General features: G+C 62.3%; 55 protein-coding genes, 1 tRNA gene and 1 pseudogene (1 of these 57 running past the window's edge). 37 read left to right on the forward strand and 20 right to left on the reverse strand.

The genetic code is table 11. The annotated features are described in order from the left end of the window. Window positions 1-21 precede the first annotated feature (21 nt). Window positions 22-321 carry an integration host factor subunit beta gene (locus tag EFD56_RS05065; RefSeq protein WP_003544934.1) on the reverse strand — a complete coding sequence of 100 codons (300 nt, stop codon included), beginning with the start codon at window positions 319-321 and terminating at the stop codon, window positions 22-24. Window positions 322-350: 29 nt separating this feature from the next. Then, the gene (sppA, locus tag EFD56_RS05070; RefSeq protein ID WP_004671667.1) at window positions 351-1,301 is read right to left on the reverse strand and encodes a signal peptide peptidase SppA; all 951 of its coding nucleotides are present in this window, start codon (window positions 1,299-1,301) and stop codon (window positions 351-353) included. A 223-nt stretch (window positions 1,302-1,524) separates the two neighbouring features. Between sppA and lptC the strand changes: the two genes are divergently transcribed. The 7 genes from lptC to ptsN all read left to right on the forward strand — a co-directional run bounded on the left by lptC (window position 1,525) and on the right by ptsN (window position 7,836). Then, window positions 1,525-2,190: an LPS export ABC transporter periplasmic protein LptC gene (gene lptC, locus EFD56_RS05075; RefSeq protein WP_004671665.1), complete on the forward strand. Its 666-nt coding sequence runs from the start codon at window positions 1,525-1,527 to the stop codon at window positions 2,188-2,190. A 15-nt stretch (window positions 2,191-2,205) separates the two neighbouring features. Beyond that, complete coding sequence (locus EFD56_RS05080; RefSeq protein ID WP_004671663.1) at window positions 2,206-2,844, forward strand: LptA/OstA family protein; 639 nt, start codon at window positions 2,206-2,208, stop codon at window positions 2,842-2,844. Window positions 2,845-2,885: 41 nt separating this feature from the next. Continuing rightward, entirely contained in the window at window positions 2,886-3,662 is a 777-nt protein-coding gene (gene lptB, locus EFD56_RS05085) for an LPS export ABC transporter ATP-binding protein (protein ID WP_003570776.1), read from the forward strand. A gap of 205 nt (window positions 3,663-3,867) precedes the next feature. Continuing rightward, the gene (gene rpoN / locus EFD56_RS05090; RefSeq protein WP_126904850.1) at window positions 3,868-5,427 is read left to right on the forward strand and encodes an RNA polymerase factor sigma-54; all 1,560 of its coding nucleotides are present in this window, start codon (window positions 3,868-3,870) and stop codon (window positions 5,425-5,427) included. Between the two features lie 90 nt (window positions 5,428-5,517). Then, a complete protein-coding gene (locus EFD56_RS05095) occupies window positions 5,518-6,429 on the forward strand; it encodes a DMT family transporter (RefSeq protein ID WP_064825792.1) in 912 nt (303 codons plus the stop codon). Between the two features lie 292 nt (window positions 6,430-6,721). Beyond that, a complete protein-coding gene (gene hpf / locus EFD56_RS05100; protein WP_004674094.1) occupies window positions 6,722-7,297 on the forward strand; it encodes a ribosome hibernation-promoting factor, HPF/YfiA family in 576 nt (191 codons plus the stop codon). A gap of 74 nt (window positions 7,298-7,371) precedes the next feature. Further along, window positions 7,372-7,836: a PTS IIA-like nitrogen regulatory protein PtsN gene (ptsN, locus tag EFD56_RS05105; RefSeq protein ID WP_003570770.1), complete on the forward strand. Its 465-nt coding sequence runs from the start codon at window positions 7,372-7,374 to the stop codon at window positions 7,834-7,836. A gap of 73 nt (window positions 7,837-7,909) precedes the next feature. On the opposite strand, the gene EFD56_RS05110 is transcribed toward ptsN, so the two are convergent. The 3 genes from EFD56_RS05110 to EFD56_RS05120 all read right to left on the reverse strand — a co-directional run bounded on the left by EFD56_RS05110 (window position 7,910) and on the right by EFD56_RS05120 (window position 12,751). Next, window positions 7,910-10,249, reverse strand: coding sequence for a methyl-accepting chemotaxis protein (locus EFD56_RS05110; protein WP_126904851.1), 2,340 nt, complete (start codon window positions 10,247-10,249; stop codon window positions 7,910-7,912). Window positions 10,250-10,542: 293 nt separating this feature from the next. Continuing rightward, a complete protein-coding gene (locus tag EFD56_RS05115) occupies window positions 10,543-11,442 on the reverse strand; it encodes a ribokinase (protein ID WP_126904852.1) in 900 nt (299 codons plus the stop codon). An 85-nt stretch (window positions 11,443-11,527) separates the two neighbouring features. Continuing rightward, on the reverse strand, window positions 11,528-12,751 hold the full coding sequence (locus EFD56_RS05120) for a DNA recombination protein RmuC (protein ID WP_126904853.1): 1,224 nt from the start codon (window positions 12,749-12,751) through the stop codon (window positions 11,528-11,530). A gap of 203 nt (window positions 12,752-12,954) precedes the next feature. Here EFD56_RS05120 and EFD56_RS05125 point away from each other — a divergent pair, with 203 nt between their 5' ends. The 6 genes from EFD56_RS05125 to truA all read left to right on the forward strand — a co-directional run bounded on the left by EFD56_RS05125 (window position 12,955) and on the right by truA (window position 17,561). Then, window positions 12,955-14,451 (forward strand): globin-coupled sensor protein, encoded by a 1,497-nt coding sequence (locus tag EFD56_RS05125; RefSeq protein ID WP_064826826.1) that lies wholly within the window; start codon window positions 12,955-12,957, stop codon window positions 14,449-14,451. A 98-nt stretch (window positions 14,452-14,549) separates the two neighbouring features. Continuing rightward, window positions 14,550-15,065: a peptide deformylase gene (gene def / locus EFD56_RS05130; protein WP_064819320.1), complete on the forward strand. Its 516-nt coding sequence runs from the start codon at window positions 14,550-14,552 to the stop codon at window positions 15,063-15,065. Window positions 15,066-15,128: 63 nt separating this feature from the next. Next, window positions 15,129-15,389 carry a FitA-like ribbon-helix-helix domain-containing protein gene (locus tag EFD56_RS05135; RefSeq protein WP_064817325.1) on the forward strand — a complete coding sequence of 87 codons (261 nt, stop codon included), beginning with the start codon at window positions 15,129-15,131 and terminating at the stop codon, window positions 15,387-15,389. Continuing rightward, a complete protein-coding gene (locus EFD56_RS05140; protein ID WP_126904854.1) occupies window positions 15,386-15,805 on the forward strand; it encodes a type II toxin-antitoxin system VapC family toxin in 420 nt (139 codons plus the stop codon). The genes EFD56_RS05135 and EFD56_RS05140 overlap by 4 nt, the downstream gene beginning before the upstream one ends. Before the next feature lie 20 nt (window positions 15,806-15,825). Continuing rightward, on the forward strand, window positions 15,826-16,761 hold the full coding sequence (gene fmt / locus EFD56_RS05145) for a methionyl-tRNA formyltransferase (protein WP_126904855.1): 936 nt from the start codon (window positions 15,826-15,828) through the stop codon (window positions 16,759-16,761). Beyond that, window positions 16,761-17,561, forward strand: a complete 801-nt coding sequence (gene truA, locus EFD56_RS05150; RefSeq protein WP_126904856.1) for a tRNA pseudouridine(38-40) synthase TruA — start codon at window positions 16,761-16,763, stop codon at window positions 17,559-17,561. Before fmt ends, truA begins: the two co-directional genes overlap by 1 nt. Window positions 17,562-17,593: 32 nt before the next feature. Here the strand turns inward: truA and EFD56_RS05155 are convergent, their stop codons facing one another. The 3 genes from EFD56_RS05155 to dapD form a co-directional block, all read right to left on the reverse strand. Next, the gene (locus EFD56_RS05155; protein WP_004675461.1) at window positions 17,594-18,190 is read right to left on the reverse strand and encodes a hypothetical protein; all 597 of its coding nucleotides are present in this window, start codon (window positions 18,188-18,190) and stop codon (window positions 17,594-17,596) included. Beyond that, window positions 18,177-19,370: a succinyl-diaminopimelate desuccinylase gene (gene dapE / locus EFD56_RS05160; protein WP_126904857.1), complete on the reverse strand. Its 1,194-nt coding sequence runs from the start codon at window positions 19,368-19,370 to the stop codon at window positions 18,177-18,179. Before dapE ends, EFD56_RS05155 begins: the two co-directional genes overlap by 14 nt. A 101-nt stretch (window positions 19,371-19,471) precedes the next feature. Next, window positions 19,472-20,332 (reverse strand): 2,3,4,5-tetrahydropyridine-2,6-dicarboxylate N-succinyltransferase, encoded by an 861-nt coding sequence (dapD, locus tag EFD56_RS05165; RefSeq protein ID WP_064817330.1) that lies wholly within the window; start codon window positions 20,330-20,332, stop codon window positions 19,472-19,474. Window positions 20,333-20,525: 193 nt separating this feature from the next. On the opposite strand from dapD, the gene EFD56_RS05170 reads away from it, so the two are divergent. After that, a complete protein-coding gene (locus EFD56_RS05170; RefSeq protein WP_126904858.1) occupies window positions 20,526-21,386 on the forward strand; it encodes an LOG family protein in 861 nt (286 codons plus the stop codon). A 73-nt stretch (window positions 21,387-21,459) separates the two neighbouring features. On the opposite strand, the gene EFD56_RS05175 is transcribed toward EFD56_RS05170, so the two are convergent. Together EFD56_RS05175 and EFD56_RS05185 are read right to left on the reverse strand one after the other, a co-directional pair. Further along, window positions 21,460-22,077: an EF-hand domain-containing protein gene (locus EFD56_RS05175; protein ID WP_126904859.1), complete on the reverse strand. Its 618-nt coding sequence runs from the start codon at window positions 22,075-22,077 to the stop codon at window positions 21,460-21,462. A 322-nt stretch (window positions 22,078-22,399) separates the two neighbouring features. Then, entirely contained in the window at window positions 22,400-23,116 is a 717-nt protein-coding gene (locus EFD56_RS05185; protein WP_010008939.1) for a pyrimidine 5'-nucleotidase, read from the reverse strand. Between the two features lie 186 nt (window positions 23,117-23,302). Between EFD56_RS05185 and bchE the strand changes: the two genes are divergently transcribed. From bchE to EFD56_RS05200, 3 genes are read left to right on the forward strand one after another with little or no spacing between them, the layout of a single operon-like run. Next, entirely contained in the window at window positions 23,303-24,832 is a 1,530-nt protein-coding gene (bchE, locus tag EFD56_RS05190) for a magnesium-protoporphyrin IX monomethyl ester anaerobic oxidative cyclase (RefSeq protein WP_126904860.1), read from the forward strand. A 55-nt stretch (window positions 24,833-24,887) separates the two neighbouring features. Beyond that, window positions 24,888-25,961, forward strand: a complete 1,074-nt coding sequence (locus tag EFD56_RS05195; protein ID WP_126904861.1) for a bifunctional transcriptional activator/DNA repair enzyme AdaA — start codon at window positions 24,888-24,890, stop codon at window positions 25,959-25,961. Further along, the gene (locus EFD56_RS05200) at window positions 25,958-26,728 is read left to right on the forward strand and encodes an isocitrate lyase/PEP mutase family protein (RefSeq protein ID WP_126904862.1); all 771 of its coding nucleotides are present in this window, start codon (window positions 25,958-25,960) and stop codon (window positions 26,726-26,728) included. The genes EFD56_RS05195 and EFD56_RS05200 overlap by 4 nt, the downstream gene beginning before the upstream one ends. Window positions 26,729-26,777: 49 nt before the next feature. Here the strand turns inward: EFD56_RS05200 and EFD56_RS05205 are convergent, their stop codons facing one another. Together EFD56_RS05205 and argB are read right to left on the reverse strand one after the other, a co-directional pair. Beyond that, window positions 26,778-27,926 (reverse strand): alpha-hydroxy acid oxidase, encoded by a 1,149-nt coding sequence (locus tag EFD56_RS05205; protein WP_126904863.1) that lies wholly within the window; start codon window positions 27,924-27,926, stop codon window positions 26,778-26,780. Between the two features lie 373 nt (window positions 27,927-28,299). Next, entirely contained in the window at window positions 28,300-29,187 is an 888-nt protein-coding gene (gene argB / locus EFD56_RS05210; RefSeq protein WP_126904864.1) for an acetylglutamate kinase, read from the reverse strand. 145 nt (window positions 29,188-29,332) lie between these two features. Here argB and EFD56_RS05215 point away from each other — a divergent pair, with 145 nt between their 5' ends. From EFD56_RS05215 to EFD56_RS05225, 3 genes are all read left to right on the forward strand, one after another. Continuing rightward, window positions 29,333-29,872 (forward strand): sigma-70 family RNA polymerase sigma factor, encoded by a 540-nt coding sequence (locus EFD56_RS05215; protein WP_085743558.1) that lies wholly within the window; start codon window positions 29,333-29,335, stop codon window positions 29,870-29,872. Continuing rightward, entirely contained in the window at window positions 29,869-30,588 is a 720-nt protein-coding gene (locus EFD56_RS05220) for an anti-sigma factor (RefSeq protein ID WP_126904865.1), read from the forward strand. The genes EFD56_RS05215 and EFD56_RS05220 overlap by 4 nt, the downstream gene beginning before the upstream one ends. A 143-nt stretch (window positions 30,589-30,731) precedes the next feature. Beyond that, a complete protein-coding gene (locus EFD56_RS05225; RefSeq protein ID WP_037143050.1) occupies window positions 30,732-31,286 on the forward strand; it encodes a fasciclin domain-containing protein in 555 nt (184 codons plus the stop codon). A 149-nt stretch (window positions 31,287-31,435) separates the two neighbouring features. On the opposite strand, the gene yihA is transcribed toward EFD56_RS05225, so the two are convergent. From yihA to rpmH, 4 genes are all read right to left on the reverse strand, one after another. Beyond that, on the reverse strand, window positions 31,436-32,089 hold the full coding sequence (gene yihA / locus EFD56_RS05230) for a ribosome biogenesis GTP-binding protein YihA/YsxC (RefSeq protein ID WP_016734930.1): 654 nt from the start codon (window positions 32,087-32,089) through the stop codon (window positions 31,436-31,438). Window positions 32,090-32,340: 251 nt separating this feature from the next. Further along, window positions 32,341-34,134, reverse strand: a complete 1,794-nt coding sequence (gene yidC, locus EFD56_RS05235; RefSeq protein ID WP_126904866.1) for a membrane protein insertase YidC — start codon at window positions 34,132-34,134, stop codon at window positions 32,341-32,343. Next, window positions 34,134-34,535 carry a ribonuclease P protein component gene (rnpA, locus tag EFD56_RS05240; protein WP_004673114.1) on the reverse strand — a complete coding sequence of 134 codons (402 nt, stop codon included), beginning with the start codon at window positions 34,533-34,535 and terminating at the stop codon, window positions 34,134-34,136. The genes yidC and rnpA overlap by 1 nt, the downstream gene beginning before the upstream one ends. Window positions 34,536-34,556: 21 nt before the next feature. Beyond that, complete coding sequence (gene rpmH, locus EFD56_RS05245; protein ID WP_008524438.1) at window positions 34,557-34,691, reverse strand: 50S ribosomal protein L34; 135 nt, start codon at window positions 34,689-34,691, stop codon at window positions 34,557-34,559. A 418-nt stretch (window positions 34,692-35,109) separates the two neighbouring features. On the opposite strand from rpmH, the gene EFD56_RS05250 reads away from it, so the two are divergent. From EFD56_RS05250 to EFD56_RS05265, 4 genes are all read left to right on the forward strand, one after another. Continuing rightward, window positions 35,110-37,110 (forward strand): methyl-accepting chemotaxis protein, encoded by a 2,001-nt coding sequence (locus EFD56_RS05250; RefSeq protein ID WP_037143054.1) that lies wholly within the window; start codon window positions 35,110-35,112, stop codon window positions 37,108-37,110. Window positions 37,111-37,269: 159 nt separating this feature from the next. Continuing rightward, a complete protein-coding gene (locus EFD56_RS05255; RefSeq protein WP_004679499.1) occupies window positions 37,270-38,790 on the forward strand; it encodes an ATP-binding protein in 1,521 nt (506 codons plus the stop codon). A 123-nt stretch (window positions 38,791-38,913) separates the two neighbouring features. Then, window positions 38,914-38,990 (forward strand) — tRNA-Arg (locus tag EFD56_RS05260). A 149-nt stretch (window positions 38,991-39,139) separates the two neighbouring features. Beyond that, on the forward strand, window positions 39,140-39,796 hold the full coding sequence (locus tag EFD56_RS05265; RefSeq protein WP_126904867.1) for a DNA methyltransferase: 657 nt from the start codon (window positions 39,140-39,142) through the stop codon (window positions 39,794-39,796). 58 nt (window positions 39,797-39,854) lie between these two features. Here EFD56_RS05265 and EFD56_RS05270 read toward each other — a convergent pair whose 3' ends face one another. Continuing rightward, entirely contained in the window at window positions 39,855-40,280 is a 426-nt protein-coding gene (locus tag EFD56_RS05270) for a hypothetical protein (protein ID WP_126904868.1), read from the reverse strand. Between the two features lie 264 nt (window positions 40,281-40,544). On the opposite strand from EFD56_RS05270, the gene EFD56_RS05275 reads away from it, so the two are divergent. The 10 genes from EFD56_RS05275 to EFD56_RS05320 all read left to right on the forward strand — a co-directional run bounded on the left by EFD56_RS05275 (window position 40,545) and on the right by EFD56_RS05320 (window position 49,461). Continuing rightward, entirely contained in the window at window positions 40,545-41,132 is a 588-nt protein-coding gene (locus EFD56_RS05275; RefSeq protein ID WP_126904869.1) for a hypothetical protein, read from the forward strand. 222 nt (window positions 41,133-41,354) lie between these two features. Next, a complete protein-coding gene (locus tag EFD56_RS05280; protein ID WP_010006566.1) occupies window positions 41,355-41,675 on the forward strand; it encodes a hypothetical protein in 321 nt (106 codons plus the stop codon). Window positions 41,676-41,866: 191 nt separating this feature from the next. Beyond that, a complete protein-coding gene (locus EFD56_RS05285; protein ID WP_126904870.1) occupies window positions 41,867-42,250 on the forward strand; it encodes a cell surface protein in 384 nt (127 codons plus the stop codon). Between the two features lie 156 nt (window positions 42,251-42,406). After that, entirely contained in the window at window positions 42,407-42,706 is a 300-nt protein-coding gene (locus tag EFD56_RS05290; protein WP_126904871.1) for a hypothetical protein, read from the forward strand. Window positions 42,707-42,926: 220 nt separating this feature from the next. Further along, on the forward strand, window positions 42,927-43,595 hold the full coding sequence (locus EFD56_RS05295) for a class I SAM-dependent methyltransferase (RefSeq protein ID WP_064817344.1): 669 nt from the start codon (window positions 42,927-42,929) through the stop codon (window positions 43,593-43,595). 248 nt (window positions 43,596-43,843) lie between these two features. Beyond that, window positions 43,844-44,725 (forward strand): aldo/keto reductase, encoded by an 882-nt coding sequence (locus tag EFD56_RS05300; RefSeq protein ID WP_004672366.1) that lies wholly within the window; start codon window positions 43,844-43,846, stop codon window positions 44,723-44,725. A gap of 595 nt (window positions 44,726-45,320) precedes the next feature. Then, window positions 45,321-46,598, forward strand: coding sequence for an alpha/beta hydrolase (locus EFD56_RS05305; RefSeq protein ID WP_064800493.1), 1,278 nt, complete (start codon window positions 45,321-45,323; stop codon window positions 46,596-46,598). A gap of 87 nt (window positions 46,599-46,685) precedes the next feature. Beyond that, window positions 46,686-47,936 carry an NAD(P)/FAD-dependent oxidoreductase gene (locus tag EFD56_RS05310; RefSeq protein ID WP_126904872.1) on the forward strand — a complete coding sequence of 417 codons (1,251 nt, stop codon included), beginning with the start codon at window positions 46,686-46,688 and terminating at the stop codon, window positions 47,934-47,936. A gap of 35 nt (window positions 47,937-47,971) precedes the next feature. Next, window positions 47,972-49,009: a proline racemase family protein gene (locus EFD56_RS05315; RefSeq protein WP_016734918.1), complete on the forward strand. Its 1,038-nt coding sequence runs from the start codon at window positions 47,972-47,974 to the stop codon at window positions 49,007-49,009. A 59-nt stretch (window positions 49,010-49,068) separates the two neighbouring features. Then, a complete protein-coding gene (locus EFD56_RS05320; RefSeq protein WP_126904873.1) occupies window positions 49,069-49,461 on the forward strand; it encodes an ADP-ribosylation/crystallin J1 in 393 nt (130 codons plus the stop codon). Between the two features lie 361 nt (window positions 49,462-49,822). On the opposite strand, the gene EFD56_RS05325 is transcribed toward EFD56_RS05320, so the two are convergent. Beyond that, the gene (locus EFD56_RS05325) at window positions 49,823-51,355 is read right to left on the reverse strand and encodes a winged helix-turn-helix domain-containing tetratricopeptide repeat protein (protein ID WP_126904874.1); all 1,533 of its coding nucleotides are present in this window, start codon (window positions 51,353-51,355) and stop codon (window positions 49,823-49,825) included. A 118-nt stretch (window positions 51,356-51,473) separates the two neighbouring features. On the opposite strand from EFD56_RS05325, the gene EFD56_RS05330 reads away from it, so the two are divergent. Both EFD56_RS05330 and EFD56_RS05335 read left to right on the forward strand, forming a co-directional pair. Next, window positions 51,474-51,908 (forward strand): cupin domain-containing protein, encoded by a 435-nt coding sequence (locus EFD56_RS05330; protein WP_126904875.1) that lies wholly within the window; start codon window positions 51,474-51,476, stop codon window positions 51,906-51,908. A 65-nt stretch (window positions 51,909-51,973) separates the two neighbouring features. Continuing rightward, on the forward strand, window positions 51,974-52,456 hold the full coding sequence (locus tag EFD56_RS05335) for a RidA family protein (protein WP_126904876.1): 483 nt from the start codon (window positions 51,974-51,976) through the stop codon (window positions 52,454-52,456). 140 nt (window positions 52,457-52,596) lie between these two features. Here EFD56_RS05335 and EFD56_RS33675 read toward each other — a convergent pair whose 3' ends face one another. After that, window positions 52,597-53,442, reverse strand: coding sequence for a putative bifunctional diguanylate cyclase/phosphodiesterase (locus tag EFD56_RS33675; RefSeq protein WP_245440574.1), 846 nt, complete (start codon window positions 53,440-53,442; stop codon window positions 52,597-52,599). Window positions 53,443-53,463: 21 nt separating this feature from the next. Then, window positions 53,464-54,144 (reverse strand): annotated as a pseudogene (locus EFD56_RS33680) (diguanylate cyclase domain-containing protein); the annotation flags it as partial. A 422-nt stretch (window positions 54,145-54,566) separates the two neighbouring features. On the opposite strand from EFD56_RS33680, the gene EFD56_RS05345 reads away from it, so the two are divergent. Beyond that, window positions 54,567-55,488, forward strand: partial view of an NADP-dependent oxidoreductase gene (locus tag EFD56_RS05345; protein WP_126904878.1) — the 5' portion only. Its footprint extends 83 nt past the window's final position; only the first 922 of its 1,005 coding nucleotides appear in the window; the start codon lies at window positions 54,567-54,569; the stop codon falls past the right edge of the window.

Consider the following 55,488-nt stretch of genomic DNA (forward strand, 5'->3'; position numbering starts at 1 on the left):
GCCGCAGTCCGCTTGCGCCGCTCAATCCTCTTCGTCGGCCTGGCCGGGATTGAGCCGCTCGCGCAGTTCCTTGCCGGTCTTGAAGAAGGGAACCCACTTCTCCTCGACGAAGACGGTGTCGCCAGTGCGCGGATTGCGGCCGGAGCGCGACGGGCGGTTCTTGACCGAAAAAGCGCCGAAACCGCGCAATTCGACGCGGTTGCCCGCAGCCAGTGCATCCGTGATCTCGTCGAGAACCGCGTTGACGATATTTTCGACGTCGCGATGATAGAGATGCGGGTTGCGTGCCGCAACAATCTGCACCAATTCGGACTTGATCACAGTCGCCCCCTTAAATTATTGATTTCTTATCAATCGTGGCCAACCTGCCAAACTGAAAGCAGCCCGTCAAGAAGCAACTTCGGGGGCAGGATTCCATTGATATCCTGGCCTTTGACGAGATCATCATAACCGAAGATCGTAATCAACCGGGAAACAGCCCCAGCGAGCAAAAACGGCGTATTGCTCTTCTTGTCCCAGTCGACCATCGGCAGATCGGTGTTGACCCCGCGCGATTTGAGATAGGCACGAATTTCGGGCTCGCCGCCGATTGTATCGACGAGTTTCATCTTGAGCGCCTGCCTGCCGGTATAGATGGTGCCGTCGGCAAGTTTGAGCACCTCGTCGCGCGGAAGCTTGCGCCGGTCGGCCACAAGGTCGACGAACCAGTTGTAGCTGTCGACCACCATGTTGCGGATCATCGCCTTGGCTTCCTCGCTCGCCTCATGGAAGGGCGAGGGCTCCGCCTTCAGCGGCGAGGACTTGATCTCCTGGAGCGACACGCCGATCTTGTCGAGCAGCGGCTGGATCTGCGGATACTGGAAGATGACGCCGATCGAGCCGGTGATCGAGCTGTCGCCGGCAATGATCGTATCGCCGGCAGTGGCAATCATGTAGCCGGCCGACGCGGCAAGTGTACGCACGTCCGAGACGACGGGCTTCTTGGCCGCTATGGCACGGATCGCCTTGAAGATCTTTTCGCCGCCAAAGGTCGTGCCGCCGGGCGAGGAGATCGAAATCACCGCCGCCTTCACCTGATCGCTGGTCTCGACCTTCTTCAGCCGCTCCAGAAGCTCGTCATCGTCAACGATCAGACCGGAGATCGTCACATGGGCGATGTGCGGGCGCTCGGTTCCGGCGCCGCCGAAGGCGAAGCCGTAGAAGGCCAGTCCAAGCGCCACGACGAGGGCCACCGCGACGATGCGCCAGAAGCCGAGCTTGCGGCGCAGCCGCCGGCGATCGGCGATGATCGAACTGTCCATAAAAACCTCCAGCGCTGGCCGGGCATCGGCATGGCGCCGAGCGATCCGGGGAAATAGGTGGCAGCGGCGCGTACGAATGCCACTTTTTGATGTTTTTCCGTTTTGTTGCTTGTTGCAGAAAAAATTCCATATTGGCAAGCCAATGTAATAATGCGAAACGAACTGTGATTGGCGGCCGGCTTTGTTATAAGGCGCGGCAATCACCGCACATGGAACGAGACCTATGCTCGATACCCTGAAGAACAACGGAAATGCCGCTTATGTGGGCTCCGGCAGGAGCGCCTATGGCGATGCGTTGTTCCATTCCGCCCGCGTGCGGCGGCTGAAGATCCTGCTGCCGGTGGCCGCCCTCATCGTCGCCGCTGGCCTCACGGCGGTGGCGTTGGTCAGCATCTACCTGCCCGAAAACGTCAAGTTCGAAGGTGCCAAGATCGAGAACGGCAAGGTCGTGATGGAAAAGCCGGCGATCGCGGGCCGCAATTCCGATGGCATCAACTATTCGATGCTCGCCGAACGGGCGTTGCAAGATATCCGCAATCCCGATCTGATCACGCTCGAGACCATCAAGGCGGCCGTGCCGATGAATGACGGCCTGATCGCCCGCGTCGTCGCCTCGACCGCCGATTACAATCGCGCCACCGACAATCTGCATATGACGGCTCCCTTCACCCTGGTGCTGAGCAGCGGCCTCAACGCGCAATTCCAGTCTGCCCGGCTCGACATCAAGGGCGGCAACATGCGCAGCGACGACCCCGTCACCATCACCAAGGACAATGCCTCCATTGTTGCGAAGACGCTTGAGATAACAGATAAGGGGCGGGTGATCACATTCGAGGGGAATGTTCGCATGAATGTCGATCCATCCACCATCCATAAACAGGGCACCTAACCAGCCGGGTCATCCATGACAAAAGATTGTCGCATTTCAGCTTGCAAGACGGGCGTAGCATTCATTGCCGGCGCATTTGCCCTTATCCTGACGGTCTCGGGGGCCGCCGCGCAGCAGGCGACCACAATGTCCGGCATGAAACTTTCCAACGATCAGCCGATTCAGATCGAAAGCGACAAGCTCGAGATTCACGATCAGGAACACACCGCCCTCTTCACCGGCAAGGTCAAGGTCGTCCAGGGGACGACGACGATGCAGTCCGGCAAGATGACCGTCTATTACAAGGACAAGGCGGCAAAGCCGGCCGCCGATGGGGCTCAGCCCGCCGCCCAGCCGGAAAAGTCCGCTTCGCTCGCATCGGGGAGTGCCGATATCGACAAGATCCTGGTGACCGACAAGGTTCTGCTGACCTCGGGCACGCAGACGGCGACCGCCGATGACGGCAAATTCGACATGGCTTCGCAGACATTCACCCTGACGGCGGATCAGGGCAATAAGGTCATTCTGTCGGATGGGCCGAACGTCTTTACCGGCTGCAAACTGACCGTTCACATGCAAACCGGTCAGGCTGAGCTTGAAAGCTGCGGCGGGCGTGTCCAGATTCAGCTCGATCCGAAATCGCAGCCGAACGCGCAGCAGCAGAAGCAGAACTGAAAAAGCCGGCCTCCCACGTGAAATTATCATCGCTATCCACCATGTTCGGCCAGCCCGAGCCACAAGCTGCGGGTGCCGCCGACAAAAGCCGCTATCAGGGAACGCTGATCGCCCGCGGTCTGACGAAGACCTATGCGACGCGTCGCGTCGTCAACGGCGTATCGCTGGTGGTGCGCCGTGGCGAGGCCGTCGGCCTGCTCGGCCCGAACGGTGCGGGCAAGACGACCTGTTTCTACATGATCACCGGCCTTGTGCCAGTGGATGAAGGGACGATCGAGATCGACGGCAACGACGTCACGACCATGCCGATGTACCGCCGCTCGCGCCTCGGCGTCGGCTATCTGCCGCAGGAAGCCTCGATCTTTCGTGGGCTGACGGTGGAAGAAAATATCCGCGCCGTCCTCGAAGTGCATGTCAAGGACAAGGCCGAGCGCGAGCAGAAGCTGAACGAGCTGCTGGAGGAATTTCATATCCAGAAGCTCAGGAAGAGCGCCGCCGTCGCTCTTTCCGGCGGCGAGCGCCGCCGTCTCGAAATCGCCCGTGCGCTGGCGACCGACCCAACCTTCATGCTGCTCGACGAGCCCTTTGCCGGTGTCGACCCGATCTCGGTCGCCGACATCCAGAACCTCGTCCACCATCTGACGGCGCGCGGCATCGGTGTTCTCATCACCGACCATAATGTGCGCGAGACCCTCGGTCTCATCGACCGCGCCTATATCATTCATGCCGGCGAAGTGCTGACCCATGGCCGGGCCAATGATATCGTCAACAATCCGGAAGTGCGCCGGCTCTATCTCGGCGACAATTTCAGCCTCTGACGCTGGATCAGGCTGATTTCAGGCCAAATCGGCCTGAAATCGGAATCCGTCATGCTCTCGCCGGCGCGGAAATTCACCTTGCCGCGTAGTTCCGCTTGACCAAATGAGATAAAAAAGCAATTTTTGGGCCAACTTCGTTTCCGTGGCCTGAAGCGTTAACTGGACGCGGTTTCCCGGAGGAATTGAGGGGAGTTTCGCGTCCGTCATGGCACTGTCCGCCAATCTTTTCCTGCGCCAGAGCCAGTCCCTGGTGATGACACCGCAACTGATGCAATCCATCCAGTTGCTGCAGATGACGCATTTCGAGCTCAACCAGTTCATCGCCCAGGAAGTGGAAAAGAACCCGCTGCTCGAATTCCCGTCGAATGACGGCGAAGCGGGCGACGAACGGGGTGCCGGCGAGGACGAGCCGTTCGGTCAGCCGTCGGAAGACGCGGGCTCGGACGACGGCGCCGATAATCGTGCCGAGGCGCTCTCCAGCGACTGGTACGACAATGGCGGCAGCGAGAGCACCGGCCGGCTGAACGACGAGCTCGACGCCAATTATACCAATGTCTTTCCCGATGACGGTGGCCCGCAGCGCCTCGATGCGCCGGAGCTTGTCGGTCAGTGGAAGTCGATGCCGGGCAGCGCCGAGGGCGCCGATTACGATCTCGACGATTTCGCCGCCGGCCAGCTGTCGCTGCGCGACCACCTCGCTCAGCAGATCCCCTTTGCCCTGCCTGACATAACCGACCGGCTGATCGCGCAGAATTTCGTCGATCAGCTCGATGATGCCGGCTATCTCCAGACCGATCTCGTCGAGACCGCCGAGCGGCTCGGCACGAGCCTCGAACAGGTCGAACACGTGCTCGCCGCCCTCCAGACGCTCGATCCGCCTGGTGTTTTCGCTCGCAGCCTCGCCGAATGCCTGGCGATCCAGCTGAGGCAGAAGGACCGCTACGACCCTGCTATGCAGGCGCTGGTCGCCAATCTCGAACTGCTGGCGCGGCGCGATTTCGCAACGCTGAAGCGGCTCTGCGGTGTCGACGAGGAAGACCTTCTCGACATGCTCGGTGAGATCCGCCAGCTCAATCCGAAGCCCGGCAGCGGTTTCGAGGCGGGTGTTTCCGAAGCGATCATGCCCGATGTCGTCGTCAGGCCGTCGGCAGACGGCGGCTGGCTGGTCGAGCTCAATCCGGATACGCTGCCGCGCGTGCTGGTCAACCAGTCCTATTTTGCGCGCGTGAGAGGGAACGGCGAGGATCATGCCTTCCTTTCCGAGTGCCTGCAGAGCGCCAACTGGCTGACGCGCAGCCTCGATCAGCGGGCAAAGACCATCATGAAGGTGGCAAGTGAGATCGTCCGCCAACAGGACGCCTTCCTGCTCAACGGCGTCGACCACCTGCGGCCGCTGAACCTGAAGACAGTGGCCGAGGCGATCAAGATGCACGAATCCACCGTCAGCCGCGTCACCTCGAACAAATACATGCTGACGCCGCGCGGCCTCTTCGAGCTCAAATATTTCTTCACCGTGTCGATCAGCGCCGTCGAAGGCGGCGACAGCCATTCGGCCGAGGCCGTGCGCCACAAGATCCGGGCGCTCATCATGCAGGAGAGCCCGGATGCGGTGCTCTCCGATGACGACATCGTCGACATGCTGAAAAAAGGCGGCATCGATCTCGCCCGCCGCACGGTGGCGAAATACCGGGAAGCGATGAACATCGCCTCCTCGGTCCAGCGCCGCCGCGAGAAGCGGGCGCTCGCCAAGGTCGCGGGCTTCTGACGGCTGGAACGCTTCGACCGTAACCGAAGCATCCGCTTCGAATATTCCGCTATTTCTCCGGTGTCTTGAACGAAGATCGAAGTGCCGATGATGACGCCGCAAAATCCGAAGCCTGCCAGAGAACTTGTCCTGCTTCTCGTGCTGGCGACCCTCTGGGGCTCTTCCTACACCTTTATCAAGATCGGCGTCGAAACGATCCCGCCGGTGACCTTGATCGCTGCGCGCACGCTGATCGCCGGCGGCATTCTGCTCGCCGTGCTTCGCCATCGACGCGTGCGCCTGCCGCGCGACCCGGCGATATGGCGACGCTTCTTCGTTCAGGCCTGCCTGAACAGTGTCATTCCTTTCACGCTGATCGCCTGGGCGGAGCAATCGGTCGATGCCGGGCTGGCGGTGATCCTGAATTCGGCGACGCCGATCTTCACCTTTCTGCTGACCGTGGTCATGACCCGCCACGAGCCGGCGACCCTGCGGAAGCTCTTTGGAGTCGTGGCCGGCCTTGCCGGCATCTGCCTCGTCATCGGCGTCGAAGCGCTCGGCGGTCTTGGCGAAAGCCTGATAGCGCAACTCGCCATCATCCTGGCGACTATCTGTTATGCAGGTGCCGCGATTTTCAGCAAGAACTTCAAAGGCCTCGATCCTGCCGTGCCGGCCGCCGGTTCGCTGATCTCGGGCGCAGTCATTCTGATGCCGGTGAGCCTCCTTGTCGAACATCCGTGGACGCTTGATCCCTCGGCCGAATCGATGCTGGCGCTGCTTGCACTTTCCGCCTTTTCGACGGCGCTTGCCTTTGCGATCTATTTCCGCCTCGTCCAGACGCTGGGTTCGGTCGGAACCACCTCGCAAGCCTATCTCCGTGTGCCGATCGGTGTTGCGATCGGCATCGTCTTCCTCGGCGAACGGCTGAGCCCGACCGCCTGGATCGGACTGATCTGCGTCATTCTCGGCGTCATCGCCATGACGATCCCGGCCAGGCGCACAACGCAAGCGCGAAGCGCGTGAAGTGATGACGCGGGTATTCGCTGAAAGGCCTTTTTCGGCGGGAAGATTGCTGCAGCTTATGCGGGCATGTCCGATACCGATTTTTCGTCCTATTGACTTTTCGGCAAGCTCTGGCTAGAAGCCCGCCGCAATCGACGCCGTGAGCGCTTTTTGAAGTTATCCCCATCATCCCAAGGGTACCGAGGACCCGCAGGCCCACGCCGATCTTGCTTGAGATTGCGCGAAGTGCTTGGATGAACCTGAGGCTTGGCGTAAACTGATACCCGCAAACGACCATAAGAAGGGAAACTCCATGAGTGTGCGTGTATCCGGGAAACATATGGAAATTGGTGAATCGTTCCGTCAAAAGATCGAGGACCAAATTGGTATGGCCATCACGAAATACTTCGACGGGGGGTATTCCGGACAGGTGACCGTGGTCAAAGCGAGTTCTCGTTTCTCGGCAGACTGCAAGCTTCATCTCGACAGCGGGGTGGTGCTGCATGCCGCCGGCGAAGCAACCGATCCGCAGCTTGCCTTCGACGCCGCTTCAGAGCGCATCGAGAAGCGTCTGCGCCGCTACAAGCGCAAGCTGAAGGACCATCATGCCGGAAACCACCTGAATGGTTTTGCAGAAGTCTCCTACACGGTCATGGACTCCGTTCCTGATCACGAGGATGAAATTCCCGACGATTTCGCCCCGGCTATCGTCGCTGAAAGCACGAAGCAGCTGAAGACCATGTCAGTCGCCACCGCCGTGATGGCGCTCGACATGACCGACGAGCCGCTTCTCCTGTTCCGCAGCCCCGGCAAGGAACATCTGAACATTGTTTACCGTCGCCACGACGGCAATATTGGCTGGATCGATTCGGCCAATATCAAAGGCTGAGATCAGGGCGGTGAGCGGCGGTATCGCCGCCGCTCCCCCGCATCATCTGATCCCGGCGACAGAAGGAAAAAGAAATGGCATTGGCAGATTTGCTCCATCAGGATGCGATCATTCCCGCCCTCAGAGTAAATTCCAAGAAACAGTTGCTTCAGGAATTGGCGGCACGAGCCGCAAGGATCACCGGGCTCTCCGAACGGGAGATCTTCGACGTCATCCTGCAGCGCGAACGCCTGGGCTCGACGGGCGTCGGCAACGGTATCGCCATTCCCCACGGCAAGCTGGTGAACATTCATTCGATCGTCGGCATCTTCGCCCGGCTGGAGCAGCCGGTCGATTTTGAGGCGCTGGACGACCAGCCGGTCGATCTCGTCTTCCTGCTGCTGGCGCCGGAAGGTGCGGGCGCCGATCATCTCAAGGCGCTGTCGCGCATCGCCCGCGTCCTGCGTGATCACGATCTCGTGGCAAAGCTGCGCGCCACCGATTCCGCCTCAGCGATCTACGCCTTCCTCAACGAAGAACAGACCTCGAACGCGGCCTGAACCGCTGCTATTCCTGACTAAAAGGCGCCTGATTTCGCAGGCGCCTTTTTTGTTATGCGACGGAACGGAACGATCAGAACTCTTCCCAGCTGTCCTGCGCCACGGCGGCGGAACCGTGCGACGACGCGGCCGGCCGGCGGGCTGCCGGGGCAGCGGTCCGAGGCGAAGCGGCCGAGGCAGCCGGCGCCCGCATCTGCTGGGCGACGGCGGTGAGCTGAGCGGCGTTGCCCAAACCGGAGACCCGGAAGCGGGTGGCGAGTGCCTTCAGCGTCTGTGCCTCGTCGTTGAGCGCGACGCTGGCGGCGGTGGCTTCCTCGACCATCGCCGCATTCTGCTGCGTCACCTGGTCCATCTGGTTCATGGCCTGGTTGATCTCCTTGAGGCCGACGGCCTGCTCGCTCGCCGAGGCCGAGATCTGCCGGATGAGGTCGTTGATGCCCATCACCTGTTCGGCAATCTTGTGCAGCGTGCCGCCGGCGCGGCCGACGAGATCGACGCCTTCCTTGACCTGGACGGCCGAGGTGTTGATCAGCGTCTTGATCTCCTTGGCGGCATTGGCCGAGCGCTGGGCGAGCTCACGCACTTCCTGGGCGACGACGGCAAAACCCTTGCCGGCCTCACCGGCGCGGGCCGCTTCGACACCAGCATTCAGCGCCAGCAGATTGGTCTGGAAGGCGATCTCGTCGATGACGCCGATGATCCGCGACACCTCCGTCGAAGACTGTTCGATCCCCTGCATCGAGGCGATCGCCTTCTGCACCACTTCGCCGGATCTTTCGGCATCCTGGCAGGCGAGGCTGACGTTGTCGGCCGCGGTCCGGGCATTATCGGCGCTGGAATCGACCTGCGCGGTGAGCTCGTTGAGTGCCGCCGCCGTCTCCTCCAGGCTTGCCGCCTGCTGTTCGGTGCGCTTGGCAAGGTCGGAGGCGCTGTTGCTGATCTCGCCGGTGCCAGAGCCGATATTGGCGACGCTGAGAGTCATGGTGTTGATGGTTTCTTCAAGGCTTGCCAGCGCCGCGTTGAAGTCCTGCTTCAACTTGCCGTATTCGCCCGGGAAGTCGTCGGTGATGCGGTGGCCGAGATTGCCGCGCGACAGCTCGGACAGGCCGGCACCGACGATCGAGACGATCCGACGCTGCAGCGACACCGATTCCTGGCGTTCCGATTCCGACCGGCCGCGCTCGGCCTCCGCCGCCTGCCGCTCTCTGGCAGCCTCGTCTTCGAGCCGCCTGGTATCGGCGAGCGCAAAACGGAAGCCTTCGAGCGCCTTTGCGACCGAACCAACCTCGTCGCTCCGATCCTGAGCCGCGACCGGCTGCTCATAGTGGCCGTCGCTCAGCGCCTTGACGCTGGCGACCAGCCCGCCGAGCGGCCGCTGCACCAGCGAGCGGACGGCGAAATAGAGCGCCAGCATGACCGCGCCGAGCACGATCAGGCCGTTGATGATCATCATGTAGGTCTGGTCTTTGACCGGCGCATTGATCGCGGTGTGCGGGACATCGATGAGCACCACCCAGGTGGCGTTGACGCCGGGAACGGCGAAGGGATAGACGACGCGATCGAAGGGATCGAGGCCGTCATAGGTCAGGTTCCTGACGAGGCCGGGCTCCTTGTTCGACAGCGCCGCCTTGACGACGTCGGCGCCTTCACCGTCATATTGCTTGGTCATCAGGTCAGGGATCGGCGCGACGATCCAGTTGCCGGCCTGCGACAGCAGCGTCACGCGGCCGGAGCCGAAAGGATGCAGCGCCTGCAGCTTGTCGGTGAGCGACTTCAGCGAAATGTCGACGCCGGCGAGACCGATCATCTTGCCGCCCGCCGTGACGGGATAGGCGATCGAGGTCAAGAGCGTCGGGACATCGGTTCCCTCGGCAAGGTAAGGCGTGGTGATCGCGCCCTTGCCGCTGTCGGCGGCGAGCTTCCACCATTCGGCGGTATAATCATTGTCGAAGGTCGAGTACTGGACGCCGCCATCCTTGGTCTTCGACCAGTAGGGCGTGAAGGCGCCGTTCTTGTTCGTGCCTTCGTCATTATTGTTGGCGATCTCGGTGGTCTTGCCGTCGAGCGCGCCGAGCTGCTCGCAGAACCAGCTGCCGAAGGCGAAGGCGTTCTGCTCGAGATTGGCTTTCAGCACATTGATCATGCCCTTGCGGTCGAGCGATTTGCCCTCATGGCCGCGGCCGATCACGCCCGACATCGTGCGTGCGGCACTGGCGAGTTCGCCGACATTGGCAGCGATTTCGTTGGCGATCGATTTTGCCTCGAGATTGGCCTGATCCATCGTCAGCGTCTGGACGCGATCGCGCGTCTGGCCGATGAGGAAAAAGTTCGAGACGATGAGAACAAGCGCGATGGCGATGCCGGTGATGACGAGAAGTTTCGCCGCAAGCGATTTCATGCGAAAGATAAACATGGGGTCCTCGGGCAAGGATACGCCGAACGGGCATTCTCCGGCGCAGGAGCGAAGGCATCGCCCCGTCATGGAGCAGCCGCCTGCAGCGGCGCGCGTCTTTCAAGACGCGATGGGACGCTGCAGCACTTTGAATTGGCGGCCGGCTGCAAGAACGAAGGGCGCCGGCGACCACGAGGAAGATCGCCGGAAATACCTTAAATTTGAATGAAACTCGAATGGTCAAGACAAGGAAAACCGCAGAAATCCCCTCAAAACTAAAGGGTTCATTCGGCGGCTTCGCAAAGAGACAGAAACTATATTCTGTCCGCGACGTCCTTGCTTGACGGGATCGAAGGCTGCGCCCCCGCCTTGAGGCATGCGAGCGAGCCGGCGACGGCCGCGCGACGCAGCGCCGAGGCAAAATCGAGGCCTTCGTCGAGGCTGGCGGTGAAGTAACCGCAGAAGGTATCGCCCGCACCGACAGTATCGACAGGTTCGATTTTCAGGCCTTGCCCCCGGGAAACGACGCCGTCGCGGATGGCGATGACGCCATCGCCGCCGAGCGTGACGATCAGCGTCTGGCCGGTCTCCTGGTGCAGGCGGTGAAGGGCCGCCTCGCGCGCTTCGGCGTCCATGCCATCCTGCCCGGCGAGCCGCTCGAACTCGGTCTCATTGGCAATGACGATATCGGCCAGGCGCCCGAGACGCGGCGCATCGGGAGTAAGCGGCGCCAGGTTGAGGATGCTGGTGACGCCCTTGGAGCGGGCAGCCGAAAGCGCGCGCTCGACGGCGTCAACAGGCACTTCGAGCTGCAGCATCAGAATGTCGCCTTCACTCATCTTGCCGACCGCCGTCTCGGCATCGGCAGCCGTCACCAGGCCGTTGGCGCCGGGCACCACGGCGATCATGTTCTCGCCATCGCCGCCGACCAGGATCAGCGCCGTGCCGGTGGGACCGTCGACATGTTTGACGAGGGAGAGGTCGGTTCCGGCATCATCGAGCAGGGCGAGCGCATCGGCGGCAAAACCATCCTTGCCGACGGCGCCGGCCATATGCACATAGCGGCCGGCGCGGCGGGCTGCCAGCGCCTGGTTGGCGCCCTTGCCGCCGGCGGCCGTGGCGAAGCTATTGCCGGCCACCGTCTCGCCGGGCTTCGGCAGGCGGTCCGTCGTGGCGATGAGATCCATGTTGATGGACCCGAAAACTGTGATCATGAGGATGTCCCGTCCTTTGGAACATGCCGGCGACGTCATGCTCCCGCTCTTGTCTGAAATGCGGGGCAGACACTGCCCGAAGCGGTCACTCCTCGTCAACCACCCGAAGCTTGAGAAGACCGGTGCGGCTTTCCACCGATTTGGCCGGGGTCTCCTCGTCACGGGCCGGCCTCACATCGCCGCCGGCCTCGAATTCCAGCGCTTCGATCTTGGCGCCGCGCCGGGTGAGCTTGTCGGCCGATGTGACGACCATGTCGATATCCTTCTGCGCCATGGCGAAATGGCCCTGCAGCTTGCGCACCCGCTCGTCGAGGCGGCCGAGATCGTCCATCAGCAGCGCCACCTCGCCCTGGATCAGATGCGCCTGCACCCGCATGCGCTGGTCCTTCAGCACGGCCTGGATGACCTGGATCGACAGCATCAGCAGCGACGGCGAGACGATGACGATGCGCGCCCGGTGCGCCTTCTGCACCACCGCTTCGAAATTTTCGTGGAGCTCGGCAAAGATCGATTCGGACGGCACGAAGAGAAAGGCGGTATCCTGGGTTTCACCCTGGATCAGATATTTCTCGGCAATATCGCGGATATGGATCTCCATGTCGCGGCGGAACTGCTGGCCGGCGAGCTTGGCGGCCTCGGGGCTGCCGGCGTCGCGGATGGCGTTCCAGGCTTCGAGCGGGAATTTCGCGTCGATGACGAGCGGCGGCGCGCCGTTCGGCATACGGATCGTGCAGTCCGGCCGCGAGCTGTTCGACAGCGTCTGCTGGAAGGCGTAGGCGCCCATCGGCAGGCCGTCGGCGACGATCGTTTCCATCCGCGACTGGCCGAAGGCGCCGCGCGTCTGCTTGTTGGAAAGTATCGCCTGCAGCCCGACGACGTCCTTGGCGAGTGTCTGGATATTGTTCTGCGCCGCGTCGATCACCGCCAGCCGCTCCTGCAGCCGCTGCAGGTTTTCATGCGTCGATTTGGTCTGTTCGGTGATCGTCGAGCTCATGCGCTGCGACATGCCGTCAAGGCGTTGGTTGATCGCCTGATTGAGTTCGCTCTGCCGCGCGCCGAAGACTTCGGCCATCGCCGTGATGCGGCCCTGCATCTCCGCCTGGATCTTCAGAAGCTCGGCCATGCGCATCGCACTTTCCCTGGCGCGCAGATCCGCCTCCTCCGCCTGTTCGCGGCGAAGGCCGGCCGCACGCAGGAAAAGCACGATCACCAGCAGGATGAGGGCTGCAAGAACGCCGCCGGCCAGCGCCAGCATGGCCGGGCTGATCGAGGCGACGGAAGCTGAAAGCGATTCGGAAGCGACGGTCATGGCGCAACCATAACAGAAGATGCGGCAATATGTAGATCAAAACGTGAACGAAGTCGGCAATCCTCAATATCCTGCGATGCCCGCCGCGCCTTGCTGGTCAACGCAGAAAATCGCAGCCGGATTAACGATTGCTCAACCATATTCGCCAAAATCTGTGGGGCAGAATTCCCTCCCGCGCCGTTGCGCCAAAGATAGAGATCTCAATGACATCCCAGCAGACCGACAGTGCGCTGAAACAGCGTCTCGATTTCATCGAACTGGATGAGGCGGCGCGCAAGTCGATGCGGGACCTGCGCCCTGTCATATCAGAGCTGGTCGGCGGCGCCCTCGATAAATTCTACGCCAAGATTGCCAGGACCCCCGCTGTCTCGAGCTTTTTCACGGACAAGAGCCAGGTCGCTCATGCCAAGAAGCGGCAGCAGGATCATTGGGCCAATCTTGCAGGTGGTAGCTTCGACGAAAGCTATGTCGATGGCGTAACGGCGGTCGGCCGCACCCATGCCCGCATCGGGCTGGAGCCGCGCTGGTATATCGGCGGCTATGCCCTCGTCATGTCCGAGCTCGTCAAGGGTATCATGGAGAAGCAGTGGCCTTCGGTCTTCGCGCGCCAGCAGGGCAGGCAGCTGGCCGAGAAGCTGTCCGCCGTCATCAAATCAGCCATGCTCGACATGGACTATTCCATCTCGGTCTATCTCGAGACGCTGGAAGCCAAGCGCCGTGCGCTGGAGGAGGAGCGCGCCAAGGCGCAATCCGACCAGGCGATCGCGCTGGAGCAGCTGCGCCGCGGCCTGGAAGCACTGTCGAATGGCGACCTCGAAGCCACTCTGCCCTCCGATCTGCCGGGTGATTTCAGGCAGATGGCCGAGCATTACAACCGCGCCGTCAGCGCCCTTCGCCAATCCTTCGCATCCGTGCGCGATACATCGGGCCAGATCATGAGCGGCGCCGACGTCATTTCCAACGCGACCAACGACCTGGCGCTGCGCACCGCACAGCAGGCGGCCGGCGTCGAGGAGAGCTCGGCGGCCCTGCAGCAGCTTTCCGTCAGCGTCGGTCAGACCGCCGCCAACGCCGAAAAGGCGTCCGACGCCGTGCGCGAGACTCAGCAGAAGGCGAAGAATTCAGGCGAACTCGTCACCAGCGCCGTCTCGGCGATGGCCGGCATCGAAAAATCCTCGACCGAAATTTCCAAGATCATCGGCGTCATCGACGAGATCGCCTTCCAGACCAATCTCTTGGCGCTGAATGCCGGCGTCGAAGCGGCGCGTGCCGGCGATGCCGGTAAGGGCTTTGCCGTCGTCGCCCAGGAAGTCCGCCAGCTCGCCCAGCGCACGGCCGAAGCCGCCAAGGAGATCAAGAACCTGATCTCGCAGAGCTCGACCCAGGTCAACGAGGGTGTGGGCATCGTGTCCAGCACCGGCGAGGCGCTGAACGACATGATCAGCCGCATCGATATCATCAACCGCTTCGTCGCCGATATCGCCGCTGCCGCCCGCGACCAGGCCACCGGCGTCAACGAGGTGAGCGTGGCGATCCGCAGCATGGGCGAAATCACCCAGCAGAATTCCGGCATGGTCGAACACACCTCGGCGGAAACCCGCCGCCTCAAGGATGAGGTGGAGAAGCTGATCGAGCTGCTGCGGCGCTTCCGCGCCCGGCCGGAGGGCCGTTCCGTCGCCGCCACCCGCCGGGCGGCATGAGGCAAATATGGCAAAATTCCGGGCGGGGATGCAAAAAAGCGTCTTCCCCGCCCGCCGGATAATTCCATAGTGGGAAAAGATGGGTTATGGGAACGCCCATGACCATCAAGCCACTCATCATTCTTCCCGATCCCCTTCTCCGCCAGCTGTCCAAGCCGATCGAGCGGGTCGACGCCGACCTGCAGCGTTTGGCCGACGACATGCTGGAAACCATGTATGACGCGCCGGGCATCGGCCTTGCCGCCATCCAGATCGGCGTACCGCGCCGCATGCTTGTCATCGACGTGTCGCGCGAAGGCGAAGAAAAGCAGCCGCAGGTCTTCATCAATCCGGAGATCGTCAAATCCTCCGACGAACGCTCGGTCTATGAGGAAGGCTGCCTGTCAATTCCGGATTATTATGCCGAGGTCGAGCGCCCGGCGGTCGTCTCGGTCAAATATCTCGACCGCATCGGCAAGGAACAGACGGTGGAAGCCGACGGCCTGCTCGCCACCTGCCTGCAGCATGAGATCGACCACCTGAACGGCGTGCTCTTCATCGATCACATCTCGCGGCTGAAGCGCGAGATGGTGATCAAGAAATTCACCAAGGCGGCGAAGTCCAAGGCACTCTGACGAGCGTTGAAAATGCGCCGGCGAGGCACTATGATATCACCGATATCATGATGGAGGTGCCGAATGGGTGACCTGCTTATTCGCGATGTTCCTGACGCAATGAAGCGGCAGCTTCAGGAAAGCGCGCAGCGCAATGGCCGCAGCCTTTCGGAAGAGGCGATCGAAATCATCCGCCGGCAGATTGCGGTCGGGCGTTCGGGGGCTTCCGCCGGACAGCGCCTGCGCTCGCTGATGAGCGACGAAAGATTGACCGATGAGGAGGTGGAATCCATCGCCGCATCCCGCCACGAACCCGACCGCGAACCGCCGCGCTTCGACCCATGATCGTGCTCGATACGAATGTGATTTCCGAGTTGCAGGGGAGGACCCATAGCGAGCGGATATTGAACTGGCTGGACGCTCACGACGTCGAGTCACTTTTCCTGACGACGATCGCCGTCGCGGAAATGCGCTATGGGCTTGAACTTCTTGACGATGGCAGGCGAAAGGCAACATTGATATCCGACTTCAACCGGATCGAGTCGGAATTTGCCGGCCGCATCCTCGGTTTTTCCCTGAGTGCGGCCAATCGCTACGGCCTCCTCGGGGCGCAGCTCAGAAAGGCGAGGCGGCCGATGGAAACGAAGGATGCGATGATCGCCGCCATCTGCCTAGCAAACGGCGCCACACTTGCTACCCGCAACACCAGAGATTTCGAGGGGCTTGATCTCAAGCTCTTAAACCCGTTTGAAGACGGCTGATCCTCAATTGGCGAGATAGAATGTCTCTTAGCATCATTTTCATGGGAACCCCGGAATTCTCTGTTCCGACCCTGCGCCTGCTCGTCGATGCCGGCCACAGGGTCGTCGCCGTCTATACCCAGCCGCCGCGGCCGGGCGGCCGGCGCGGGCTCGATTTGCAGAAATCGCCGGTGCATCAGGCGGCCGAACTGCTTGGTCTGCCGGTGTTCACGCCGGTCAATTTCAAGGATGCGGGGGAGCGCGAGAGGTTTGCCGCGTTCAAGGCCGATGTCGCCGTCGTCGTCGCCTACGGGCTGCTGCTGCCGGAGGCGATTTTGAACGGCACCCGCGACGGCTGCTATAACGGCCACGCCTCGCTGCTGCCGCGCTGGCGGGGTGCTGCGCCGATCCAGCGGGCGATCATGGCCGGCGACGAAAAGACCGGCATGATGGTGATGAAGATGGACAAGGGTCTCGATACCGGCGCCGTCGCGCTCAGCCGCGAAGTCGAGATCGGCCCGAACATGACGGCGGGCGAATTGCACGACCGGCTGATGCAGGTCGGCGCCAAGGCGATGGCGGAAGCCATGGTGAAGCTGGAAATGAACGACCTGCCGCTGACACCGCAGCGGCAAGACGGCGTAATTTATGCCGCCAAGATCGACAAGGCCGAGACGCGCATCGACTTTGCCAGGCCGGCGCGGGATGTGCACAACCATATCCGCGGCCTGGCACCGTTTCCGGGCGCCTGGTTCGAGCTTGAGATCGGCGGGAAGCCGGAACGGGTGAAGGTGCTGGGCTCGGAGCTAGCCGCGGGGCAGGGCGCTGCCGGACAGTTGCTGACCGACGATCTCGTCGTCGCCTGTGCTTCCGGCGCCGTGCGGTTGACACGGCTGCAGAAGGCAGGCGGCAAGCCGCTTGCCGCATCCGATTTCCTCCGGGGCACGCCGCTGGCGGCCGGCGCGAGGCTTTCCTGATGCCGCGCTACCGCATGACCGTTGAATATGACGGCGGCCCCTATGTCGGCTGGCAGCGGCAGGAGAACGGTCCGTCGGTGCAGGGGGCGATCGAAGCCGCGGTGCTGTCGCTGACCGGCGAGACCGTTTCGGTTCGCGGTGCCGGCCGCACCGATTCCGGCGTCCACGCCATGGGACAGGTGATCCACGCCGACCTTTCGAAGGAATGGTCGCCCTACCAGCTGCAGAACGCCCTGAATGCGCATCTGAGGCTGGCCGGCGAGCGCGTCTCCATTCTCGACGTCGAGGCGGTTCCCGAATTCTTCGACGCCCGCTTCTCGGCTTTGCGCCGCCATTATCTCTACCGGATCGTCAGCCGCCGGGCGCCGCTGGCGCTCGAAGCCGGCAAGGCCTGGTGGGTGCCGAAGACACTCGACCACGAGGTCATGCATGCCGCCGCCCAGCGGCTGGTCGGCCGGCATGATTTCTCCACCTTCCGCTCTGCCCATTGCCAGGCGAACAGCCCGGTGCGCACGCTCGACCGGCTCGATGTGACGCGCAGCGGTGCGCTGATCGAGATCCGTGCCACGGCGCAGAGCTTCCTCCACAACCAGATCCGTTCCTTCGCCGGCACGCTGAAGCTCGCCGGCGAGGGCAAATGGACGCCCGATGATGTCGAGGCGGCACTCGAAGTGCGCGACCGCAAGGCCTGCGGCCCGGTGGCGCCGCCCGACGGGCTCTATTTCCTGCAGGTGGATTATCCCGAGGTGATCACCGATCGCCGCAGGCCCGCCGACGAAAGCGACGACGATCTCTCATGACCTCCACGGTGGATGTCCTGCGATAACGTCGCTCAGGCGGGATAGATGCCGAGGAAGTGCTGCAGATATTCCGACAGGATCATCGACGGCACCAGCAGCACCAGCGTCAGCGCGCCGACCATCAGCGCGTGATCGTGGCAGATCATCCTGAGGATGCGCGCCAGCACGAAGACCTGCGCCAGCATGAAGGCGAGCAGCAGCAACGAGACGAGGCCGACGGCGCCCGGCAGGAAGAACACCAGCGCCAGCAGCAGGCCGTTGATATAGGAGAGCGGCACGCCGAGCCAGTTGACGCTGACGACGACCGGGGCGAAGCGTTCGCCCATGCGGAAGGCAAGCAGCAGCAGTCCCGCAAAGACCAGCGGCACGATCCAGTTGGCGATCTCGACGAGGCCGAGCCTGATAAAGAAGGCAAGGGTGACATCGGCTTCCGGCGGCATCGAGCGCAGGAAGGCCTGTCGCCACCAGAGCCAGGAAATGCCCATCGGCGGCAGGCACCAGACCATCGCCCAGAACGAGCGGTTGACGCCGCGCTCCGACAGATCGAGGAAACGGAAGCCGCGCGGATCCATCCGGATCAGCAGCCAGAGGCCGGCCAGATAATATTGGACTTCCCTAAGACCCGGCATGCGCGAACCAGCGGTCGATAAAGGTCTCGTAGATCGCCGTCAGCGTCTCCAGATCGGCAACGGCGACGCGCTCGTCGACCATGTGCATCGTCTGACCGACCAGGCCGAACTCGACGACCGGGCAGTAATCCTTGATGAAGCGCGCATCCGACGTGCCGCCGGTGGTCGAAAGCGCCGGCGAGCGGCCGGCCACGGTTTCGACGGCCGAAGACAGCGAGGCGATCAAAGCATTGTTGCGCGTCAGGAAGACGTGGCTCGGCCGGTCGGCCCAGACGATATCGTATTTCACGGGCTCCCGGCCCGGACGCAGCCGGCCGTTGCCGGCGGCCGCATCGAGCCGCCGCAGAATTTCCACACGCAGCGTGTCGACGGTCCAGCTGTCGTTGAAGCGAATGTTGAAGCTTGCCGATGCCTTTGCCGGAATGACGTTGGTGGCTGGATTGCCGACGTCGACCGTCGTCACCTCGAGGTTCGACGGCTGGAAATCGTCGGTGCCGCCGTCGAAGGGCGGATCCATCAGCGCCTGCGTCAGCTGGACGATGCCGCGCACAGGATTGTCGGCAAGGTGCGGATAGGCCGCGTGACCCTGCACGCCGTGCACGGTGATCCGGCCCGACAGCGAGCCGCGCCGGCCGATCTTGATCATGTCGCCGAGCCTGTCGGGATTTGTCGGTTCACCGACCAGGCAGGCATCCCAGCGCTCGCCGCGTTCCGTGGCCCATTGCAGCAGCTTGACGGTGCCGTTGATCGCCGGGCCTTCCTCGTCGCCGGTGATCAGCAAGGAAATCGAGCCCGCCGGCGGGCCGTTCTTCTCGATATGGCGGGCGACGGCGGCGACGAAACAGGCAATGCCGCCCTTCATGTCGACGGCGCCGCGGCCGAAGAGCTCGCCCTTTGCTATCTCGGCGGCAAAGGGCGGGTGTGTCCAGGCGGCTTCGTCGCCGACCGGCACGACATCCGTGTGGCCGGCAAACATCAGGTGCGGGCCGTCGTGGCCGAGGCGGGCATAGAGGTTCTCGATATCGGCTGTGCCCTCTTCGCGTGCCGTCACCTTGTCGACCGTAAAGCCGAGCGGCGTGAGCATGGCGTCGAGCGCCGTGAGCGCGCCGCCTTCGGCGGGCGTCACGGACGGGCAGCGAATCAATGTCTGGAGATTGGCGACGGGGTCGGTTGCGGTCATGGCGGTCGAACTATCCGGCGGGAATGGCAAAGACATGGCAAGGCGGGGCCGCCTCGCGTAAAAAGACGCCGTCTGTTTACCGGATCAATGTGCCGGTGTCATCAATCTCTGAGCAGCTCGTTGATGCCGGTCTTGGAACGGGTCTGTTCGTCGACGCGCTTGACGATGACGGCGCAATAGAGATGGGGTGCCGGCAGGCCGTTTGCCATTGTCGCATTGGCCGAGGCCATCGAACCGGCGACGACGACGGAATAGGGCGGCACTTCGCCGTACATGACCTCACCGGTGGCGCGGTCTACGATCTTGGTCGACTTGCCTATGTAAACACCCATGCCGAGCACCGAGCCCTCACGGATGATGCAGCCTTCGACCACTTCCGAACGGGCGCCGATGAAGCAGTTGTCCTCGATGATCGTCGGGCCGGCCTGCATCGGCTCCAGCACGCCGCCGATGCCGACGCCGCCGGACAGATGCACATGTTTGCCGATCTGGGCGCAGGAACCGACCGTCGCCCAGGTATCAACCATCGTGCCTTCGCCGACATAGGCGCCGAGATTGACGAAGGATGGCATCAGGATGGCGTTCGGCGCGATATAGGCCGAGCGGCGCACGACGCAGTTGGGAACGGCGCGGAAGCCGGCGGCGCGGAACTGGTTCTCGCCCCAGTTCTCGAACTTCGAGGGAACCTTGTCCCACCAGGTGGAATTGCCCGAGCCGCCCTTGACCACCTCCATGTCATTGAGGCGGAAGGAGAGAAGCACGGCCTTCTTCAGCCACTGATTGACCGTCCAGACGCCGTCGGCACCGCGTTCGGCGACACGTGCCTTGCCTTCATCGAGCAGGCTGAGCGCTGCTTCGACCGCATCGCGAACCTCGCCTTTCGTCGACATGTTCACATTATCACGATTGTCGAAGGCGGCTTCGATGGTCTTTTCGAGGGATGCGAGGTCGGTGGCGCTCATGGGAATTCCTTAAACTTCGATCTTTATCGTGGAGACGGCGCAGTCTCCGGAATTGCGGTTGGCGGGATTGCGTCCTGCTCTACAGCATGCGCCCGTGGAATGGAATTATTTTTCGGGCAGGATCGATCTGGTTTCAAGGCGTTATCGCGACATATCCGGCACTAAGGCCGGCAGTACTGAAAGGCATTTCGACATGGCGAAGGGACGAAACGGCGGTTCGAGGCGCAAGGATGGCGTATGGGACCCGCTGAAAAGCAGTTCGACCGACAGGCAGCGGGCGCAGGCCGTGCCGAAGACGCCGCAGACGATGTCGCCGGCCTATCGCCTTGCCTATGTCGACGAGGATTTTCTTTGCCGCGAGGAGCTGCGGCCGATCCGCCTGCAGCTGGAACTCTTGAAGACCGAGATGATGCTGACGGAACGCGGCATCCGCTCGACCGTCGTCATGTTCGGCGGCGCCCGCATTCCCGCCCCCGGCCAGAGCGCCTGGGCGGCGCGCAACGACATCCAGCGCGCCAATCTGGAAGCGGCGTCCGTCTATTATGACGAGGCGCGCAAATTCGCCCGGCTCTGCTCGAAATATTCGGCGAGCTTCGATTTCCAGGAATATGTCATTGTCACCGGCGGTGGTCCCGGCGTCATGGAAGCGGGCAATCGCGGCGCGGCCGATGAGGGCGCCCCCTCGATCGGCCTCAACATCGTGCTGCCGCATGAGCAGGCGCCGAACGCCTATGTAACGCCGGAGCTCAGCTTCAACTTCCACTATTTCGCCATTCGCAAGATGCATTTCATGGTGCGTGCCAAGGCGATCGCGGTCTTTCCCGGTGGTTTCGGAACACTCGACGAATTCTTCGAATGCCTGACGCTGATCCAGACCGGCCGCATGGAGCGGCTGCCGCTGATCCTGTTCGGCGAGGCCTTCTGGCGCCGCATCATCGATTTCGAGGCCTTGGCCGAATTCGGCACGATCGCGCCCGATGACGTCAAGCTGATCAGCTTTGTCGACACCGCCGACGCCGCCTGGAAGATCGTCCAGGATTTCTACGAGCACTAAGCAGAGGGCCACGCGTCGTAACTATGGTCTTTCCCCGCCGGAGCGGGGAAAGAGGGCAATGGTTCGGCGAGCCTTACAGGAGCGGCCGGTCCGGCATGTCGTCGATCGAGATGACGCCGTCCTTGTTGCGGTCCATGCGGGTGAACAGCTTGTCAAAGGCGGCAACCGCTTCCTGTTTGGAGATCTGGCCGTTCTCATCGGTGTCGACCCGGCGCATCATCATCGAGGCGCGCATGAAGCTGCCGCCATGGCGCATCCAGTGATGGCCGTCATGCCCGTCGCGGGGCGGCCGCCCGGCCTCGTTATCCGGCATGTCGGGCGCCGCGCTCGCGTCCTTTTCGCCGCCCGCCTCCTGCTTGTGCTGATCTTTCATCGCCTGCAGCTGCGTCTGCCGGTACTGGCGGATTTCCCCTGGCGTCAGCGAGCCGTCATTGTTGGTGTCGATCGCGGCGAAGACCTTGTCGAGGCCGCTGGTCGCTTCCTCCTTGGAGACCTTTCCGTCCTTGTTCGCGTCGAACTCCTTGAGCATGCGGACATAGGTGATTTCGAGGAAGGCGTCGCGGCCCGGACCGTCCATGCCGGCATGATGCGGACGCGGCCCGTTGCCAGGTGCGGCAAAGCTTGTCCCGGCGGCTGCGCCGAATACGAGGACGGAGGAGAGCGCTGCCAGTATCAGCTTGTTGCGGTACATCGTGTTTCCCTTTCGTAAGGCGTCCCTTGACGAAAGAGGCTATGGCAGCGGGCTGAAAAGACCCAGTTAAACATCGGTAAGCTGGGTGAAACTTTGGTAAGGTCACCGGTAGAGCTTTTCCTGGTTAGATTGAAGCATTCTGCCGGCGATTCCCAAGTCTTGCAGATTTGCTTGGCAAATCTGCGGGAGGGTTGGCTGAAACGGGCCGGCCGATCGACCGGCCGGCTTGGCCGTAGAGCTGGGCTACGACGCGCGCTGGCCGGTCGACCATCCGACTCCGTTTGAGCCAACAGAATGCTTCAATCTAACCAGGAAAAGCTCTCTAGCCGCCGGATCTGGTCACCTTGCCGAGAAATGCAACGAGATCGTCGGTGACGAAATCGATGTGATCCTCCTCGCCGCTGGTCTTTTCCCACCACTCGACGACCGTCTCTTCCAGATTGCGCGGCACGAGCAGAACGGTCTGCATGCCGAGCGCTTTCGGCACCGTCAAATTGCGCGGCAGATCCTCGAACATCGCCGCCTTGCCGGTGTCGACGCGTTTCAGCGCCGCAAACTTGTCATAGGTCGCCTGCGCCGGTTTCGGCACGTAATCGGCGGCGACAATGTCGAAGATATCGTCGAAATGCTCGAGAATGCCGAGCGCTCCTGCGGTCATCTCCGCATGTTTGACGCTGCCGTTGGTGAAAATGAATTTACGCCCCGGCAGCGCCTTGATCGCCTGCCCGAGTTCGGGCTGCGGCATCAGCGCCGAATAATCGATGGCATGCGCCTTTTCGAGAAAGTCGTTCGGATCGATGCCGTGATGGATCATCAGACCCTGCAGCGTCGTCCCGTGCTCGAGATAATATTGCTTCTGCAGCTTGCGCGCCTCTTCCCGCTCCATCTGTAAGAGCGCGGCGACATAGGACGTCATGTTCCGGTCGATCTGCGCGAAGAGATTGACATGATGCGGATAGAGCGTGTTGTCGAGGTCGAAAACCCAGTCGGTAACGTGGTCGAAATCGGCTTTTTCGGGGGTGCGGTCGATCTTTGTCATGCGGTCTTATGGCATGGCTGCCGTGGGAAACCAAAGGCTTTTGCTCAAGTGTCCGGTTTCCCGCCGGCTTCTTAAAAATGCCGCCAGATTTTCACAACTTTAAAGAGATTCTGGCGGAATATCGCCATGGATCGCTGGTGACTTTCTGCCTGCGTCAGACAGGGGGACCCGCAAGGGCGAAGTCGCATGAAGATCGTTCTGATCAATCCGCCGCATACCGCAATCGGCAGCCGTATTCCCGATGATCACCTTCCACCGCTCGGCCTTCTCTCGGTCGCAGGCCCGCTGATCGATGGCGGTCACGATGTCAGCCTCATCGATGCAGAGTTCGGACCGATGACGATTGTGGACATCGTCAACCGGATCACGGCGAACGGACCGGATCTGGTGCTGATCGGCCATTCCGGCTCGACGTCGGCCCATCCGACTGCCCGCGCGATCGCAGAGGCGATCAAGCGCAGCGATCCTGCGATCCGCATCGTCTATGGCGGTGTCTTCCCCACCTACCACTGGCGGGAGGTGCTGGCCGAGACCGAGGCATTCGATATCCTCGTGCGCGGCGAGGGCGAGGAAACGATGCGGCGCCTCGCCGAGGCGCTCGCCGCCAATCGCCCGCTTGATGCCGTTGCCGGCATTGCCTATCGCGATGGCCACGGCGAAATCCACGCAACCCGGCCGGCGCAGGCGATCGCCGATCTCGATGGCTATCGCATCGGCTGGGAACTGATCGACCATGCCCGCTACAGCTATTGGGGTGGCAAGCGGGCGGTCGTGATGCAGTTCTCCCGCGGCTGTCCGCATCTTTGCAATTATTGCGGCCAGCGCGGCTTCTGGACCCGCTGGCGTCACCGCTCGCCGGAGCTGTTTGCCCGCGAGATCGCCAGGCTCCATCGCCAACAGGGTGTCGAGCTCATCAATCTTGCCGACGAGAACCCGACCTCGTCGCGCAGGGCCTGGCTGGCATTCCTCGAAGCGATGATCGCCGAGAATGTACCGGTGCAGATCGTCGGCTCGACGCGCGCGGACGATATCGTCCGCGACGCCGATATCCTGCACCTTTATCGCAAGGCCGGTGTCGTGCGCTGGCTGCTCGGCATGGAAAACACCGATGAGGCAACCCTGGCGCTGATCAAGAAGGGCGGAGCCAAAACAACCGACAGGGAGGCAATCCGGCTTCTGCGTCAACACGATATCCTCTCGATGGCGACCTGGGTCGTCGGTTTCGAAGAGGAGAAGCTCAGCGATCTCTGGCGCGGCTTCCGGCAATTGCTCTCCTACGATCCCGATCAGATCCAGGCGCTTTACGTCACCCCGCATCGCTGGACACCCTTCTTCCGTATCGCCCGCGACCGTCAGGTGATCGAGACCGATATCCGCAAATGGGATTACAAGCATCAGGTCTTGAAGATGCGGTACCTCCACCCGTTCGTGCTGGTCGTCTGCGTCAAGCTCATCGAGGTGGCGGTCCAGGCGCGGCCGAAGGCGCTGATGCGCATCCTCTTCCATCGCGACCGCGAGCAGCGCCATTCGATGCGCTGGTACACTGAGATGGGCCGCCGCGTCTGGTTTCATGAGATCCTCGAATTTCTTTTTCGCCGCCGCCATCTGAAGGACGGCCCGACGCTCGAGAATTTCTGGGGCGCGCCACAGGATGCCGAGGAGGAGTCGATGCTGCGCCCGCAGCGGCATATAAAAAGCCTCGATGCGGCGGAATAAAATAGACGCCCGATTTTCGGCGGACGCGGCCGGCACGGGATGCTAGAAAGCGGACATGCTGTTCGAACGCCCCGATGATGACACGCTCTATGACGCCCTGATCGCGCGCAGCGCCGATTATGAGGGTCAGGCCTATGTCTGCGTCAAGACGACGGGCGTCTTCTGCCGGCTGACCTGCCCGGCGCGCAAGCCGAAGCGGGAAAACACCCTGTTCTTCGAGACGATCGCCGCCTGCATGCATTCCGGCTTTCGCCCCTGCCGGCGCTGCAGGCCGCTGGAGCAGCCGGGCCGGGAGCCGATCGTCGACGCCTTGCTCGCCCGGCTCGAGGAGGAGCCGGAGATCCGCTGGAGCGAAGACGAACTCGTTCGCCGCGGCCACGATCCCTCGACGGTGCGCCGCGCCTTCAAGCGGGCGCTCGGCATGACCTTCCACGATATCGTCCGTTACATCAGGCTTGGCGAGGCGGCCAGGCAGCTCGCCGCCGGGGCGCGTGTCATCGATGCGCAGATCGACGCCGGATACGAATCGCCAAGCGGCTTTCGCACGGCATTCCAGCGGCTCGTCGGCAAGGCGCCGGGTCTGTCGCAGAACCGCGAACTGCTCTTTGCCGATTGGTTCGACACCCCGCTCGGGCCGATGATCGCGGTTGCCGACAAGACGCATCTGCATCTTCTCGAATTTCACGATCGCAAGGCGCTGCCGGCCGAGCTCGAAGCGCTGCAGAGACGGGTCCGCTCCTCGGTCGCGATCGGCCGCACCCCGGTCATCGATCAGATCGAGGCGGAGATCCGGGATTATTTCGAGGGCCGGCTCAGCGTCTTCAGGACGCCGTTGGCGCTCGGCGGCACGCCCTTCGAAAAACATGTCTGGGCAAAGCTGATGGAGATCCCCGTCGGTGAGACGCGCGCCTATGGCGATCTCGCCAGGGAGATGAAGAGGCCGGAGGTGGTGCGTGCCGTCGGCCGCGCCAATGGCGCCAACCAGCTGGCCATCATCGTGCCCTGCCATCGTGTCCTCGGCGCGGACGGGTCGCTGACCGGCTACGGCGGCGGCCTCTGGCGCAAGCAATGGCTGCTGCGGCATGAAGAGAGAATCAGCACGCAAACAACGATGGAGGAGACAGCATGAACCAGACTGAAAAGGTCAGGGCATTCCACGCGCTTCACCAGAAGGGCAATCCGATCGTCCTTTACAATATCTGGGATGCCGGCACCGCGAAGGCGGTGGCAGAAGCCGGCGCCAAGGCGCTGGCGACGGGAAGCTGGTCGGTCGCCGCGGCCCACGGTTATGCCGACGGCGAGAAGCTGCCGATGTCGGTGCTGGTCGAGACGGCGAAATCCATCACCGATTTCGTCGACCTGCCGCTTTCGGTCGATTTCGAAGGCGCCTATTCGGCGGAGCCCGAAGGTGCGGCGGCCAACGTCGCCAGGCTGGTCGAGGTCGGCGCTGTCGGCATCAATTTCGAAGATCGGGTCGTTGCCGGCGAGGGGCTCTATCCCGTCGAGAGCCAGGCGGCCCGCATCCGCGCCATTCGCGCCATGGCCGACGGCAAGGACATCCCCTTCTTCATCAACGCCCGCACCGATCTCTTCCTGGCCGAGAGCGATCTTGCCAAACATGCCGGTCTGGTGGACGAGGCGATTGCGCGGGGCAGGGCCTATGCCGCCGCCGGCGGCAACGGCTTCTTCGTGCCCGGCCTGATCGACCCCGGTTTGATCGAAAAGATCTGCGCGGCATCGTCGCTGCCGGTCAATGTCATGATGCGGGCAGGTGCGCCCGATGTGAAAACCCTGGCACGGCTCGGTGTCGGCCGCATCAGCTACGGGCCGGGGCCCTACCGCTCGATGATGGAAAAATTGAAGCAGGAGGCGGCGGCGGTTTACAGCCAGCTCTGAGATGTTTGCGGGCCGCAGCCGCATGAAAGGCTGCGGCCCGAAAATGACCTCACGAACGGAAGCGCAGATTGCGCCGCGTCAGCTGGTCGACGGAGGTGCAGCCCATCAGCTTCATGCCGCGTTCGATCTCGGTGCGCATCGTCTCCAGCGCCCTTTCGACGCCGGGCCGTCCGGCGGCGGCAAGCGGGAAGAGATAGTAGCGGCCGAGCCCGACGGCCTTCGCCCCCAGCGACAAGGCTTTCAGAACATGCGTGCCCCGCTGTACGCCGCCATCCATCATCACGTCGATCCGGTCGCCGACGGCATCGACGATCTCTGCAAGCTGATCGAAGGCGCTGCGCGAGCCATCGAGCTGGCGCCCGCCATGATTGGACAGCACGATGCCGGTGCAGCCGATTTCGACGGCGCGTTTGGCGTCTTCGACCGACATGATGCCCTTCAGGCAGAAATGCCCGCCCCAGGCGCGCACCATCTCCGCCACGTCGTCCCACGACATCGAGGGATCGAGCATTTCGGTGAAGTAGCGGCTGATCGATAGCGCCCCGCCATCCATCTTGACGTGGTTTTCGAGCTGCGGCAGCCGGAAGCGCTCATGCGTCAGCCAGTCGATCGCCCAGGAGGGTTTGATCGCAAACTGGGTCATGCCGGCGAGATTGAGCTTGAAGGGAATGGCAAAACCGGTGCGCTTGTCGCGCTCGCGGTTGCCGCCGGTGATGCTGTCGACCGTCAGCATCATCGCCTGCACGCCGGCATTTTTCGCCCGCGCCATCATCTCGTGGTTGAGGCCGCGATCCTTGTGGAAATAGAACTGATAGACCTGCGGCCCGGCGCTGATTTGGCGGGCTTCCTCCAGGCTGATCGTGCCGAGCGACGAGACGCCGAACATCGTGCCGTGTTTGGCTGCCGCCGCCGCGACCGCCCGCTCCCCCTGATGGTGAAACAGCCGCTGCAGCGCCGTCGGCGAGCAATAGACCGGCATGGCCAGCTTCTGCCCCATGACCGTCACCGACATGTCGACCTCGGCCACCCCGCGCAAAACATTGGGCACCAGATCGCAAGCCTCGAAGGCCGCGGTATTGCGCCGATAGGTCACCTCGTCATCGGCGGCACCATCGATATAATCGAAGATCGGCCCGGGAAGCCGTCGTTTGGCCATGCGCCGGAAATCGTGAAAATTATAGCAGTCTGTAAGGCGCATCTGTTTGCTCGACCCGTTAAGTTCTCGGGGCGCAACCTAAAGCACGATTCGAAATCTTGCCAAGTCTAGATCGTGCGATTTGCGACCTGTCGCGTGGATATTGCGGCTTGGTGGGTTTGCAGGAGGATAATGATCCGCGGCGCCTCGACGCACCTCATCCATAGGCTGCCGTCTCTCTCCAGCCTCTGCCTCGGCGCGGCATCCTCCGACATCCCTCATCCTGAGGTGCGTAGCCCGCAGGGCGAAGCCTCGAAGGACACGCCGCAGCATCGCTCCTTGCACGCATCGACCGCCAGCGCACCCGCCCCGCCCTTCGAGGCCCATCCGGGGCACCTCAGGGTGAGGCTCTCTTGAATGCCGGCGATATATTCGATCAGGGAACGATCAGCGTGCCGATGCCGTGTTCGGTGAAGATCTCGAGCAGGACGGAATGGGCGGTCTTGCCGTTCAGGATGACGACGCCCTGGACGCCGGCCTTGATCGCGTCGATGCAGGTCTCGACCTTCGGGATCATGCCGCCGGAGATCGTGCCGTCGGCGATCAGCGCATGCGCTTCGGCGACGGAAAGCTCCTTGATGAGTTGGCTGTTCTTGTCGAGCACGCCGGGCACGTCGGTCAGGAACAGCAGGCGGGTGGCGTTCAGCGCCCCGGCGATGGCGCCGGCGAAGGTGTCGGCGTTGATATTATAGGTCGCGCCGTCGCGGCCGGGGGCGACTGGGGCGATGACCGGGATCATTTCCGAGCGGGCAAGCAGATCGAGCAGCGTGCGGTCGACCTCGACCACCTCGCCGACGAAACCAAGGTCGAGCACGCGCTCGATGTTGGAATCCGGATCCTTGATGGTCTTGCGCGCCTTTTCGGCGAAGACCATGTTGCCGTCCTTGCCGCAAAGGCCGATTGCCCATTCGCCGGTCTGGTTGATCAGCGCGACGATCTCCTTGTTGATCGAACCGGCAAGCACCATCTCGACGATCTCGACCGTCTTTTGGTCGGTGACACGCAGCCCGCCCTCGAATTTCGATTCGATGCCCATCTTGTTCAGCATGGCGCCGATCTGCGGGCCGCCGCCGTGAACGACGATCGGGTTGACGCCCGACTGCTTCAGAAGCGCGATGTCGCTGGCAAAGGCCTTGCCGAGCTCGGGATTGCCCATGGCGTGACCGCCGTATTTCACCACGATCGTCTTGTTCTCATAACGCTGCATGAAGGGCAGCGCCTGGGCGAGAAGACGTGCCTGGATTTCGCTTTCGGACTCGTTCATGGGAACCCCGCAGGAATTGATCGCGGCCTTTTATCGCAAGTTTCTGACAGAGGGAATAATCCAGAACGCAATAGTTTTTCGTATGTGGCGCAAAGACCGGGCAATTCGGCCCGGCCGTCCGGCGCAACACGATATGAGGAACGGCATGCAAGGCGATGAGATCAAGGAACTGATCGGCCGGGTCGCGCTCGGCGACCGCACGGCATTCGTTGCCCTCTACAACCAGACCGCACCGAAACTTTTAGCCATCTGCCTGCGTATCTTGAAGGACCGGGGGGAGGCCGAGGAAGCGCTGCAGGAGGTCTATATCAGCATCTGGCAACGCGCCCGCAGCTTCCAGGCGGCCTCGGGCTCATCCTCGGCATGGCTTTCGGCAATTGCCCGCAACCGGTCGATCGATCTGCTGCGCGCGCGCAAGCCCGTCGCCGACGAACTCGACAGCGCTTACGATCTTGCCGATGCCGCGCCAGACCCGGAAAGGCAGACAGTGACGAAGGATGAAGGAAGGCGGATTGACACCTGCATGGAAGAGTTGGAAGCTGATCGTGCGGTCGCCGTGAAACGGGCTTATGTCGAAGGGCTGAGCTATCAGGAACTGGCCGATCAGTTTGGCGTTCCGCTGAACACGATGCGGACCTGGCTCAGGCGCAGCCTCTTGAAACTGAGAGAGTGCATGGAACGATGACATCGCCCGATAAAAGCAAGGGAGACCGCTCCCGAGACGAGGTTCTCGCCGGCGAATATGTTTTGGGCGTGCTGTCGCTGCAGGATCGCCGGGTGGTGGAAGAGCGCATGCGCCACGATCGCCCATTTGCGGCGATCGTCAGCCGCTGGGAAGCCAATCTCTCCGCCTTCAACGACGAATATGACGGTGTTGCGCCGAACCGGGAAACCTTCAAGCAGATCGAGTCCCGGCTGTTCGGTGACGCCGGCAAGCCCGCCTCCTTCTCGCAGGGACTGTGGAATTCGGCGGTCTTCTGGCGCTCGCTGGCCTTCGCCTGCATCGTCGTCGCCGTCAGCGCCGTCATCTTCGCCTCCGGCGTGGTGCCGCAGCCCGAGGGACCGACACCTTTGGTGGCCGAGCTTTCGGGTGAAAACAACGCGATCAATCTCCGCGCCTCCTACGAGCTGCAAAGCGGCCGGCTGAAGATCGTGCCGGTCGCTGCCGGCAAGCCGGAGGAGAAATCGCTGGAGCTTTGGCTCGTGCCGGGCAGCGGCCTACCGAAGTCGCTCGGCGTCTTCCAGCCCGGCGAAAGCGGCGAGCTCGTCATTCCCGCCGAACTGCGCAGCCATGTCACGGATGGCGCAACCCTTGCCGTCAGCCTCGAACCGTTCGGCGGCTCGCCGACCGGACAGGCAACCGGCCAGATCGTTGCAAGCGGCACCGTGCGCCGGCCATAAGCAGGCGCCGGCATTCTCAGTCGCCGGCCGTAAAATCATTTTCTCCTGTCTGAAACTCTTCGGCGCGAACCTCCGTAGTTCGACATATCCGGACGACGCTCAGGCATAAGGCCCCGCGGATGGTGTCCGGTGAGGAGAAAATCATGATCAAGTCCCTGTTGCGCGGTTTCGCGCTCGCCACCGTCCTGTCCGCTGCCGCCTTTGCCGCCGCCAAGAACCCGATCGTTGGCGGCGCCGCGATGTTCGACAGCAAGAACATCATCGAAAATGCCATGAATTCCAAGGATCACACGACGCTGGTTGCTGCCGTCAAGGCCGCCGGCCTGGTCGGTACACTCGAGGGCAAAGGCCCCTTCACCGTCTTTGCGCCGACCAACGAAGCTTTCGCGGCGCTGCCGAAAGGCACCGTCGAGACGCTGCTGAAGCCGGAAAACAAGGCGACGCTGACCAAGGTTCTGACCTGCCATGTCGTGGCTGCCGACGCGATGGCCAAGACCGTCGCCAAGATGATCAAGGCTGACGGCGGCGAACACGACATCAAGACCGTCGGCGGCTGCGTCATCAGAGCCCGGCAAGACATGGGCAAGATCACCCTGACCGACGAAAACGGCGATGTCGCACATGTGACGATCGCCGACGTCAAACAGTCGAACGGCGTCATCCACGTCGTCGACAAGGTGCTGCTGCCGAAAATGTAAGATCACTAATGCCTGTCGCCCGGAAGTGTGCCGCGGTTCCGGGAGAACGACATGCATCAAAACAAGAGTTAAAGCGCGTCGCATCAATCAAGTTTGATGCGACGCGCTTCAGTATCGGCAGAGGCGGGGCGCGCTTCGGGGCGCCCCCTTTATTTCCAGTTTGCGATGCCGACGGTTTGCGCGATCGCCTGGCGCAGATCATCGAGCCCGTCGCCCTTTTCGGACGAGGTGGAGAGCACGGCGGGATAGGCGGCCGGCCGCTTGCGGATCTTGTCCGCCGTCTCGGCCAGCAGCTTCGGCACGGCCGGCGCCTTGATCTTGTCGGTCTTGGTCAGCACCAGCTGATAGGAGACGGCGGCCTTGTCGAGCAGGGTGAGCACGTCCTCGTCATTCTTCTTGATGCCGTGGCGGCTGTCGATCAGCACGTAGACGCGCTTCAGCGTCGCGCGGCCGCGCAGGTAATCGAAGACAAGTTTGGTCCATTTGTCGACCTGCTCCTTCGGCGCCTGCGCGTAGCCGTAACCCGGCATGTCGACGATCGCCATCGGCGGCAGGTCGCCGCCTTCGCCGGAATAGCCGTCCGGAACGAAATAATTGAGCTCCTGCGTGCGCCCCGGCGTGTTCGAGGTGCGCGCCAGGCCCTTCTGGCCGACCAGTGCATTGATCAACGACGATTTGCCGACATTCGAGCGGCCGGCAAAGGCCACTTCCGACGGCCCCTCCGGTGGCAGGAAAGTGAGCGACGGGACGCCGCGGATGAAGATCCAGGGGTGGCCGAAGAGCGGCTTTTCGGTTTCGGGCATGCGGGGCTCGGCAATCCTAGGGTTCGGTCTTCTGTCGGCTTCGTGGTTTTACGGGCGGATGTCAAGCTTTCAGGCGGTCCGCGCCGCGCGTCGCGGGCCGGCCAGAGCATGATGCCGAAAAGTGTAGGCGGTTTTCGGGCGACATCATGCTCTAACTCTTTAATTGAGAACAGGATGATTTTAGGCCGAACGGGCCTAAAATCATCCTGTTCTAGAAATGAAAAGCCCCGCCGGAGCGGGGCTTGAGAGCATCATTTCGATGGCGCCGTTTTTCGTCGGAACAGGCCCTTGAGATTGTCGAAGAGCTCGATCTTGACGCCATGGCGCTTCATGATCACCGACTGCTGGATCACCGAGAGCGTGTTGTTCCAGGCCCAGTAGATGACGAGGCCGGCCGGGAAGCTTGCCAGCATGAACATGAACACCAGCGGCATCCAGTTGAAGATCATCGCCTGCGTCGGATCGGGCGGAGTCGGGTTCATGCGCATCTGCAGGAACATGGTGACGCCCATGATCAGCGGCCAGACCCCGAGATGCAGGAATGTCGGCGCCGTGAAGGGCAGCAGGCCGAACAGGTTGACGATCGTCGTTGGATCGGGCGCCGAAAGGTCCTGGATCCAGCCGAAGAAAGGCGCGTGGCGCATTTCGATGGTGATGTAGATCACCTTGTAGAGCGAGAAGAAGATCGGGATCTGCAGCGCCACCGGCCAGCAGCCGGCGATCGGATTGATCTTCTCTTCCTTGTAGAGCTGCATCGTTGCCTGCTGCAGGCCCATGCGGTCGTCGCCGAACTTCGCCTTCAGCTCTTCCATCTTCGGCTGCATGCGCTTCATGTTCGCCATCGACGCATATTGCTTGCTGGCGAGCGGGAAGAACAGCGCCTTGACGACGATGGTGGTGCACAGGATCGCGACACCGAAATTGCCGAAGAAGCGGAAGAAGAAATCCATCAGCTTGAACATCGGCTTGGTGATGAAATAGAACCAGCCCCAGTCGATCAGGCGGTCGAACCTCGGGATCGAATAGCTGGCCTCATAACCGTCGATGACGGGCACTTCCTTGGCACCGGCGAAGACCAGGTTCTTCAGCTCGATCGACTGGCCGGGTGCAACGGTGAAGGCATCGTCCTTGTAGTCGGCCTGATAACGCGGCTGACCGTCGGCAAAATGCGAGAAACGCGCCTCATAGGCAGACGCCTGCGGCGGAACGATGGTCGCGGCCCAGTATTTATCGGTGATGCCGAGCCAGCCGCCGGTGGATTTTGCCGGCATCACGGCTTCCTTCTCGACGGCGGTATACTTGCTTTCGATCAGGCCGTCATCGCCGATGACGCCGATGAAACCTTCATGCAGGACGTAGGCCGATGGCGTCGTCGGCTTGTTGTACCGTGTCACGCGGCCGTAGGAGGAGAGCGAGACGGGCGCCTGGCCGGTGTTCGCGACCTTGTCGGCGATCGTGAACATGTAGCGTTCGTCGACGGAAATCGTGCGGGTAAAGGTCAGGCCCTTGTCGTTGGTATAGCTGAGCGTCACCGGTGTCTTCTCGGTGAGCTCGGCGCCTTCCGGCGCCGTCCACAGCGTCGAGGCGCCGGGAACGCTGCCGGTGGCATCGCTGCCGATATAGCCTAGCTCGGTGAAGTAGCCATCCTTGGTCTCGGCCGGGCTGAACAGGGTGATGATCGGGCTCGAGTCGTCGACGGTCTCGTGATAGCCCTTGAGCTTCAGGTCGTCGAGACGGGCGCCGGCAAGGTTGATCGAGCCGGAAAGGGCGGGAGTGTCGATGGCAACGCGCGGGGTCTTTGCGAGCGCCTGCTCGAGCGTCGCTGTTGCGACGGCCTGACCGGAAGGTGCCGTACCGCTCGTCGGGGCCGGCGTCGCGCCGCCGGCGGCAGGCTGCTGTACCTGCTCGGTCTGCTGCTGCGCCTTCTGGGCTTCCTGCGCCTTGCGCTGGGCCTCGATGCGCGGATTCATATAGAGAAACTGCCAGCCGAGGACGATCAGCACCGAGAGAGCGATCGCAATGAAATAATTGCGGTTGTTTTCCATCATACGTTCCTGGGGCGCCCGTCTCCGGAGCGCCGGTGTTTCGGCCTGGTTTCCACGCGAAGCTTCAGCTCCGCGGCCAATTCCTGGAAGGACGCATCAAGCACGTCCCTGCGCGCGACAACCACATAGTCGTGTCCGGGCTGCATTGCAAATCCCGCATGAAGCCGCACCGCCTCTTTCAGGCGGCGGCGCATGCGGTTCCGTTCGACCGCGTTGCCATGTTTTTTGGTGACTGTAAAACCGACGCGAGCCTGGCTGTCGGGTTCCTTCCGGTCGAGGACTTCTAGAAGGAAGAGACCGCCGCGGCGTTTTTCGCCCTCGCGCACGGCAAGAAACTGCGGGCGGCTCTTCAGCCGCCCGACAGCATATTTCTTCTCACTGGTCGTCAATTCGCCCGCCATCTCTTACCGGGCAACCCGGCCTTAAGCCGAAAGACGCTTGCGGCCCTGCGCGCGGCGGGCAGCGATGACCTTGCGGCCACCCTTCGTGGACATGCGCGCACGGAAGCCGTGGCGACGCTTGCGAACAAGCTTGGATGGTTGGTAGGTACGCTTCATTTATTTAAACACCGCGGAGTGCGGCCCTTCTTGAATTTGCATGATGCAAGGAGCGTTGTTTTTCGAACGGGCGGGCCATGAAAGGCCTGAATGACCGGACGTGCGGCGGCTTATACGGATGAAGCCCGGCAAAGTCAATTATGCCAGAGAATTTCACTGGCGCGGTCGCCGCCGGCTGCGGTTTTCGCATTGTGGTGTTAATAAAGACGGCTCGCGCCGAGAAGTTGTACTTCGGCACTGGATTAGCTCAATCTCCTGAAATTTCAATGGCTTGAAGCCACGGGGAAGGGCCGGGTCGGCAATGTTTTGTTCTCTTAATCGTAAATATTGGAAATCTAACTTTAATCAATTTCGCCGATAGTCAGCGCATCGGCTGGAATTTGCTTTCCAGGCAGTGGCGTAGCTAGGAGGCATTGCATTGAAGATCCGTGGGAAAATTAATCTGCTGGTTTGCGTGATGGGCGCGGTGGCGCTTCTGATCGGCGCAACGGCATTGTCCGCTATGGCTGAATACAGCCGCAATCTCACGGCTTACGAGCATGCCGCCGCCCGCGCCTATGCCGGTGAACGCCTCAACCGTTTCGTCACCGCCGTCGTCATGGAATCGCGCGGTATTTACGCGGCCAAGTCGATCAAGGATACGCCGAACTTCGCCAAGGGCCTGACGGCCGGCCTCGACGAAATCGACAAGGTGATCGCCGGCTGGGCGCCGCTCGTGCCCGAGGCCGAAAAGGACAATTTCGCCAAGCTCGTCGCACGCGCCGCCGAATTCCGCACCTTCCGCACGGAAACGGCCCGCCTCGGCACCGAGGTCGGCCCCGAGGCCGCCAGCGCCCAGGGCAACAATGACGCCAACCGCGCCAACCGCAAGGCATTCCAGGCCGAGATCGATGCCGTTGTCGCCACCGACAAGGCAGCGCTTCAGGCCGTCAATGATGAGATCGAGAGCTTCCGTTCCTGGGTGCTGATGCTCGTCCTCGGCATCACCGGCATCGGCATCGCGGTCGGCATCGGCATGGGCTTTTATATCGGCACCAGCCATCTCAGCCGTCCGATCAAGCGCGTCACCCATGCGATCAAGGAGGTCGCCGACGGCAATTTCGAGGCCGAGGTTCCGTTTGCCGGCCGCAAGGACGAAATCGGCGAGATGGCCGCCGCAGTCGCGGTCTTCAAGGAGAACGGCCTTGCCGTCAAGCGCCTGAACGCCCAGGAAGCGGCGATGCGCGCCAAGAGCGATGATCTGCAGTCGAGCATGTCGGTCGTCGTCGCCGCGGCTGCAGCCGGCGATTTCAGCCACCGCATCGACAAGGATTATCAGGACGAGAACCTCAACCAGTTCGCCGGCAACATCAACACGCTGCTGTCGAGCGTCGATGCCGGCATCGGCGAGACGCGCCGCGTCATCGCAAGCCTTGCCGAAGGCGACCTCACCCAGACGATGAACGGCAACTTCCAGGGCGCCTTCGCCGAGCTGCAGCAGAATGTCAACAACAGCTTCGTGACGCTGCAGGCGACGATGCGCGAAGTGCGCGAGACGACGGAAGCGATGAACGGCAACACCGCCGAGCTGCGCAATGCCAGCGACGACCTGTCGAAGCGCACCGAGCAGCAGGCCGCCGCCCTCGAGCAGACCTCCGCCGCGCTCGATCAGATTACCGCGGTCGTCCAGAACTCCACCGAGCGGGCGCATGAAGCCACCGTCATGGTGTCGGAAGCCAAGGAAAATGCCGGCCGCTCCGGCGTCGTCGTGCGCAATGCCGTCGAGGCGATGGGCCGCATCGAACAGGCCTCGCGCGAGATCAGCCAGATCATCAATGTCATCGACGAAATCGCCTTCCAGACCAATCTTCTGGCGCTGAATGCCGGTGTCGAAGCGGCCCGCGCCGGTGAGGCCGGCAAGGGCTTTGCCGTGGTCGCCCAGGAAGTGCGCGAACTTGCCCAGCGCTCGGCAACGGCCGCCAAGGACATCAAGGCGCTGATCACCAAGTCGGGCGACGAGGTCCAGGTCGGCGTCAAGCTCGTCCAGGCAACCGGCGAGGCGCTGTCGGAAATTGGCACCCGCGTCATTGCCATCAACGATCATATCCATTCGATCGCCACCGCCGCGGTCGAGCAGTCGACCGGCCTCAAGGAGGTCAACACCGCCGTCAATCAGATGGATCAGGTGACCCAGCAGAACGCCGCGATGGTGGAGGAAACCTCCGCCGCCACCCACAGGCTTTCGGCCGAAGCCAACGGGCTGGTGCACCTCATCGCCCGCTTCAAGCTGTCGGATGGGCCGGCACCCGTGGCGCTCGTCCGCAACGAGCCGCACCGCCAGCCGGTCGCCTCGCCCGCCCGCCGGGCGATCGCCAAGGTCGCCCGCGCCTTCGGCGGCGGCAATACGGCCGCGGCCGAACAGAGCTGGGAAGAGTTCTGATCTCCGACCCTTCACGCACCTTCGAGCGCCGCCTGCGGGCGGCGTTTTCTTTGTGACGACGTGACGCTGATCGCAAAGATTTGAAAGCGGAGCCTGTTGGTCTAATATAGAGCACCAACGGTGAGGGCGGCTGCGTGCCGCCGATCGGGCGAGACGCAGATGCCGGTTCGAAACCAGGGCAACGATCCTTCGGCAGAAATCCCGGCGGCCGGCGAGGCCGCCAAGGGGCGGTGCCCGTCTGCCGGCATGTTCGGCGGATTATCCGGCAAGCTGCTCTGGCTCACCGTCGTCTTTATCATGCTCGCCGAAATTCTGATCTTCTTTCCCTCGGTCGCCAGCATGCGGCTGCGCTGGCTGCAGGAGAGGCTGAACACCGCCGCCGCCGCCGCCATCGTCATCGATGGGCTGCAGCCGATCGAGCTGCCGCGCGCGCTGCAGAAGGAGACGCTGGAGGCGACCGGCACCAAGGCGATCGTGCTGCGCAAGGAAGGCACCTCGCGGCTGCTGGCGACAACAGACATGCCGACCTCCGTCGACGAATCCTACGATCTGACTGATGTGCCGCCGCTGACGGCGATCCGCGACGCCCTCGACACGCTGATCTTTGGCGGCAGCAGGATGATCCGCGTCTATGGCCCGGTCGGCGACACCAAGGTCGGCGTCGAGGTCGTGATGAAGGACCGGCCGCTGCGCACGGCGATGTTCGCCTATTCCCGCAACGTCCTGCTGCTGTCGGTGCTGATCTCGCTGTTCACGGCGACGCTGATCTTCTTTGCGATCAACCGCCTCCTCATCGGGCCGATTCGCCGGCTGACCGGCAGCATGCAGCAATTCTCCTCCGATCCTGAAAATCCGGCCCATGTCTATATCGGTGACGGCGGCCGCGACGAGCTGGCGGTCGCCGGCCGCAACCTCACCTCGATGCAGATGGAGCTGCAGAAGACGCTGAAGCAGCAGAAGAACCTGGCGGCCCTTGGCCTCGCCGTGTCCAAGATCAATCACGACATGCGCAATATCTTGGCTTCCGCGCAACTGATGTCGGACCGGCTGGTCGATGTCGATGATCCGATGGTCAAGAGCTTCGCGCCGAAGCTGTTGCGCACTATCGACCGGGCGGTCGGCTATACCACCGAAGTGCTGTCCTACGGCAAGGCGAGCGAATCGGCCCCGCGCCGCCGCCATGTCCGGCTGCTCGAGCTGACCCAGGACGTCAGGGACATGCTGGCGATCGACCCGCAAAGCGGCATCGAGTTCATCGAGCAGTTCGCTGCCGATCTCGAGGTCGATGCCGATGGTGAACAGCTCTTCCGGGTCATTCATAACTTGACGCGCAACGCGCTGCAGGCGCTGACCGCGCCGGGCGAGGGCGGCCCGGGCGCTGTCAGGCGCATCACTGTCTCCGCCCAGCGCGTCGGCAGCGTCGTCAGCATCACGGTGGACGATACCGGCCCCGGCATGCCGCTGAAGGCGCGGCAGAACCTGTTTGCCGCTTTCCGCGGTTCGGCCCGCTCCGGCGGCACCGGCCTCGGTCTCACCATTGCCCGCGAACTGGTGCTTGCCCATGGCGGCACCATCGCGCTTGTGGAAAAACCGACGGTCGGCACCCAGTTCCGCATCGAAATCCCCGATCGCCCGGTCTCGCTGGACGATTACCGCAACCGGACGCACAGCGAGAACTGACGGATTTTCACCGGCCGTGACTGCAAACCGGCAAAGACGCGATTTTTTCAGAAATGCTCTTGCATTGTCCGAAAGGACCCTTTAGAGGATCGCCCACGCAAGCGGTACCGCCGCTTCTGCCACGCACCCGTAGCTCAGCTGGATAGAGCACCAGACTACGAATCTGGGGGTCAGGAGTTCGAATCTCTTCGGGTGCGCCATTCCTTTTCATCATCTGAAATTCTGCATGGCTACGAACGGTAACGTCATCTGACGTGCTCTGCGCCTGGTCGCGGCTGGACGATGGAGTTCTTCCGGTCCCGGCGGAGGAGCAGTGTCCCGGTGACAGATGTGGATGGAGGGAGTTGTCGTGACGATCTCAGAACTATTGACGGTGTCCAACCGACATCAATTTCCCTTGCCGGACTTTCAGGACGGCGATGAAATCAGGTTTCCCGGCGCTTTGGTGTCGGCATTGCTCGATCGGTTTACAAAACCAGGAGACGCCGTCTTCGATCCCTTTGTCGGCTTGGGAACGACGTTCTTCGTCTGCGAGCAGAGGGGCAGGCTCCCTTATGGGACAGAAGCCGATCGGCAGCGATATGAATGGGTCAGGGAACGCATCACGGCAAAGCATCATCTCATCTGCGGTGATAGCGCAGAGCTGGCAGCCTTCGATCTTCCCGAAATGGATTTTTGCATCACATCGCCGCCATACATGCCTCATTGGCATAAATGGAACCCGCTTTATAACGGCGATCCCGATTACGACGGCTATGATGTCTATCTGAAACGAATGCAGGAAATATACGGCCGGATCTGCAAGCGCATGAAGACGAACGCCTATCTCGTCGTTCAGGCCGACAATCTGACCAACGAACAATTCTCTCCCCTTGTCTGGGATCTGGGAAGAGCTTTGTCAGAGGTTATGACGCTTGAGGGGGAAATTATGGTGAATTGGTCTGACGCAGTGGAAAGCGGCAACCCATTCACACAGTGCCTCGTGTTCAGGAGTACAGGCGCGTGAAATTGAGTTTGCCGCGACGGCCGCTCCAGTGATGGCCCCACGGCAGCGAAGCGGAAAACTATTGCTCGGCCGGGAAGTCTCTCTCAAAGTCCTCCTTTTCTTTCTTCCCGTACGCGGCTGAGTAATAGCCGCTGCAGATCAGATAAGAGCACTCATCCGGGTCGCCCATTTCCCATCCAGGCAGGCAGGTTACCACGCGCTGGAATTTTTCATTGCAAAGGCCGTGGTTTGCCAAGAGCCGCGGCTCGTTTCCGAAATACGCGCTTATGGCTTTCTGGCGAGTCCATGCAGGAACGACTTTCCAATCAGCGGCGCCGCCCTCAGCGCTGACATTGCCGGTCGCACAGAGCGACCAGTTGGAAATCACGACCGGCTGATCGCAGGCAAAAGCCTGGACGGCGCTTCCCAGCAAGATCGAAACCAGTGCCAGCAGCCGCTGGCCATGGACCATCGCGCCCTTCTCCTTCATGCCGAACTTTCGCATCCTGGCCTCCAACCGTGTGCAATTGCCTGTCACCGTCTGACCGGATCAGGTGACATCAAACGAGCTAAGATTATTTTCCTAGTTCATGAAACGTTCTTACGCTAGATTGCGCCCCGCTGCAACCATGGAATGTCGAATGTCGAAGAATATTGTAACGAGTAGCAATGTCGCCACCTGGACCGGTCGTTCCCTCCGCAGGCGTGAGAAAACGAGTTCTTCTGTCCTCTCTCGCAAGGACGGGTTGGCAGCCGAGGTGAGGGTCTGATGGCGGAATTCAACCCTCGTGACAACAGCCGCACCAGTGCCGGCAAAACGCGGTCGCTCGTGCGCAAACATACTGCGCCGCCGAGCGGAGGCGATGACGGCAGCCTTCGCTGGCAATGGTTGACGATCGAGCTGCCGGAATCGCCGGCGTTCACGTCGCTGAGCGCGAATGCCAGCCGCGCCTTCTTCCGCATCATCATCGAGCACACCGCCCAAGCCGCCCTGGCAAATGGCCGGCTGGTCGTCACCCATCCGCAGTTCGTCTCTTACGGCGTCACCGGCGAATATGTCGCCGATGCCCTCGACGAACTGGCCTACAAGGGCCTCACCAAGGTTCGCCGCGGCCGGGCGGGCAGCGGTGTCGCGCATCCGAACCTCTTCACGCTGACCTTTGTCGGTGACCATGAAGGCGCACCGCCCACGAACGATTGGCGGCGCTGCACGGCGGAGAGGTGCCGAAAGTGGTCGGAGATTGACCGCAAGCTTGCCGCCGACAAACGCGGGCGGGTCGGCAGGAAGAAAAAAACGCCACTTCGGGATCCCGAAATTCCCCCGCTTCGAGATCCCGAAATTCGCCGCGCCTCGTGAGCGCTCGGGGCGAGGAAAGAGTCAATGATTTCAGTGCCGCAACCAATTTCGGGATTCCGCAGTGCTATATAGATTCTGGTGGGGAGTGCCTCATGAACCCGCAAGATCGGATCAGAAGCCAGCAGCGCAGGTGCCTGCTGCGGGCATGCCTAGTTTCGCGCAACCTTGCGGGTGTATCCGCGAGCGTGACGATGTTTGACGCGCTTTCGGCCGGAGGAATGCATGGCGATGGGAATTTTTCGGGCTGTCGGCGCCGTGGCCTTGATGGCGGCTCTTGCCGGCTGCATCGACCATGCCAACGAGCCGGTGCTGTTGGCCGTCGGCGTGCCGGTCAATCCGCCGGCCGTTGCACACAGCCTGTGCATGACCGACGGCAATGCCATGTATGACGAGGCGAAGCGCCAGTACGAGCTGCGCGCCCAGCTGACCGGATATGCGCAGGCCGATGCGCTGGAAGCGGAAACGATTGCTCGCGCCGCCGCCCATCGCCAATATGTCGCCTGCCTCTCCGGCCAGGGCTACCGCACATTATACGCGAATTGAGAACAGAGAATTCATGATTCCTGGCCGGCCCCCTCGGCGCCCTTCGCCTGATTGCGGCTTTTCACATTTTTTCGCGATAAGGTCACGCCGGATCGCCTGCAATCACGAGTTTCGGAAGCCGCGCGTGATCGCGGAACCCCACCCTTCACAACGGCATTTTCGCAGGGTAAATCCACGAAGGAGGGTTTATCATGAAGATACTCAGTCTTGCCCCTTTGACCGCCGCCCTCGGCACCCTTGTCGCCCTCGCGGCGATCGCTCCGGCTGCGGCCGCGCCCGTGCCGACACTTCGGCCGCCCATCGTCTCGCCAAGCCTTTCAGACGCGAAAACGGTGCAATATAAGGCACATGCCGGCACCTGGCACGGCTATCGGGGCTTTGCCACGGAACGTCCCGGCACCCGCCGCCATTCCGATGGCTATTGGTATCCGCTGGCCGCTTTCGGCGTCGAACCCGGCACGACCGGCTCGATCATCCGCCAGCCCGTGAACAGGCCGGCGGCTCCGACAATGTGCAACCCTACGTTTTCGGGGTCGATCGGTTCCGGCAGCATGCCCTGCGATAACGGCTATTGAGCCGGCAAAGGAAAGAGGCGGCGACGAGCCGCCTCTCTCTCGATCAGGGCGCCCGCTCACAGAGTCGTGACCCCTGTTGCAGTGCCGTAGTATGTGACAGATCCGCTTCCTAACTCGTCGGCGTAAATTCCCCGAAATCCTCCCAAGGAGACGATCATGATCACGACGTTCAAGAGCGGCCTGGCGGCTGCGGTCATCGGCGCGATGCTCGGCCTTTCCTCGTTCTCGGCCGAAGCGGCTCCCCTCCAGTCGAGTGCGGCGCAGCAGGGCGCGGTCAAGCAGCCGGTTGCCCAGCAAGAATCCCAGGTGCAGCACGACAGGCGCACCACCGGTTCGATCGGCGAGCGCCGCCCCGATACCATGGCTTCACCTTACATGATGAACCCGAAGAAGCCGCTGAACATGGATTGCAAGCTCGGCTTCAACCCGACAAGCAGCTCCGGCTGCAACTATTGAGGCCCTGCGATCGGGAAAAGGGGCGGCTTCCGGGCCGCCCCTTTTCTATGAGGACGCTGGCCGGAGATAGCCACGGATGCGGAAACAGGCCGGACGCCGATGGAAAAATCGTCGCAAACGCCGACATACACAGGCGATTGACGTCCCTGCCTTGGAATTGCCATGCTGGCCGCGATGGTCGCATTGATACTCAATTGAATTTCAGACAGGTGGAACAGTCATGACCGCAAAGGCTGCATGCTCCGATTTCCTGCATTTTTTCCGCTCCTGGATCAGCAACCCGCTTCGGGTGGCGGCGATCGCGCCGTCGGGTGATTCCCTGGCCAGAATCATGACCAGCGAAATTGCCGCGCTGGATGGGCCGATCATCGAGCTCGGCCCGGGCACCGGCGTGTTCACCCGGGCGCTGCTCGCCCGCGGCGTCAGCGAGGCCGATCTCACCCTGATCGAATATGGGCCTGAATTTATTGACGCGCTGCAGGCGCGGTTCCCGGCGGCGCGTGTATTGCAGATGGATGCCGCCCACCTTGCCCAGGCCGATATTTTCGAGGACGAACCGGTCGGCGCCGTCATCAGCGGCCTGCCGCTTCTGTCCATGTCGCCGCGCAAAATCGCCTCGATCCTTGCCGGCGTCTTCACCTATATGCGGCCGGGCGGGGCGGTCTATCAGTTCACCTATGGCCCGCGCTGCCCGGTGCCGCGGCCGATCCTCGACCGCCTCGGCCTGAAGGCCGTGCGCATCGGCGGCACGGTCCGTAACCTGCCGCCTGCCTCCGTCTACCGCATTTCCCGCCGCAAGCCGCTCGAACTCTCGCGCGAGCGCCTGCGATATCGGGACAGCGACCCCGACATCGACGTCGCCGCCTTTTCCGGCGAAACAGGCGGCTGAACAGCAGGCGAAACGCAAGCGCCGCCGGCATTCCTATCGCCGCTCCGGCGCCATCCCTGTTATCTCCATGGCGCCGTCCTATATCTCAAGCGTCCCAGCGGCCGCTTGCCTGCTGCTGCTGCGGCCAGCTCGTTACCATCGGCCTCGCCAGGGCGGGCAGACATGCGCGTTTGCGGCGACTGGATCCAGGCGGCTTTCGGCCTTCCAGCTGACGTTCAACCATTCCATTGACCAAGAGAGGAAAGATCATGGCCAGTCACAACGCAGCCAAGTCAGGCACTTTCAGGATCGGCGGCGAGATCGAGGTCAATCGTCTCGGTTTCGGCGCCATGCGCGTCACCGGCAAGGGCATCTGGGGCGAGCCTGAAGATCACGCCGAATCCATCCGCACACTGAAGCGCCTGCCGGAGCTCGGCGTCAATTTCATCGATACGGCCGATTCCTACGGCCCCGACGTTTCCGAATGGCTGATCAAGGAGGCGCTGCATCCTTATGGCGGCAAGTCCGTGGTCGCCACCAAGGGCGGCTTGACCCGCCACGGCCCCGACATCTGGCTGCCGGTCGGCCGTCCGGAATATCTGATCCAGCAGGCGCATAAGAGCCTGCGCAATCTCGGGGTCGAGCAGATCGATCTCTGGCAGCTGCACCGCATCGATGCGAAAGTGCCGGCCAGGGAGCAGTTCGATGCGATCAAGTCGCTGCTCGATGCCGGCCTCATCCGCCATGCCGGCTTGAGCGAAGTCTCCGTCGCCGAGATCGAGGCGGCCTCGAAGCACTTCAAGGTCGCCACCGTCCAGAACCGCTATAATCTCGTCGATCGCACCAGCGAGGACGTGCTCGATTATTGCGCCAAGCACAATATCGGCTTCATCCCCTGGTATCCGCTGGCCGCCGGCGACCTCGCCAAATCAGGCTCGCTGCTCGACACGATCGCCAAAAAGCACAATGCCGCGCCGAGCCAGATCGCGCTCGCCTGGGTGCTGAAGCGCAGCCCTGTCATGCTGCCGATCCCCGGCACCTCCAAGGTCAAGCACCTGGAAGAAAACGTCGCGGCCGTCGACATCGCGCTGTCGGATGATGAGTTCTCGGCGCTGGATGCCGAAGGCCGGAAGCTGTTCAAGGCGGCTTAAGGGGGCGACGGCAGCCAGTGAGAGTGCGCTTGGCTTGCCCTTCACCCTAACCCTCTCCCCGTAAAACGGGGCGAGGGGACGTGCCATGCGGGACGTTGGCGGGGGACGGAAAGATCGCGCCGTGTCCCTTCTCCCCGCAAGCGGGGGTCCGAAGGGTCGAGACCAGTGGCTCGACGCCGGTCGGTGGCGGCAGCCGGATGAGGGGCGACCCGCGCGGCCTCATTTTTCAGCAGAATTTGACCATCCGGTCAAAGATGCCGCAAAATGAGGCGGCGGTCTGGTGTTTTGAGGGCAAGCATTGCGCTGGATGCATTGCTGCATTGCGGTATTTTCGCTATTCCCGATCAAATGGATGGGCTATCTATATCTCCGTAAGCAGCGCACTCCTCCTCCCAGCGCTCTTACATCGGACTGACAACACTCCTCCTCCCAGTTGTCAGTCAGGATCAAGAGCCTGGCGCACCTCCTCCCGCGCCAGGCTCTTTTCTTTTTCCCAGCAGGTTCTTCACCTCACGCGGTTTGACTCGGCGAGCGTCGTCGGACTATTTGAACGGGCGCCCCTCTGTCCGATGCGCGCACCGGTTGGAGTTTGGTCATGATCGGCAAATGGCGCGCCCCGCATGCGGCCCTGACAGGTCTTCTGGTTGCAACGCTTGTGCTCGCCGGCTGCGGCGGCAGGCCGGTCGGCGTCATGCAGGCGGCCGGCACGGTGCCGCCCGGCACCTCGAAGGTCGATCTCTTGGTGGCGACGACGCGGGCTGCCGACGACAATCCCGCCGTGCTTTTCTCCGGCGAACGCGGCACCGGGCTCACCGTCAATGCCGTCGATGTCTCCATTCCGCCGGATGCCAATCGCAAGGTCGGCCAGGTGCAATGGCCAAAGCGCTTGCCGGCCGACCCGTTGCGCGATTTCGTCACCGTCTCCGTCGATCCGCTCGAAGGCGAGCGGGCGGGCGAGCGCTGGCTGAAGGGCCATATGCCAAAAAGCCGCCGCGTGCTGGTCTTCGTGCACGGTTTCAACAATCGGTACGAGGATGCCGTCTACCGCTTCGCCCAGATCGTCCATGATTCGCATGCCGACGTCGCCCCTGTCGTCTTCACCTGGCCGTCGCGCGCCAGCATCTTCGATTACAATTACGACAAGGAAAGCACCAACTATTCCCGCGACGCGCTGGAGGAGCTGCTGACCCGCACCGCCGCCAATCCCGCCGTCAGCGACATCACCATCATGGCGCATTCGATGGGCACCTGGCTCACCGTCGAAGCGCTCAGGCAGATGGCGATCCGCAACGGCCAGGTGGCCGGCAAGATCAACAATGTCATCCTCGCCTCGCCGGATCTCGATGTCGACGTCTTCGGCCGCCAGTTCGCAAGCCTCGGCAAGGACAAGCCGCATTTCACCATCTTCGTCTCGCAGGACGATCGCGCCTTGGCGCTGTCGCGGCGCATCTCCGGCAATATCGACCGCCTCGGCCAGATCGACCCCTCGGCCGAGCCTTATCGCAGCAAGCTCGAAGCGGCCGGCATCACCGTGCTCGATCTCACCAAGCTCAAGGGCGGCGACCGGCTGAACCACGGCAAATTCGCCGAAAGCCCCGAAGTGGTGAAGCTGATCGGCGACCGGCTGATCGCCGGCCAGACGATCACCGATTCCAATGTCGGCCTCGGCGAGGCCGTCGGCGCCGTGGCGATGGGCGCTGCCCAGACCGCCGGAAGTGCCGTCGGCGTCGCCGTCAGCACGCCGATCGCCATCTTCGATCCGCGCACAAGGCGCAATTACGACGCCCAGCTGAAGCGTCTCGGCCAGTCGGTGGATAATACCGTCGGTTCGGTCGGCGACAGTGTTGGCGCCGGCCTGCCTGAAACCCAGTGAAAATTCCGTAGGCAATCAACGCCGATCTGATATATCAGGTTGGCGAAGCGGCGCTCTTGTCTGCCGTGCGGTTGGGTTGATGGCATCATGGCTGAAGAAACGAAGAAGAGGGTTGTTGTCGTCGGCGCGGGGGTGATCGGCGCCTCCATTGCTTTCGATTTGCAGCGGCGTGGCCATCAGGTGACGCTGGTCGACAAGGGCGAGCCGGGACGCGGCACCTCCTTCGGCAATATGGCGAGCATCGCGCTCGATTTTGCCGCCGGGTCCGGTCCTTCGACCTGGAAGAAAATGCCCGGCTGGCTGCTCGATCCCGAAGGTCCGGTCTGGCTGCGGCCCTCCTATGCAGCAAAAATGCTGCCCTGGTTCCTGCGCTTCCTCGCCGCCGGCCGCCCGTCGCGCCTGCGAGAAATCGAAGATGCCGGCATGAGCCTGTCTGAGCGCGCGCTCGGCGATTTCAGGCAGATGCTCCAGGCGATCGGCGCCTCCGAACTGATGACGGAGGAGGGGTGTCTGGCGATCTACGAGACGGAAGCGGAATTTGCCGCCGACCGCGGCCACCTCGCCATGATGCAGCGCTATGGCCTCGAATTCGAAGTCTTGAGCAACGGCGCCATCCAATATTATGAGCCGGCCCTTTCGCCTGCCATCGCCAAGGCGGTGCTGCTGCCCGACAACAAGTCGATCCGCGATCCCTATCGGCTGGTGGTCAAGCTGGCCAAGGCGGCCAAGGCCGCAGGCGCGGCCTTTGTCTCCGGCGCTGTCAGGAACATCGCGCGCAAGGGCGATGGCGCCGTCGTCGTCCTCTTGGAAGATGGCGGCCGCCTCGAGGCCGATTCCGTGGTGCTCGCCGCCGGTGTCCACACCCGTTTTCTGGCCGAAAAGCTCGGCGAGCCGATCCCGCTCGAAACCGAGCGCGGCTATCACACCCAGATCATGAAGCCGGGCATCTCCATGCGCTATTCGATGATCTGGCCGGCGCGCGCCTTCATGGTGACGCCGACGGCGGGCGGCATTCGTGTCGGTGGCAATGTCGAACTCGCCGGTCTCGATGCCGCGCCGGACTTCCGCCGCCCGCGGGTGCTGGTGCGCCACGCCCAGCGGGCGCTGCCCGGGCTGAAGCTCGAGGAGGCGACGGACTGGATGGGCCACCGCCCGGCGCTGCCCGATACGGTCCCGATCATTTCGCCGTCGTCGAAAATGCCGGGCGTCTACTATGCGACCGGCCACGGCCATCTCGGCCTGACCTATGCCCCGACGACAGCGCGGCTGATCGGCGATATGGTGAGCGGCACTGAGCCGCCGATCGACATGCGCCCGTTCCGCATCGACCGATACTGAATGAGAATCGTTGCTTCAGAACCGGAGGTTTCGACATGAGATGGAAACGCACGATCCAGCTGCTGGATGTCCATGCCGAGGGCGAGATCGGCCGCGTCGCGATCGGCGGCGTACCGAAGATCCCGGGCGATACCATCGCCGCCCAGCTGCATTGGCTGAACACCGATCCGAAGGGCGACGAGCTTCGACGCTTCCTCTGCCTGGAGCCGCGCGGCGCACCGATCGGCTCGGTCAATCTGCTGCTGCCGGCAAGGCATCCGGAGGCGGACGCTGCCTTCATCATCCTTCAGCCCGACCAGGCGCATGCGAGCTCCGGCTCGAATTCGATCTGCGTGACGACGGCGCTGCTCGAAGCCGGCATTGTCGAGATGCAGGAGCCGGAAACGATCGTCACGCTCGAAACCGCAGCCGGCCTCGTCAAGGCGACCGCGACCTGCCGCGACGGCCGCTGCGAAAAGGTCCGGCTCACCATGGTGCCGTCCTTCGTGCATGCGCTCGATGTCACGATCGACACGCCGCATTGGGGCAAGATCAAAGCCGATCTCTGCTACGGCGGTATCTTCTATGCCCTCGTCGATGTCGGCCAGATCGGTCTCACGATCGAGAAGGCCAATGCCGCCGGCCTCGTCCAGGCCGGCATGATCCTGAAAGAGCTGATCAACCGCGACATCAAGGTCGTCCATCCCGAAATCCCGGCAATTTCGGGCGTCGCCTATGTGATGTTCCGCGATACCGAAGCCGACGGCACGGTGCGCACCTGCACCACCATGTGGCCGGGCCGGGCCGACCGCTCGCCCTGCGGTACCGGCAATTCCGCCAATCTCGCCGCGCTCCATGCACGCGGCAGGGCGAAAATCGGCGACATCTTCACCTCGAAATCGATTATCGGCTCGCAGTTCGAGGTCGGCCTGCAGGCGGTGACCGAGGTTGCCGGCCGCCCGGCGGTCATCCCCACCATCACCGGCCGCGGCTTCACCTTCGGCCTGACCCAGGTGGCGCTCGATCCCTTCGACCCGCATCCCGGCGGCTTCGCGCTCACGGATGTCTGGGGGCCATCGGCCGGGGAGATTTGAGTGCTCCGGGCGCCGTGCGCCTTGCCTGAAGACGCCAGTGACTGCTGCAAAGGAACAGAATGAGCGATGATATCGAGACGGTGACCCTTTGGCGTCCGGTCGGGCCTGAGGAATTGATGCTAATCCGCGAGCGCGACATGCGCGGATTTCCGCCACGCCTGCCGGATCAGCCGATCTTGTATCCGGTGCTGTCCGAAGATTATGCAGTCAAGATCGCACGCGACTGGAATGTGCCGAGGAGCGGGTCAGGCTTCGTGACGGAATTTCAGGTGAGAAAGGATTATCTCGACCGCCATGCAGTTCAGGAGGCGGGCGGTCGCGCACATCTCGAATATTGGATACCGGCGGAAGAGATGGATCAATTCAACGCAGCGATCGTCGGAGCGATTGTGGTTACCCAGAACTTTTCCTTAGCTATTCCCCGGTCCCAGTTCGAGCGGGCGGAAGCCTGAAAGCTTTGCGCAGGCCAGCTAGCCCTGGTCTCATCACTAAGGGCCGTAGTGGAGGAGATTTAGACGCTTTCCCCCGGTTGAGGGCAGGAGATTGGCGAGGCGGGCCCCTCATCCGCCTGCCGGCACCTTCTCCCCGCAAGCGGGGCGAAGGGGATTCTCCTCAGCCCTTCCGTTCCTCACCGACCTTGCATAGGGCACGTCCCCTCTCCACGTCAGAACGGGGAGAGGGTTAGGGTGAGGGGCAAGCATTTACTCATCGCCGGCAGTGTGGCGCCGATGAAGAAATAGACGAAGTCCGGATAAGTTGGTCCGACGTGCGCGACGTCGCCCCACCCGCAAACCGCCCGCAAGAGGGGTCCCTTTAACGTTCCGCCTCCCGCAACAGCCCGCTGAGGCGCGTCGCCCATTCCTTATTGCCCTCTCTGAACGGTCCAAGCGCTTCGCCCGCAGGTTCCGGAAGGCTGTTGGCAGCGGCGGCGAGGCGGCGAGCCTGCTGGATATTCCCCACGGCCATGTGGCAGCAGGCCTGAATGCGCATGAGCGCCGGCCAGTCAGGCCGCGCCTTTAATGCCGTATGCCCGATGTCGAGGGCGCCCTCGACATCGTCCGAAAAGAACAGCGCGAGCATCAGCAGACTGAACCAGACCCCGTTCTGCGGATCATGCGGGTTGAGTTCGAGGCCGCGCGACAAAGGCTTGCGTGCGCCGGCCGCATCACCGGTATAGAGCCGGGCCATGCCAAGGACGAGATGCCCCAGCGCGAAGCTCGAACCGAGCTCGATCGACCGTTCCGCGGCGAGGATCGCCTGGTCGGCTCTGCCCGTATAGGCCGACACGATCGCCAGCGCATAATGCGAATAGGGGTTTCGCGCGTCGAGATAGATCGCCCGCAGGGCGGCGGTTAAGCCTTCCTGCCCATCCGTGGCGGGATCGTCCGTCCAGCCGTAGGCGATGAGGCCGGCATTGACCCGCGCCCGCCAGATCTGCGCCTCTGGAAGCATGGGGTCGAGCTCAGCGGCCTCGCGGAAAAATCGTCTTGCCAGAAGGTGGGTCGGCCGTGAGACCTTGTGGAAATTGAACGTGCCTTGCCGGACAAGGTCCCAGGCCGTGATGTTGCCGGTGTGGGGAGCGACGGCAAGCCCGTGGCGCAACAGCAGCTCCGGTTCGACCGCAGCGGCGATCCGCTCGGCGATCGCGTCTTGCACCGCGAATATCTCGGCCAGCTGAAGATCGTAATGTTCGGACCAGACGGTCGCGCCCTTGGCCGCGTCGGCGAGGTGCACCGCTATCCGGATCCGGTCGCCGGTATACCGGATAGCTCCATCCACCAGGAAATTGACACCGAGTTCGAGCCCGACGGCGCGCGGATCCCTGGAGCCGGCCCTGTCTTTGAAACTCGCCCCGCGTGAGGCGACGCGCAGCCATCTGAACCGGGTGAGCGCTGTGATCAGGTCGTCGGCGATACCGTCGGCCAGATATTGCTTCTCGGCATCGCCGCCCAGATTGTCGAACGGCAGGACCGCGATCCCCAGCTTCGATCCGGCTTGCGCATGCCACCCGCTGTCGGTCCCCTCGCTTGCGCTCTCCACCCGGCCGGAAAACCTGTAGCCGACCCGTGGGACGGTGATGATCCATTCGCCGCCGTCCGGTGCGGGGCCGAGCAGCTTGCGAAGGGCAGCAATCTGAACGGAAAGATTACTTTCCTCGACGGCCAATCCCGGCCAAACGGCGTCCATCAGCGCCGATTTGGCGACGACGCCCCCTTGTGCCGCCAGCAGAACGGCAAGCAGCGACGCGCCGCGGGCGCCAACGGCGACAGGCCGATCGTCACGAAGCAGGCATCCATTCTCGGCGATGAACTCGAAGTGGCCGAATGCGAGGTGCGGGGTGTTCATGGCCGGCTATGATACGCCAATTTCGCCGTTTTTCGGAATTTTTCGGCCGCTCTTCAGGACTTGCGGCGGCCGAGCACGCAGAGTCTGCTCCCATGCAACGGTCGAAATGGTGAGCGCGATGACGAACCAGGCAACGCAACCGAAAAATCCTTATGCAGGAACCGCTAAAGTCGTGAGCGGCAGCGGCAGCCATGTCGCCCAGCAGGGATCCGTCTACCGGTCGGGCGTCTCGGCACAGAGCGTCGGATCGACGATGCTGTGGCTCGGGACGATTTCGCTGCCCGCAGGCAGGCGTACCAGCGCCCATCGCCACGAGGGACACGAAACCGCCCTTCTCATGACCGGCGGCCAGGAGATCGAAATCTGGTCAGGGTCGAAGCTCGAACGCTGCGAATTGGTCCGCCCCGGTGACTACCTGTTCATTCCGGCCGGCGTTCCGCACGTGGCCGTCAATCGCAGCCCGGAAGACGCCGAATTCCTCGGCGCCCGCAACGATCCGGAGGCGAACGAGAGCGTCGTTCTGATGCCGGAGCTTGACGAGATCGTGCCGTAAGGCGCGTGTCGCTATCGCAAAACCGCTGTCCGCTTTGCGCGATCTAATCGCATGGGAGGTGCATTATGGCCATCATCGAACAACGTCTGGCGGAAATGGGTCTGGAACTACCCGAACCCTTGAAGGTTCGCGACGGCCTGAAATTGCCCTTTGCCTGGGTTCGGGTGCGCGGCTCCCGCGCTTATATTTCAGGTCACGTCGCCTGCAATCCGGACGGGACATTGGCAAAACCGCTGGGCAAGGTCGGAGCCGAAGTGTCGCCGGAGCAGGGTTACGCATCGGCGCGGCTCGTTGCCCTGGCCCATCTCGCAAGCCTCAAGCGGGCTCTCGGAGATCTCGACCCGGTCACGGCCTGGCTGCGCGTCTTCGCCATGGTGAATGTTGCGCCAGGGTTCAATGAGACGCCGCTGGTCACAAACGGCTATTCCGATCTGATCCTGGCGCTCTATGGTCCCGACGTCGGCGCGCACGCCCGCTCGTCCATCGGCATGGCCATACCGTTGAATGCGCCGGTGAATTGCGAAGCGGAAGTCGAAATCGACGGTTAATCTCCGGGTGCGGGTTAGGTCGGAGCCCTCAGGATCAAGGTGAAGAAAAAGTGGCTTTGCCGGGCGCGAGGGGCTGTTGCACGATCTGCACCGCACTTGATCGAGCCTCTTTCGGCCCGATCCAAGATCGCATCATCCCATCAACGCCGCTGCAGAATCCTGCCGCCGGCTTGTTCTGCGGCGATCTCCTCGATGGGCGCAGGCCTGCCCAGCAGGTATCCCTGGCCGATGTCGCAGCCGAGGTCCTGAAGCCGCTGGAGTTGGCTCTCTTCTTCGATGCCTTCGGCGGTAATCGCCACGCCCAGTTCGGCGCCGAGCGCGATGATGGCCTTGATCACCTTGTCCTGCTTGTCATTGGTCTCGAACGAGGCGACGAAACTCCTGTCGATCTTGATCTTGTCGAACCGGTAGCTGGACAGCTGGGAGAGGCTGGAAAAGCCCGTTCCGAAATCGTCGAGAGCAATCCTGACCCCGGCATTCACCAGATCGTCGAGAACAATCCGTGCGGTAACCGCGTCCTGGATGATGGCGCTCTCCGTCACCTCGAGCTCGACCCTGTGCGCGGGCAGGCCGACATCGCCCAAGATCTTCAGAATTCGTAAGCCGAGCAACCGGTCGCTCAGTTGGATCGGAGAAAGATTGAAGGACAGGACAAGCTCGCTTGGCCAGGAGAGCGCATCGGTGCAGGCCCTGCGAAGCAGCTGGTCCGTCAATTCGACGATCAGCCCGGCTTCCTCCGCTACCGGAATGAATTCGCTCGGCGGAATGAATTCGCCGGAGGCCGTTTTCCAGCGCGCCAGTGCCTCAAAGCCGATGATCTTGTTCGCCTTGAGGTCCACGAGCGGTTGGTAATAGGGAACGATCTCGGCTTTCCGGATGGCCGCCCGCAGATCACCTTCTATCCTGATCCGCTTCGCCAGCTCGTCCTGCATCGAAGGCACGAAGGACTTCACCAGATTGCGGCCCTGCTTTTTTGCGACATACATCGCGCAATCTGAATGCCGGATGACTTGACCGAGCTCATCGCCGTTCTCGTGATAAAGTGCAAAGCCGACACTGGCGCCGAGATCGACGGCAGCACCGTTGAAGGTGAACGGCTTTCCGATCGCACTGACGATGCGCTTTCCCAAGGCGACAAGATCGGCATTTCCGACCCGCCGCGCCAGAATCACAAACTCATCTCCCCCGAGGCGAAAAACGTGATCGCGAGGGAAGAGCGACGAGAGCCGCTGGGCGACGGTCTTGAGCACAGCGTCACCGTGATCGTGCCCCAGGAGATCGTTGACCTTCTTGAAGCCGTCGAGATCGATGCTGAACACGGCATAGGTTTCTTCTGCCGTTCGTTCGTTCATCGCCTGCGCGCATACGGATTCCAGAAATCTGCGGTTCGGCAGCTCGGTCAGCGTGTCGTGGCAGGCAATCCAGTCAACATTCTTCTCGGCCTGCAGCCTGCGAGCGACTTCTCTCGAAAGATCCCGGATCCTGAGTGCGGAATAGATGAGTCCCAAAAACCCGGAGATATTCAGGGCAAGCAGCGCATGGTCCAGCGGATAGCGGTGATGCCGCTCGATAAACTCATCCAGCTCCTCATGCCATTGGAAGCGCCAGGAGAGGCAGAAGAGAAGCAGGAAGATCGCGAGCCAACCCAATATCTCCATCTGGGGTCTGGTCGGTCGGATGCGGGGCATAGAACGGCTCCTGTTGGGTGAAGAGCCCTCATGGCCGGCTCGCAGAACCGCATCGTCCCCGGCGGTGGTCGAAACCGCCACAATTCATTCGGGCGGAGTTGAGAGGCCGGCTCGCCGCCATCGACCAAGCGCACCGGCACCTCCAAACATATCTTTGAACCTCGAAGGTTAATGGTGGGTTGCCTGGCCGAAGGTGCATGCGTTTTGCTGCGCGCAACGGACAGGTTGCCGCAATTCGCATGAGGCGCTGGATCAGAAATATCTGCTTGACAACTTACGGACATCATTAATCATCTATGATGATAAGCGTCATTAAAGATTGGCGGAACGTGGGTCATCTTCTGCCACATGAGGTCCACCCCCATTTGTGCCGATGGCTTTATCGTTTCCTCGATACCTGACGCCGCAAGGGAGAAGGCCCCGTGAAGGCATTCGTCGTTGACAAGTACAAGAAGAAGGGCGCTCTGCGCCTCGCCAGCCTGCCGGAACCGAAACTGCAGGACAATGACGTGCTCGTGCGGATACATGCCACCGCCGTGAACCAGCTGGACTCCAAGGTCAGGGACGGGGAGTTCAAGCTTATTCTTCCCTATCGTCCGCCCTTCGTCCTTGGGCATGACCTTGCCGGGACGGTTGTCAAAGTCGGAACCAGGGTGAGGCGGTTCAAGGTGGGTGACGAGGTCTATGCACGACCACGCGATCATCGCGTCGGGACATTCGCCGAATTCATTGCCATCGATGAAGCCGATGCGGCGCTGAAGCCAAGCAACCTCAGCATGAGCGAAGCGGCGTCCGTCCCGCTTGTCGGGTTGACCGCCTGGCAGGCGCTGGTTGAGGTGGGCAAGATAAAGCCCGGCCAGAAAGTCTTCATTCAGGCCGGTTCCGGCGGTGTCGGGACGTTCGCCATTCAGCTCGCCAAACACCTCGGCGCGGCGGTTGCGACGACGACGAGTGCTGAAAATGCCGAGCTGGCGAGAAGTCTCGGGGCGGACGTGGTCATCGACTACAAGACGCAGGATTTCGAAAAGATCTTGTCGGGCTACGATCTGGTGCTGAACAGCCAGGATCCGAAGACGCTCGAAAAGTCGCTGGGCGTGCTGAAGCCGGGTGGCCGGCTCATTTCCATTTCCGGTCCGCCCGATCCGGCATTCGCCAGGGCGCTCGGCCTCAATCTGTTCCTGAAGCTGGTACTGTGGCTGTTGAGCCGAGGAGTTCGCAGAAAGGCTAAGCGTCTCGGCGTCGCTTATTCATTCCTGTTCATGCGTGCCGAGGGGCGGCAACTGGGTGAGATTGCCCGCCTGATCGAACAAGGCGTGATCCGGCCGGTCGTCGACAAGGTGTTCC

The sequence above is a fragment of the Rhizobium phaseoli genome, from assembly GCF_003985125.1.
GTDB lineage: Bacteria > Pseudomonadota > Alphaproteobacteria > Rhizobiales > Rhizobiaceae > Rhizobium > Rhizobium phaseoli.

Excerpts from the sequence above, each read along its gene's own strand:
- EFD56_RS05290 (WP_126904871.1), top strand. The coding sequence starts at position 42,407 with ATGATCACGACGTTCAAGAGCGGCCTGGCGGCTGCGGTCATCGGCGCG.
- EFD56_RS05080 (WP_004671663.1), top strand. The coding sequence starts at position 2,206 with ATGACAAAAGATTGTCGCATTTCAGCTTGCAAGACGGGCGTAGCATTC.
- hpf (WP_004674094.1), top strand. The coding sequence starts at position 6,722 with ATGAGTGTGCGTGTATCCGGGAAACATATGGAAATTGGTGAATCGTTC.
- EFD56_RS05315 (WP_016734918.1), top strand. The coding sequence starts at position 47,972 with ATGAGATGGAAACGCACGATCCAGCTGCTGGATGTCCATGCCGAGGGC.
- rnpA (WP_004673114.1), bottom strand. The coding sequence starts at position 34,535 with ATGGCGGGCGAATTGACGACCAGTGAGAAGAAATATGCTGTCGGGCGG.
- EFD56_RS05300 (WP_004672366.1), top strand. The coding sequence starts at position 43,844 with ATGGCCAGTCACAACGCAGCCAAGTCAGGCACTTTCAGGATCGGCGGC.
- sppA (WP_004671667.1), bottom strand. The coding sequence starts at position 1,301 with ATGGACAGTTCGATCATCGCCGATCGCCGGCGGCTGCGCCGCAAGCTC.
- EFD56_RS05155 (WP_004675461.1), bottom strand. The coding sequence starts at position 18,190 with ATGCCGGGTCTTAGGGAAGTCCAATATTATCTGGCCGGCCTCTGGCTG.
- EFD56_RS05270 (WP_126904868.1), bottom strand. The coding sequence starts at position 40,280 with ATGCGAAAGTTCGGCATGAAGGAGAAGGGCGCGATGGTCCATGGCCAG.
- def (WP_064819320.1), top strand. The coding sequence starts at position 14,550 with ATGACCATCAAGCCACTCATCATTCTTCCCGATCCCCTTCTCCGCCAG.
- EFD56_RS05215 (WP_085743558.1), top strand. The coding sequence starts at position 29,333 with ATGCAAGGCGATGAGATCAAGGAACTGATCGGCCGGGTCGCGCTCGGC.
- EFD56_RS05140 (WP_126904854.1), top strand. The coding sequence starts at position 15,386 with ATGATCGTGCTCGATACGAATGTGATTTCCGAGTTGCAGGGGAGGACC.
- rpmH (WP_008524438.1), bottom strand. The coding sequence starts at position 34,691 with ATGAAGCGTACCTACCAACCATCCAAGCTTGTTCGCAAGCGTCGCCAC.
- EFD56_RS05275 (WP_126904869.1), top strand. The coding sequence starts at position 40,545 with ATGGCGGAATTCAACCCTCGTGACAACAGCCGCACCAGTGCCGGCAAA.
- truA (WP_126904856.1), top strand. The coding sequence starts at position 16,761 with ATGCCGCGCTACCGCATGACCGTTGAATATGACGGCGGCCCCTATGTC.
- yihA (WP_016734930.1), bottom strand. The coding sequence starts at position 32,089 with ATGCCCGAAACCGAAAAGCCGCTCTTCGGCCACCCCTGGATCTTCATC.
- EFD56_RS05110 (WP_126904851.1), bottom strand. The coding sequence starts at position 10,249 with ATGTTTATCTTTCGCATGAAATCGCTTGCGGCGAAACTTCTCGTCATC.
- EFD56_RS05195 (WP_126904861.1), top strand. The coding sequence starts at position 24,888 with ATGCTGTTCGAACGCCCCGATGATGACACGCTCTATGACGCCCTGATC.
- lptB (WP_003570776.1), top strand. The coding sequence starts at position 2,886 with ATGTTCGGCCAGCCCGAGCCACAAGCTGCGGGTGCCGCCGACAAAAGC.
- EFD56_RS05225 (WP_037143050.1), top strand. The coding sequence starts at position 30,732 with ATGATCAAGTCCCTGTTGCGCGGTTTCGCGCTCGCCACCGTCCTGTCC.
- EFD56_RS05120 (WP_126904853.1), bottom strand. The coding sequence starts at position 12,751 with ATGACCGTCGCTTCCGAATCGCTTTCAGCTTCCGTCGCCTCGATCAGC.
- EFD56_RS05320 (WP_126904873.1), top strand. The coding sequence starts at position 49,069 with ATGAGCGATGATATCGAGACGGTGACCCTTTGGCGTCCGGTCGGGCCT.
- EFD56_RS05285 (WP_126904870.1), top strand. The coding sequence starts at position 41,867 with ATGAAGATACTCAGTCTTGCCCCTTTGACCGCCGCCCTCGGCACCCTT.
- EFD56_RS05220 (WP_126904865.1), top strand. The coding sequence starts at position 29,869 with ATGACATCGCCCGATAAAAGCAAGGGAGACCGCTCCCGAGACGAGGTT.
- EFD56_RS05255 (WP_004679499.1), top strand. The coding sequence starts at position 37,270 with ATGCCGGTTCGAAACCAGGGCAACGATCCTTCGGCAGAAATCCCGGCG.
- EFD56_RS05310 (WP_126904872.1), top strand. The coding sequence starts at position 46,686 with ATGGCTGAAGAAACGAAGAAGAGGGTTGTTGTCGTCGGCGCGGGGGTG.
- fmt (WP_126904855.1), top strand. The coding sequence starts at position 15,826 with ATGTCTCTTAGCATCATTTTCATGGGAACCCCGGAATTCTCTGTTCCG.
- EFD56_RS05295 (WP_064817344.1), top strand. The coding sequence starts at position 42,927 with ATGACCGCAAAGGCTGCATGCTCCGATTTCCTGCATTTTTTCCGCTCC.
- dapE (WP_126904857.1), bottom strand. The coding sequence starts at position 19,370 with ATGACCGCAACCGACCCCGTCGCCAATCTCCAGACATTGATTCGCTGC.
- EFD56_RS05135 (WP_064817325.1), top strand. The coding sequence starts at position 15,129 with ATGGGTGACCTGCTTATTCGCGATGTTCCTGACGCAATGAAGCGGCAG.
- bchE (WP_126904860.1), top strand. The coding sequence starts at position 23,303 with ATGAAGATCGTTCTGATCAATCCGCCGCATACCGCAATCGGCAGCCGT.
- EFD56_RS05095 (WP_064825792.1), top strand. The coding sequence starts at position 5,518 with ATGACGCCGCAAAATCCGAAGCCTGCCAGAGAACTTGTCCTGCTTCTC.
- EFD56_RS05200 (WP_126904862.1), top strand. The coding sequence starts at position 25,958 with ATGAACCAGACTGAAAAGGTCAGGGCATTCCACGCGCTTCACCAGAAG.
- EFD56_RS05170 (WP_126904858.1), top strand. The coding sequence starts at position 20,526 with ATGGCGAAGGGACGAAACGGCGGTTCGAGGCGCAAGGATGGCGTATGG.
- yidC (WP_126904866.1), bottom strand. The coding sequence starts at position 34,134 with ATGGAAAACAACCGCAATTATTTCATTGCGATCGCTCTCTCGGTGCTG.
- ptsN (WP_003570770.1), top strand. The coding sequence starts at position 7,372 with ATGGCATTGGCAGATTTGCTCCATCAGGATGCGATCATTCCCGCCCTC.
- lptC (WP_004671665.1), top strand. The coding sequence starts at position 1,525 with ATGCTCGATACCCTGAAGAACAACGGAAATGCCGCTTATGTGGGCTCC.
- EFD56_RS05125 (WP_064826826.1), top strand. The coding sequence starts at position 12,955 with ATGACATCCCAGCAGACCGACAGTGCGCTGAAACAGCGTCTCGATTTC.
- EFD56_RS05115 (WP_126904852.1), bottom strand. The coding sequence starts at position 11,442 with ATGATCACAGTTTTCGGGTCCATCAACATGGATCTCATCGCCACGACG.
- EFD56_RS05185 (WP_010008939.1), bottom strand. The coding sequence starts at position 23,116 with ATGACAAAGATCGACCGCACCCCCGAAAAAGCCGATTTCGACCACGTT.
- EFD56_RS33675 (WP_245440574.1), bottom strand. The coding sequence starts at position 53,442 with ATGTATGTCGCAAAAAAGCAGGGCCGCAATCTGGTGAAGTCCTTCGTG.
- rpoN (WP_126904850.1), top strand. The coding sequence starts at position 3,868 with ATGGCACTGTCCGCCAATCTTTTCCTGCGCCAGAGCCAGTCCCTGGTG.
- dapD (WP_064817330.1), bottom strand. The coding sequence starts at position 20,332 with ATGAGCGCCACCGACCTCGCATCCCTCGAAAAGACCATCGAAGCCGCC.
- EFD56_RS05330 (WP_126904875.1), top strand. The coding sequence starts at position 51,474 with ATGACGAACCAGGCAACGCAACCGAAAAATCCTTATGCAGGAACCGCT.
- EFD56_RS05325 (WP_126904874.1), bottom strand. The coding sequence starts at position 51,355 with ATGAACACCCCGCACCTCGCATTCGGCCACTTCGAGTTCATCGCCGAG.
- EFD56_RS05335 (WP_126904876.1), top strand. The coding sequence starts at position 51,974 with ATGGCCATCATCGAACAACGTCTGGCGGAAATGGGTCTGGAACTACCC.
- argB (WP_126904864.1), bottom strand. The coding sequence starts at position 29,187 with ATGAACGAGTCCGAAAGCGAAATCCAGGCACGTCTTCTCGCCCAGGCG.
- EFD56_RS05175 (WP_126904859.1), bottom strand. The coding sequence starts at position 22,077 with ATGTACCGCAACAAGCTGATACTGGCAGCGCTCTCCTCCGTCCTCGTA.
- EFD56_RS05280 (WP_010006566.1), top strand. The coding sequence starts at position 41,355 with ATGGCGATGGGAATTTTTCGGGCTGTCGGCGCCGTGGCCTTGATGGCG.
- EFD56_RS05305 (WP_064800493.1), top strand. The coding sequence starts at position 45,321 with ATGATCGGCAAATGGCGCGCCCCGCATGCGGCCCTGACAGGTCTTCTG.
- EFD56_RS05205 (WP_126904863.1), bottom strand. The coding sequence starts at position 27,926 with ATGCGCCTTACAGACTGCTATAATTTTCACGATTTCCGGCGCATGGCC.